This window comes from Petrotoga sp. HWHPT.55.6.3, from assembly GCF_002895495.1.
Lineage (GTDB): Bacteria > Thermotogota > Thermotogae > Petrotogales > Petrotogaceae > Petrotoga > Petrotoga mobilis.
Window position 1 is genome coordinate 1 of sequence record NZ_AZRJ01000015.1, and the last position, 57,671, is coordinate 57,671.

Below are 57,671 nucleotides of genomic sequence, written 5' to 3' on the forward strand. Positions count from 1 at the left end.
TGCGGGGCGAAGGGGCGCAAAAGCAAGTTTTAGAATTTAGAAAGGTAGTATAAATAGTTTTAAAAGAGGGGGAAAAATTTATGATGGAAGACGTTCTTTCTTTCAAAATTGTGGATCAAGAATATGCTTTACCAATAGAGAATATAGAAAGTGTTGTTGATAAGACTGATGTAACACCCGTCCCAAATTCAAAATACTTCGTAGTTGGTTTAATAAATTTAAGAGGAAGAATAGTTCCCGTTATAGAATTAACTAAGATTTTAGGGATTGAAGTTCCAGAAGACCACATTTATCAAAATATCCTTGTTTTAAAAATAAATGAAGAGGAAATAGGAATGTATGTAGATGAAGTTGAAAACGTTCTTTCCATCGATCCTGAAAAGTTGGAAAAATTCCAATCAAAAGAGTCAGTTTATTCAGATAAAGTTAAAGGCGTTATAAAGATAGAAAACAGATTGATAGTATATCTTGATTTAGAAAGTATCTTAGAGGCCGAGTTAGAAAAGTAAAAATTTTAAAGTCTTCGGAGGTGTTTTAATGGCTAAAACTGTCTTAATAGTGGATGATGCTGCATTTATGAGAATGATGTTAAAAGACATATTAACAAAAGCAAATTATGAGGTGATAGGGGAAGCTAGCAATGGTCAAGAAGCGGTTGAGAAGTATCAAGAACTGAAACCAAATTTTGTGACTATGGATATAACTATGCCCATTAAAGACGGTATTCAGGCTATAAAAGAGATTAAGAAAATAGACCCTAGCGCAAAGATTATAGTATGCAGTGCAATGGGACAACAAGCTATGGTTATAGAATCCATTCAGGCTGGAGCCAAGGATTTTATTGTAAAACCATTTCAGCCTAATAGAGTTATAGAAGCTTTACAAAAATTGGAGTAGTTTAAATGCCCACTAACTATGCAACTCCAACCAATAATTTAGTTAATGTGTCGTTTTGGTTTGTAGCCATAATTTTACTCATCATACTTCTTGCAGTGTTTTATTATATACTGGCTAAAACATTAAAACAGGGTCCAAAAAGCAAAGAAGTTAAGATGGTAAAAAAATACTATCTGGATAGGAATTTATACGTTGGAGTATTGAAAGTTTTTAAAGAATATTACCTTATTTTGGCTACTTCTAATTCCAGTGAAATAGTAAGAAAATTAGAAGAAGAAGAGGTTCAAGAAATTATGAACGAACATCCCAAATTTCTTGAAACCTTTTCAAATATATTGAAAAAAGATAAAATTTCAAGGGGAAAGGAAGAGGAAAAATTAGAAAAGTAAAAACGATAATAACTCTTATTCTTTTTATTCTGACTCTTAGTTTAATTTTTCCTCAAAATACTATTCAACTCCCAGGGGTAGATATACAAATAAATCCAAATGAAGAAGTTAATACTTTAACCCCGACGTTGACAATACTTTTAATCGTTACTGTTTTGTCCCTAGCCCCCGGGTTTTTAATGCTGTTTACTTCCTTTACAAGAATAGTTGTTGTGTTAAGCTTTTTGAGGCAGGCTATGGGTACTAGGCAAGCGCCTCCAAATCAAGTAATGTTGGCTTTAGCCCTCTTTTTAACGATAATGATAATGTTTCCCGTTTTTAATGGGGTGTACCAAGAGGCAATTATTCCGTACAACCAAAATGAAATTAGCTACGAAGAAGCTATACAAATTAGTTGGCAACAATTCAAAGATTTCATGATTTCAGAGATTGTGGCACATAAAAATGAAGATGATATCTATATGCTTTCATCTTCAATGAATATAGAGATAGATAACATCGAGGAAACCCCTTTTCAAATTCTGGTACCTGCTTTTGCAATAAGCGAGTTAGAAATTGCCTTTAAGATGAGTATATTGCTCTATTTGCCTTTTATAATAGTCGATATGGTGGTAGCGAGTATTTTGCTATCTATGGGAATGATCATGATACCTCCGATACTGATTTCTTTACCTTTTAAAATAATGATTTTTGTAATGGTAAATGGATGGGACCTCATAATTGGTGGATTAGTGAGGAGTTTTGTGGGAGGATGATCTCATGAGTGAAGAGGTACTAATTGAGATTTTTGAAAACGGTATAATGCTCTTTCTAAAAGTGGTCTCTCCAATTTTAATAATAAGTGTGGCTGTAGGATTGATTATCAGTATATTTCAAGCCGTTACACAGCTTCACGAGCAGACGTTGACATTTGCTCCTAAAATTATAATAACTTTTTTAGCGTTGGTTTTGATGTTCTCTTGGATAATGCAAAACCTATCAGATTTTTCATTCGAGTTATTCACTTATTATTTAGGGATGATTTAGTTGGAGTTGGAAAATTTAACATACCAACTATGGGTTTATTTTTTCATTTTTGCTAGAGTGGCTGGAATCACCTTTTTTATTCCTTTTTTTAGTACTACTTTTGTTCCCGTCCATATAAAAGTTTTTATAACGCTCTTTATTTCTTATTTGGTGTTATTTGAGGTTAACGGTACTTTTCCTATAAATTCATCGCCTTTAGTAATAATATTTTATTTGTTAATGAATTTTGTTTTTGGAAGTAGTGTGGGATTAATTGCTAATATTTTGTTTTATGCCTTTCAATTTGCAGGTGAAACGATAGGCATACAAATGGGATTTGCCATGGCAAATGTTTTTGACCCAGTAACTAGCGATGAAATCTCTTTAATTTCTGAGCTTTCATTTTTATTCAGTATGTTGCTTTTTTTTATCTTTAAAGGACCTTTAATTTTATACTCAATAATTATAGATTCCTTTAATAAAGTTCCCGTGGTTTTTACTCTAGCGCCTGATGGATTTATGGTTTTTTCTCAAAAATTATTCGATGTGTTCACTATAGGACTTCAACTTTCGATGCCTTTCATTGCATTTATGATACTTTTGAAAGTTGCTTTGGGAATAGTTTCTAGATTGATCCCGCAGGTTAATGTTTTTATGGTTGGTATCCCACTAGAAATACTGGTAGGATTTTTACTCTTTTTAGGAGTGATATTGATATGGGAAGATCAATTTACTACTCTATTCTTTCAACTAATAGAATGGATAAAGAATTCAATGATCCTTCTATTTCAATAAACCTTCAACTTTTTGCTGATCCAGATAAAACTGAGGATCCTACACCTAGACGCTTAGAAAAAGCTCGGGAAGAGGGAAACATTCCCCAATCTAATGAATTCAATATGGCTGTAAGTTTTTTGTCAATTTCACTTTTTCTGTGGATAATATTTGAGCCCTTACTTAACGATATCTTTAAAGTATTTCATGATTATTTATCTTTAGATTTAGATTATTCACCAACAGATTTGCTTGGATATGAGATTACAGCACATATGAACTTATACATGAAATTGATACTGTTTTTTGTTGTTGCCGTTGTAGTTTCTACCCTTTTGGGAATGATCCAAACCAAATTTTTGTTTACTTTTAAATCTTTAAAATTGGATCTGAGCAAGATAAACCCCATTAAAGGATTCAAAAGGCTATTTTCATTAAGATCTGTGGTGGAGCTTATAAAGGCACTTTTAAAATTAACCATATTAGGATTGCTAATCTATAATATAATAAAAGTCAATTGGTTTAAGATACTCTCTTTGGCAGAGGAAGAAACTGCTTTTTCTTTTAATGTGATTTTTGATTTAGTGATTAATGTACTGTTTCAATTAGGAATAGCCTTACTTCTTCTCAGCCTATTTGATTTTTGGTACCAAAGGTATGAATATAAAAAAGAGCTTAAAATGAGTAAGTATGAGGTCAAACAAGAACGAAAGGAAATAGAAGGTAACCCTGAAATTAAACAAAGGCAAAGAGAAATGATGAGAAATTTAGCAAGGAGTAGAATGATGCAAAAAGTCCCTGAAGCGGACGTTGTCATCACCAATCCTACTCATTATGCTGTTGCCATAGAGTATAATGCTGAAGAAATGCATGCGCCCATTGTTGTAGCAAAAGGAAAAGATGAAGTTGCATTTAAAATAAGAGAGATTGCTTTTAAACATAGAATCCCTATCTTAGAAAGACCTGCTTTGGCAAGAGAAATTTATGAGAAAGTTGATTTAAACGAAGAAATACCAGAAGATTTATACACCTTAGTTGCAGAGGTACTGGCTTACGTCTACAACCTCAGTTATTAATTCATTGGGGGGATAGCAATGAATTTTACTAGAATAAAAGGGTTAGATGCAGTAATATCCATACTTATTGTTGGAATAGTTGTGTTGATGGTAATACCTATTCCTACGTTTTTGCTAGACTTTTTGCAACTTTTAAACATAATCGTTTCGATAATGATTTTATTGGCTACATTATATTTGAAAAGGGCATTGGATATTTCTATTTTCCCATCTTTGTTATTAGTTATGACTATCTTTAGGTTGGCGTTGAATGTTTCTTCTACTCGTTTGATACTCTTAAACGGTAAAAATTTCGAAGGAAAAGTTGTTAGAGCCTTTGGAGACTTTGTTGTTGGTGGAAATTATATTGTGGGAATCATAATCTTTTTGATACTCGTTATAATTCAATTTCTCGTAATAACTAAAGGAACAGAAAGAATATCGGAAGTAGCCGCAAGGTTCACTTTGGATGCCATGCCTGGTAAACAGATGAGTATAGATGCTGATATGTCTTCAGGGTTGATTAACGAAGAAGAAGCTAGACAAAGAAGAGAAGACATACGAAGAGAAGCCGACTTCTATGGTGCGATGGATGGAGCTAGTAAATTTGTGAGAGGGGATGCAATAGCCGGTTTGATAATAACCCTCATCAATTTAGTTGGAGGTTTATTAATTGGGATTTTACAGCAGGGACTGACGATCGCTGAAGCAGCAGAAGTATTCGCCTTACTCACCGTTGGTGATGGACTAGTTGCTCAAATTCCTGCGTTGTTAATTTCAACCTCTGCGGGTATGATAGTTTCAAGAGCCGCTTCAAAAGATAATTTTGGGGTAGATTTAATAAGACAACTTACTTCTGATACAAGGGTTTTAAATATAGCAGGTGGAATAATAATATTTTTAGGTTTGTTAACACCAATCCCAGTTTTTCCATCTTTGATTTTAGGAGGAGGTTTACTTTTTGTAGCTTATGCGAATAAAGCTAACGAAGGCCAGCTAGCTTACGAAACAACAGGTTCTAGTGGTGGAGGGATTGGAAGCTCAACTGCACCAAAAGCTGAAAAAAGAGGTGTTTCTGGCGGTTTTTCACCACCTCTTACAACTCCAGAAGAAGTTTCAGAAGTTTTACAAGGGGATACAATTGAGGTAGATATTGGTTATGGATTGATACCTTTAGCTGATCCCGATCAAGGTGGAGACCTCTTAGATAGGATAACCGTTGTTCGAAAACAATTAGCTTATGAATTGGGTATAGTAATCTCTCCTATTCGAATAAGGGACAGCGTTCTATTAAGTTCGAACGAATACGTTATTAAATTGAAAGGCGTTGAAGTTGGTAGATTTGAGTTGATCCCCGATAGACTTCTGGCAATAAACTCGGGTATGGCTTCAGAAGAATTGCCTGGTATAAAGACAAAGGAGCCAGCCTTTGGGTTGACAGCTTTTTGGATAGATGAAAGTTTAAAAGAGGAGGCTATAGAAAAAGGTTACACAACTGTTGATGCCCCCAGCGTTTTCGCCACTCACCTTTCCGAAACCATTAAAAAATATGCCCATGAAATTATTGGAACCAAAGAAATAGAAATATTGATAGATGGATTGAGAGTTAATTATGCTAATCTAGTAGATACCTTAATTCCAACGATGCTAAAAATGCATGAACTAAAAAAAGTTTTAAGTGAACTATTGTATGAAAGGGTTTCGATAAGAAATCTTTCTTTAATTTTTGAAAGTTTGATAGAAGCAGTTGATAAATACGGTAACAATATCGAGAACTTAGTAGAGTATGTTAGAAGATCATTGGGGAGGCAAATAGTTGAAAATTTAAAATCTGATGATGGAGAATTACACGTCACCGCACTGGATCCAACTATAGAGAAAAAATTAGCTGAATCGATAAGGGAAGCCGATTCGGGAAGGGTTATTATACTCGAACCAGAATATTCGAATATTTTGGTACAAAAAATATCTAAATCTCTGGAAAATATGATGATGAAAGGTTTTAACCCTATATTGATTTGTTCTAAAAACATAAGATATCCGTTTGCCAGATTTACATTAAAATTTATACAAAACATCAGTATTGTAGCGTATGAAGAGATACCCTCGGACACTTCTCTAAACGTGAATGAGATAGTGAAAATAGAAGGTGAAAGATCCAATGCAAATTAAAAAACTTACAGTAAAAACGATTTCTGAAGCAATGGAAAAGATAAGAAGAGAATTTGGAGAAGATGCCTATATTTTAGATACAAAAAAAGTAAAAAAGGGTGGCTTCTTTGGAATTGGTGGAGAGAAATACCTTGAAGTAACTGTTTTGAGTGAGGAAAACAAAAATCCCGAATACAAACCTCAAAAATCGAAAAAATCTACACAAGAATCTGATAGTACCTATACGCTAAACGATCTAATAAAAAGGAATACACCCGAATTTTATAGAAAAAAAGAAAGAGAAGAAAAAATATCAGCACCTTCGTATTTTAAAAGTAATAAAGAACCTAATTATAAGGATTCGAAAGACGATTTAACAGAGTTTATAAAAACGAGTAGAGAAATATCCTCTAAGATAGACAAAAGTGCTGAATCATTTTATCGTCAACACATTGAAAGGGAACCTTCTGAAAGTGAGATCAAAGATAGTCTGAAATTACAAGAGTTGATGAATATGGTTGAAAAGTTGAATAAAAAAATGGAAGTGAACAATCTTTATCTTCAAGATATAAAAGATAAGCTATACGAAAAATCGTATTCAAGAACTTTCATTGAGTCCTTTTTAAACCAATTGAACGATTTAAAAGTTGAAGAAAATTGGAAAAATCAAGAAATTATAAGAACCAGATTTGAAAAGAAACTTTATCAAAGCTTTGAAATTTTAAATTTTGGTGATGTAAAGAATAAAGTTATGTTTATAGGTCCCACAGGAGTGGGAAAGACGACAACATTGGCAAAAATAGCCGCTAACTTAAAAAAAATGAATAAAAAAATTGCATTAATTACAATCGACACGTACAGAATAGCTGCAACTGACCAGCTAAAAACTTATGCAGATATATTAGGTATTTCTCTTAACATTTGTTATACCCCGTCTGACCTTAAAATTGCTGTGGAATCACTTTTGAATTTTGACGTAATTCTAATAGACACAGCCGGAAGAAGCCATAAGAACAACTTACAGATGGGTGAACTCAAAGTTTTTAAAGATGTAGTTAACCCTGATTACAATATAATGCTAGTATCCTCCAACACCAATTGTGAAGATATGATGCATATTTACGATAATTTTTCTTATCTAAAACCCAACGCATTAATTTTTACAAAGATGGATGAAACGTCATCACATGGGCAATTATTTTCTTTTCTGGAATATTCTAAATTACCTTTGTTGGGGATAACAGACGGTCAAAGAGTTCCTGAAGATTTGAAATTTCCTTCTAAAGAATGGCTGACCCATGCAGCAGTGGAGGAGGTATTTAAATGAACCGAATATTTTCAAATCAAGCAGCTGGTTTAAGGGAAGATTTTTCTAACATACAAACGAAAATTATAACAGTTGTAAGTGGAAAGGGAGGAGTAGGCAAGTCGGTATTGTCAGTGAATATCGCTGCTGATTTAGCCACACATGGGAAACGAATACTTTTATTTGATTCTGATGCCGGTTTCGCAAATGCGTCTATTTTGATGGGAAATACTGTAAAGGTTACGTTGAGCGAATATATGAAGGGAAATGTAACCTTCAATGAGTGCGTTCAAGACACAGAGTATGGCGTTAAGATAATCAGTAGCGGTTTTGATTTCACAGATTGGAAGATCTTTCAAAATAATTTTACCGATTCGATCATGGATGAATTTTTAAATTTGTTGAAAGAAGTTGATTTTTTTATAATAGACGTAGGTGCAGGTTATTCTGAAAAACTCAATAATTTTTATCTAAATTCAGATACGATATTTCTAATAACTGTTCCCGAACCGACTGCTGTAGTTAACGCTTACACCCTGCTGAAAGCTTTGTCTGTTTTGAATGTAAATGGGGAAATAGAGTTAATTCTAAATATGATCAAAAATAAAAACGAAGTGGAGATGGTTAAATCTGTCTTAAGTAGAACTGCAAAAAGGTTTTTAAACAGAGAAATAAATAACTTCCATGAAATTTCTTACGATGAAAATGTTCATATGAGTGTGAAGAGACAGATACCTTTAATTTCATTGAAAGAAAACAGTAAATTTTCGAAAGATATAAAAAAGATAACTTCCAATATATTGAATATCGAAACTTCTTCCCATACCAATTTTACACAGAGATTGAAAGAGATGTTTGGAAAAGACCATTGATATTCGGTTGATGGGGCCCCAGTTTCCTTCCTTAGAAGGGCGGGCAGCGGGGCGAAGGGGCGCTGTAGAATAGATAGAAAAGGAGTTTAAGATGTCTGATTTTGTCGAAAAAGTAAGCTCAAAGAATGTTTTATACACTAATATGCCTTTGGATTTGGAAATTCAAGAAAAAGGAATTCAAGGAGTCTATAAAAGTATCCTATACGAACACGACTTCAGCAGCAATCTAGCAAAAATTGGAATGCCTATTTTTAAAGGGGCTTATCTGCAAATTTTTCGAGGTACCAATCTAAAAGTAAGAGCATACTCTTCAAGGGCTGTTTATTTATTCAAAAGCAAAGTTTACAGCAGTGGAAAAGAAGGAAGTATCAGATACCTTATTATAAATATTCCTGAAACAATTGTTAGAGTACAAAGAAGGCAACATGCCAGGATCCCTGTTTCTGAAGAAGGTACCTTTTGTTTCAAAGAAGACCTAGAAAATAGTGAAAGTGAGGAGAACATTCAACCAACAAAATATCGGTTTATGACTAAAGATTTCAGTGCAGGAGGATTGGCTATCGTTACCTCTAAAGAGATGAAAGTCGGACAAAAGATAATAATAAATTTAGCATTAAAAAATGAGATCAGACTTGAAAACATGGAATCCGAGGTTGTTAGGTCTATTGGAAAAACTACAAGTGGTGAATACATTTATGGAATTAAGTTTTTAAACTTAACAAGAGAAAAAGAAGAAGAGCTGGTGAGGTTCGTTTTCAAATTAGAGCGGGAGTCATTTAAAAAGATTTGATACAGTACCTTTTTCATAACAAAAAGGGGGAAGTTTAATGTCAATCTATGATGAGATTAACGAACAGAAATTGGATGCATTGAAGGAATTAGGAAACATAGGTGCAGGTAATGCGGCGACAGCTATTTCAACCATGTTGAACAAAAAAATAGATATCACAGTTCCCTCTGCTGAAATTTTGCCGATTTCAGAGTTATGGGAGGAGTTTAGTGATCCTGAGGATATAACAGCCGGGTCAATGGTAGAAATTGGTGGAGAGCTTCATGGGGCGATTTTGTTTCTGCTAGGAACTGAAGAGATGAAAAATATTTTAGAGTTGTTAATGCTCCCCCGACCACAAGACTTAACCCAAATTGATGAAATGACCTCTTCAGCCATAGGTGAAATTGGTAATATTATGTGTAGCTCTTATATATCTGCGCTTTCGAATTTCACAGGTTTGAACATACATTCCTTGCCTCCAAAAATTACCGTAGATATGTTAACAGCTATAGTTTCTGAGTCTTCCCTCATGGTTACTGAAGGGAGCGATTTTGTAATTTTAATTAGAACAGAAATAAACATGGAAGAGTATGAAGGGAACGTAAAAGGCTTCTTGATATATTTATCAGACGAACAAAATATTTTAAAATTATTAAAATCCTTAGGAATGGGGACGAATAATGACTGAGAGCAAGAAAAAAATAATAGGAATTGGTGAATACATCGTAGATAAAAATCCAGCTATTTTGGTAACATTAGGGTTAGGCTCGTGTGTAGCCGTTTGTTTGCGAGATAAGAAAAACCTCATTGGAGGGTTAGTCCACGTCATGCTTCCTGAAAGTAGAGATAATAAAAAAGATCAAAAGATCGGTAAATACGCAGATACAGGGATAAAAGCAATAATAGATGGAATTATAGATTTGGGTGGAAACGTTAAATATCTGGAAGCTAAGATAGCAGGGGGGGCAGCTATGTTCCAAAATTCGAATAATTCTTTGAATGTTGGAGCCAAAAACGTTGAAGCCGTAAGACAAATTTTGAAAGAAAACGACATAAAAATAATTTCTGAAGATACAGGAGGAAATAGAGCTAGAAGTGTTGAATTTAACATCGCTAATGGAGAATTAAAAGTTAAGAAGGTCGGCGGGGGAGAAAAAGTTGAAATCGCAGTAATTTAAGGTGGCAAATATATGAAATACAAAATTAATGAAGAACAACTGGTAATGGAGTTTTTGCCAAAAATAAAGATTATAGCTTTGAATCTGAAAACCACTTTACCAAAAAATATAGAATTAGAGGATTTGATTCAGGAGGGGATTATTGGATTACTTCAATCATATAAAAGATACAACCCGGAAAAAGGTACTTCCTTTTACACCTACGCTCTAAAAAGGATAAAAGGTTCAATGTATGATTATCTGAGGAGAATAGATTGGCTTCCAAAGGACGTTCGAAGTTTAGTAAAAAAGTACGAAGATTTGATTTACGAATGTAAAGATAATGAGTACATAGACGATAATTCAGTGGCAGAAAAACTTCATATTGAAAAAAATGATGTAGATAAAATAAAGTTCTCCTTGAGCAAAAGGCAGATTCTTCAATTGGATGAGTACTTTTTAAACAATGAAGAAGATACCTGGCTTGAAGATATACAAGAAGAAAACGACCCTGAAATACTGGCTTATAAAGATATGTTACATGATAAATTAACAGAAAGTATCGAGAAATTGGAAGAAAGAGAAAAATTGATACTTTCTCTATACTATAACGAAGGCTTAACCTTTAAAGAAATAGGAAGTGTTTTAGAAATAAGTGAATCACGGGTTTCCCAGTTACACTCAGTAATATTGGTGAAATTAAAAAAGATGATTCAAGGAAGTGAATAAATATGGCTTCACTTCATGAGTTACAAATATTAGTGACCAAATCTATAGATGTAGCAAACAATGTCCAGGCGATATCTCATTCTTATGATGCAGCTAAAAATATGTTGCTAGTTAAACAAGCGAGTGAATATTCTCAAAACCTACAAAAAAGGATAAAGAGTAAAGATCAAGTTGAAAAGAAAAATGTTGATAACAAATCATCCAGCGGGGGTTTTTCTCAGAGATCCCAGAGTACTGAAAACAAAAATAGTGTAAAGAGGCTTGTAGTGGATGAGTACAGAGGTAAACTTTTGGATTTAAGGTTATAAGTATCTATCCTTATGGGTGGGGAAGGAGAAATAAAAATTATGTTAGGTTATTTTTCAATATATAAATCAGAAGACGAAATGTTTTCAGGTGGATTATTGATTCTCAATGAAAACGGTATCCCTGTTTCCTTTAAATACACAGAACCGATAAAACCTTCCAAAATCCAAAAAATAATTTATGGATCGAACCTAAAAAATTATTTAGCCTTTCAGATACTAAGTAGCGAAGAATTATACTCACCTCACGATGTGGACTTAATACTAACGGACGACAGCGATCTAATAAATTATATTGATATTGACAAAGTTATAATGTATATAATGGAAGTAAGTAGTGATAAAGGCTTTGAAGTTAAAGAAAAAGAAGGTATAATTCCCATAAATCAAAATTCTAGCTTAAGATTTTATTCTTCGAAAGTTCTAGATTCTCTTACGTTGAAGAAGCTTAAATCCTACATAGAGATTTTTGATATCTTTGAACCATTTACTCGATTAAAAGAGGCTTTGGTGTATATATGTTCCTCAAAAGAAAAATAACTATCAATCAAGTTAATCTTTCATTGTATACCCCTATAAATTCCGTGCCTTTCCAGAACGTAAGTTTTCAACTTCTATCTTCAAAAACCCAAAACCTAAAAATAAAAACCATTGGTATTAACGAGTTGGTAAAGATAACAGAACTCCCATGGGGCGAAGGGGGAATTAACTTTATTGAAGAAATAGATCACTTTTTACCAAAAAAAATAAATAATTTTGATTTTATTAAGATTAGTATAATTAAAAATTCTTCTTTATCTGGTATAAATATAAAAGAGAGTGAAATTAAGATGGGAGTCAGCTTAATAAATGTTCCAATGCCAACAGGTGCAATCCCAAATACGACAAAAATGATAGAATTTAAGATTAAAGAAAGTGTCCCTCAAAAAATAGTAGTTAAACCAATTAGAAAGGCTTTAAAAAGACCTGTTTCAAAGGAATACATCTTACAGTTAGCCCAAGAAATTGTATCATCAAAAAAAATGCAAAAGATAAAGCTTTCGTTCTTAGGTTTTTGTATTAAAGTTCCCATAGCAGAAGAGATAAATTACTATTGGAAAGGTGAAAAATTAATATGTTTTCTCAAAAATAATAAAGCAGACATTACTGACTACCTTGATTGTGCCGTTTTTCTCGATTCTGAAACCAATAAGAAGTATTTGAAGTTTATCAGGAGGTAACTTTGATTTGATTAGAAAAGAACTTATAAATTTTCTAGATTCGCTAAAAAAAGTTAACAAACAAAAAATTTTAGTTTTACCTGATGGATATCTCCAAGATTTTGACGATGAGGAAGAGGTTTTCATTTATCCAGATTTTGACATATTTCCATTTGAAAATCTGGATATCTCTCCAAATATCAAAGCAAAGAGGATGAAAACGTTACATGCCTTATTAACGAAAAAGAACGTGACCGTTTTAACTACCTTTTCATCCTTAATAAGGTACACCTTGCCTAAAAACGAATTTGTAAGCAAAAAGATCAAAGTTGGAGATACGTTCGATCTTGATCATAACGTTCCTTACCATTTAGGATACAATCTTTCAGAAGAAGTAACTAGTCCCGGAGAATATTCTAAAAGAGGTTTTGTCAGAGACTTTTTCATTCCAATTTACGAACAACCGGTTAGAATAGAGTTATGGGATGAAGTAATAGATAGAATATCCTTTTTTGATTCTTATTCCCAAAGGTCTATTGAAAATTTAAAAGAAGTTGAGATAATTCCAGGATCTGAAATTATGAAATTTGATCACAACTTAGAATTTTATGAGGAGAGATTAAAAAAATATCTTAATGGGACAAATGAAGAAGAGTTTCTGACTCTCGACCAATTCAATACCCTTCCGGGAATCTTTTACAAAGATAAAAACACAATATTTAGTTATCTTAATGAAGATGGAGATATTTATTTAATCAACAAAGAAGAAATCATAAACTCTTACTCTGAAAAAGAAAAAGAAAATTATGAAATGTGTGACACTGAACTAAAACGAAAAATATATAAAATGTTTTCTGGACATAACCTTGAAATTTTAAACAAAATAAAATATGAAGAAGTTAAACTTACCTTAGAAAAGATTTATTTTATAAAATCCAAAAAGGAAGATAAAAGGTTAGAGTATATACCTCTTCTTGATTGGGAAGATCTAAACGATGGGGACTTGGTAGTACACGAAGATTATGGGATAGGAATATATCACGGCGTTAACAAAGTTGAGACTCTTTTGGGTTTGAGAGAGTTTGTAACATTAGAATACTCCGATAATTCAAGGGTATATGTCCCAGTAGGTAGGTTAGACAAACTATCTAAATACATCGGAGACCCAGAATCCGTTAAAATATCTTCTTTGAACAGTAAAAGCTGGAAAAATACAAAGCAAAAGGTAAAAGAAGAGATTAAACAAAAGATAGAAGAGCTCCAAAAGATCTATGCCTTAAGGGAAAATCAAAGAGGAATACAACTATTTGGAGATCCTGAATTGGAAGAAAAATTCAAAGAAACCTTTCCTTACGTCGAAACACCTGACCAAGAAAAAAGTATCAAAGAGGTTATGAGAGATCTAGAAAGTGAAAGACCGATGGATAGATTGTTGTCAGGTGATTCGGGATTTGGTAAAACTGAAGTTGCAATGAGAGCAGCTTTCAGAACGGTTGTTTCAAATTACCAAGTGCTATTATTAGCTCCTACAACGATACTTGCCAAGCAGCATTACGAAAATTTCAAACAAAGAATGGACTCTTTTGGAATTAAGATAGCTTTAGTTACCCGTCATAAAACTCAAAAAGAAAAGAAAGACCTCTTTGAAAGTATAGGAAAAGGTCAAGTAGATATAGTAATAGGGACGCACGCCTTATTATCAGATTTATTGCAGGTAAAAAACCTGGGATTAGTTATAGTAGACGAAGAACAAAGATTTGGTGTACTTCAGAAAGAGAAATTCAAAAAGTTAAGTGATGGAGTAAACTTCCTTATGATGAGCGCCACTCCTATACCTAGAACCTTATACATGTCTATCAGCGGCTTAAGAGACATCTCCACGATATCGACGCCGCCTGTGGGTAGGTTACCCATTCAAACATTTATTGGGAAATACTCAGATAAGTTAGTACGCACGGCTATTTTGAGAGAAAAATCTAGGGGTGGACAAGTAATCTATATTCACAACAGAGTTCAGGAATTGAATGAACTGCATAAAAAATTGCGAATCCTTGTCCCAGAGATAAAGATAGCAATGGTTCATGGCGGGACACCAAAAAAGGAGTTTATAAAATCTATAAACGATTTGTATGATGGAAATATTGATCTCCTTCTTTCGACAACAATAATAGAAAATGGAATAGATATACCCAATGTCAATACCCTTATCCTAGATGACCCAGAAAGGTATGGGATCTCTCAGTTGTATCAAATTAAAGGAAGAGTTGGAAGATCTAACAGAAGAGCTTTTGTCTACTTTCTATTTAAAAAAGAAGTTACCCCTCAAACCAAAAAAAGGCTGGAAGCAATCAAACAGTACAATGAACCAGGAAGTGGATTAAAGCTTGCTTTGAGAGATTTAGAAATTCGTGGATACGGGGATATATTGGGAATAGAGCAAAAAGGTCATATTAACGCGATAGGGTACCATCTGTACCATGAAATGTTGAATAAAATTTTATTTGAATATGGGATTAAAAAGGAAGAAGAAATTCAAAAACCTCAAACTTACACAGAGATAAAAGGTATAAAAGGTTCCCTAGTTATTCCAGAATCATATATTTCTAATTCTATTGAAAGAATGAGAATATATAGAAGAATATCGGTGGCTAAAACAGTTGATGATGTTGAGGATATAAGGTCTGAAATACGCGATAAATATGGTAAATTTCCAGAAGAAGTTGAGAGATTGTTTCAGTACGCTTTGATAAAAGTTAAAGCCAATATGGAAGGCATTAAAGAGATAGAAATAGGAGATACTTACATATCTTTTAAATTCGAAAATGATGTAAATCCTGTCATTGAAAAGTACAACAAATATTCAAGAAAGATTACCTTTTATCCAGAAACGAAAGAACTCATTAGTTATGGGCCAAAAGATCATATGAAATATATGGAAAAGGTTTTTTCTTAAGAGGTGAAAAATGTGTTGAATGATACAATAGTAGCCATTTCATCTCCGATTGGTACGGGAGCCATAGGGGTAGTAAGAATTTCTGGCGATCACGTTAAAAACATAATAGACCAAGCATTAAAAAGAAAAAAATATACACCTAAGAAGATGTACTATGGTTGGCTTTACGATAAAGAAGGAGAAAAAGTCGACGAGATTACCTGGGTTTACCATTCACAGCCTCACTCTTATACAGGGGAGGATATGCTTGAAATATTTTGCCATGGTGGTAAACTTATCACTTATGCTGTACTCAATACGATTATAAAATATGGGGCAAGACAAGCTTTACCTGGGGAGTTTACAAAACGTGCTGTCTTAAACGGTAAGATGGATCTCATAAAAGCAGAAGCTGTAAACAATGTGATTACTTCAGAGACGGAAATCTCTTTAAAAGCCTCTTTTAATCAACTTAAAAATGCTGTTTCGGAAAAAATCAAAGACATAAAAAACAGTTTGCTAAATATCTCAGCCCAGATCGAGGTAGAAATGGATTATCCTGATGACATAGAATTTCAAGATCACGATTTAAAAAATAAATTAGTCCATATCGTAAATAGTATGAATCAACTACTAAAAGAAGCTGAGAACGGTATTATAGCCGTTGAAGGTGTAAGAACAGTTATAGTAGGAAAGCCGAACTCTGGGAAAAGTACCTTGTTAAACGCCCTTTTGAGAAAAGATAGAGCGATTGTAACTGATATTCCTGGGACAACTAGGGACACAATAGAAGAAAACTTGAACATAAACGGCATATACATAAGGCTCATAGATACAGCCGGAATACGATATACAGAAGATACCTTGGAAAGGGTTGGAATAGAAAGGACCATAAATTCTATAAAGAATTCTCATCTAATCTTGTTTGTTTTGGATGGTACAACGCCTTTCACCCAGGAAGACGAACTAATTTATAATAAATTAAATGAATTGGGAGATAAAACTGTTATAATTATATTGAATAAATCCGACTCTCCTAATTTTACAGAGAATAATTATCTATCTTTGAAACAAAAAAATCCAAATGATTTTGTTATAATTTCTGCAAAGAACGGAGCAATTAAAAATTTGGAAAATAAGATTTATGAAAAATTTTTTGAGAAGGTCAACATAGAAGAACCAACTCTAACTAACCAAAGGCAAAAGATAACTTTAGAATCATCTAAAGAGTTTGTTTTAAACGCCATTAATTCGCTTGAGAAAGGTTTTTCTAACGATATAATTATGTATGACGTAAGAAAAGCACTTGAAAAGATCTACGAACTCTCTGGGGAAAATTATACTGAAGAATTACTGGATAAAATCTTCTCCACATTCTGTGTTGGAAAGTAGGAGGTAAAATATATGTATCTGTTAGTTTCAATTTTTTTTGGACTAATCCCCTTGATACAATTTTTCATAAAAGGTTGGTACTTTTTTGGACTATCTTCTATAGGCTTAATTGTTTCGTATTTTATGCTTAAAAAGAGGGGAGCCAAACCATTCATCACAGAAGGTGCGCTCTTATTAATCTCGCAGCTTTTTATGAATATAATTGGGCTATCAAATATACCGATATTTTTATATATCTCTTTGGCAGCGGTTTTGATTTTTGTTGCCTCGAGAGATGAAAAAATAGTTGACGATTTGAAAGATTATATAAAAGAGACAGGCCATTCTAAAGAAAATTGGGATTTTGAAGTATGTTTTTTTGGAATGGGGCAGATTAAAAATATCGATCAATTAACAAATTTATCCACTGCTGCATTTGGTTTTTCAGACAAAGGTATAGCTTTCAACACTAAGTTAAGAAGTGGGAATTACACGAGGTTCATTGATTATAATGAAATAGATGATTTCGGAATGTTCAAACTGCAAAAGAAACAAGAGTTGTACTACCCCAAAATAAGAGATATGTTCATCTGGCCAAGTAATATGAGCACTATGCATAAACCGTATATAAACACCTACGGTTTATATCTTTTAGTGGGGGATGAATCTTTGACTTTTTATGAATCGCCAAGTATCATACTTAAAATATCTGAACATTTAGAAGAAGCGAGGAGATAGACAATGAAAATTTTGAAGATGTCGTGGTATGAGATAAAAAAAGTACTGAGAAATAGAGGAGTATTAATACTAAGTATTATAATACCCGTTATTTTAGCATATTTTGGCTCTTCATTCTATCCTGCAGATATGGCACAAGATTTCCAGTTGGCCTTATATAACGAAGATAACAGTCTTTTAGGTAATTTCAGTTTCATTTTGATAAAACAATTTTTGAATTTTGAGAACACCATCGAAATTAAAAATGATGACCAATTAAACCAAATAATTAGAGAAGGAAATTATGATTCAATATTGATCATTCCAAAAGGTTTTACGCAAGATTTGATTGATCACAAGCAGACGGTCTTGTACATTATACCAAACCCTCACAAAATTCAGAACAGTATGATGGTCTATACCGGTTTTAAAGCTGTTTTTGATGAGCTAGCTGGGATACCAGAAATAAAAGTTGGCTCCACAACTGAGTTCTTACTTCAAGGAGGTATAGGGATCGACGAAACGAGGCCCAAGCCGGAAATAAAAATGCTTATACCAAGTGCCTCTGATGGTTCTTTAGTTGTTTCTCCCACTACAAATTTGGGGATTAATGATATGTTTGCTCCTATCGTTGCGGTGGTTGTAATCCTTTTGTTATCTATGATAGGAATAGCCTCTTCCATCGGTCAAGCCAGAGAAGTTGGATTACTAGATTTATACATATCAAATGGATTAAAAACGTGGCAATTCATTTTATCAAAAATAATATCGTACATCATAATAGGTTTCGTTGCAGGAATGTTCTCGTGGTATATGTTTAGAATGTTTGGTGTTCAATCACAAGCTAACCCATGGAATTTGATCTTACTTGTTTTAGTATCCGTATTTTCTTTCACCTCTTTTGGCTTGTTTTTATCTTCTTTTTTAAAAACTGCTCGAGCAGCTTCCTTCCTTGTAACGGCAATGATTGGAGGAATGTTAGTATTTGGCGGTACTTTAATTCCAATTCCTACAGGAAGCATTCTTGAAAAGATTGCGAACCTATTTCCCGTTAAATACTCTTTAGATGGCTGGAGAAAAATAACGGTATTAGGTTATGGCTTAAGTGATATAAGCTTTGAAATTCTAATTTTATTAGGTTTTGGACTTTTTTTCTGTTTGGCATCATTACTTTTGTTACAAGCTACGCAAGAAACATAGGGAAGGAATAAGGGAGGTCTAATTCGGTGAATCATATAGCCTTTTTAACGGATTGGGGGCTTTCTTCATATTATGTCTCTGTTTGTAAATCTGTTATAAAAAGAATAAATCAAAATGCTGATATAATTGATATCACCCACAGTGCTGGACATTTTAATATAAAGAAGTATGCAGCTATAATTTTTAGAGCCTGTCAAGATTTTGAAGAAGGGACCGTCTTTTTGTGTGTTGTTGATCCAACCGTAGGTAGCCCAAGGAAACCGATCGCATTGAAAACGTCAAAGTACAACTATTATTTTGTTGGACCAGATAATGGTTTATTTACTTTTGTGATGCAAGAGTTCGGAGTTGAAAAATCTGTTGAGCTATCCGACAAGAGATTTTTCTATAAAACCGATTATTCATCAACATTTCATGGGCGTGATATATTTGCACCAGTGGCTGCATACATTTCTAAAGGTATCAATATCGATCATTTTGGACCCAAAACTGAAAAATTAGCAAATTTAGATGTGCAAAGACCTATTATTGAAGATAACAAAATAATATGTGATTATTTATATTCAGATGATTTTGGAAATATCGAAACTAACTTATCTTCCAACCATATAGAACATTTAGATTTAAGCAAAAAGGTAACAGTTGAAATAAACGGTACAAAAGAAGTTGTTAGGGTCGTGAAGAACTACTCTGAAGTTAAAAAGGGCGAATTATTGTTACATGTTGACAGCTCAGGATTCTATGAGATTTCTGCCAATCAATCCAGTGCGGCTAATAAATTTAACCTAACCGATGATTTTGAAGGGAAGATAAAGATATATCTTGAATTATAAATCAATAAAAGATCCGATCGAAATTACATACACTGTAGAAAGGTCAAAATTCATTGGTAATATCGCAAAGACCAATTCGGTTGATGAAGCACAAAAATTTATAAAACAGATTTCCCAAATGTACAATAACGCCACGCATAACTGTTGGGCTTATAAGGTGCATGAGGGAGGAAGAGAAATCGCTAATTATTCCGATAACAATGAACCATCAGGCACCGCTGGCAAACCTATATACGGTGTAATTGAAAAATTTGGTCTCTTGAACGTGACCATTGTTGTTACGAGGTATTTTGGAGGAGTGAAATTAGGGATTCGAGGTTTAATAGATGCCTATTCTAAAACAGCTGAAGATGTTGTTAAAGCTTCTAAAGTGGTTACCTATGAAAAGGTATTTATTTACGAGGCAAAATGTGACTACAGTAATTTTTCCTTCATACAAAACCTCATGCAAAAACAGAATAACTTCAAAATAATAAAGCAAAACTTTTCAGACGAAGTTTATTTCATATTTGAGGTATTAGAGGATAACAAAGAAGATGTGTTATCACTAATAAAAAACAAGGTGTACAAATTAAATCTTGTCGGCAATTCGGAGGGAACTTTGTGAACAATAATTTATATAGAAAATACAGACCAAAAGATTTTGATGAAATTTTAGGACAACCTCATGTAGTAAAATACTTTAAAAACGCTTTGAACAAGCAAGAAGTTTCTCATGCTTATATTTTTTCGGGTCCGCGGGGCACCGGGAAAACCACTACCGCCAGAATACTTGCCAAGGTATTAAATTGTAAGGATCCTCAAGGGTACAATCCTTGCAACAAATGCGAGAACTGTGTTTCTATAAACAATAACAGTTTTTTGGATGTAATTGAAATGGATGCGGCTTCGAATAGAGGAATAGACGAAATTAGAAACATCAGGGACTCCTCCAATTACAGGCCAGTCTATGGGAAATACAAAGTATATATAATCGATGAATTTCATATGTTGACAAGAGAAGCATTCAACGCGCTATTAAAAACGTTAGAAGAACCACCTTCACATGTTATTTTTATTTTAGCAACCACAAATTTGGAAAAAGTCCCTGATACCATCATTTCTAGGGCTCAAATTATAAACTTCAAAAATTTAGGTCAGAATGAAATAGTAGAAGGATTGAAAAATATAGCAAGCTCTGAAGGAATAGAATATGAGTTAGACGCCCTAGAAATCATTGCTAAAAGGGCAAAAGGTGGGATGAGAGATGCCATATCGATGTTGGAACAAGTAGAAAAATTTGGAGAGAAGAAGATCACTCACCAAGACACCCTCGATATACTAGGTTTGTTCGATGAAAATTTTATTGTTCAATTCATAGAAAATGTCTACAATTCAAAAATCGATGAATTTTTGGCGCAATCTGAAGATCTTTTCAATTTAGGGAAAGATCCAGAAATTCTTTTGGAGCAATCCATAGAATATATTTTTGATTCACTAATTAACGAGAAAAGAAGTAACTTAATTCACTTAATGGGGACATTCAACGATATACTTAAAGATTTAAAATACAGTGAAAATAAAAGGTTGATTTTCGATGTGGAGATCTTAGATTTCATGCATAAAAATTCAACTACTTCCTCAACTATATCTTATGATAAAGAAACAACTCCAAAAAGAAAACAAGTAGCCACAGAATCCGTTCCCAAAGAAACTCAACATCCAATTATGAAGAAGATTCTTGATTACTTCAGCGATCCACACGAGAAGAAGTCCAACATGGCTATATACCTCGCTTTGCTATTTTCGAATCCGGAAATTGAAAACAATAAAATACATTTCAAATTCTCGTCAAACCAAAAGTTAGAATATGAAATCCTAAAAAAGTATGTAGATGAATTAAAGGTGAATATATTTTTGCTGATCGATGGATCATACGAAATCACTTTTTCTCTCGAAGGTGGCGAGGTGGAAAGTCTGACCCAACAAAAAGAAAAAGCCAATTTGAGAGAAAAGAAACTGTTCTGAGGGAATTACATGCTTAATATAATCTCTGCAATGGGTGTTGAAGCACGAGCGATAATAAAATATTTAAATTTAAAAAAAACAACAGATAGACCTTTTGAGAGTTATCACGACGACGAAGTCAACCTTGTAGTATCAGGCGTAGGAAAAATCAACGTAGCCGGAGCTACATCTTATCTATTGAAAGATACCTTAAAAGGTTATCCCCATAATGATTATGCAATAAACATAGGAATATGTGGTAGTTTAAATAACAAATTTGAAGTTGGAGATCTAATTTTAGTTAATAAAGTAGTAGATTATGAAAGAAAAAGGAAGTACTATACGGATATCTTAGTCGAACACAACCTAAAAGAAGGTTCCATTCAAAGTATAGATATTCTCAACAGCAATTATGAATTTGAAGAAGATTTAGTCGATATGGAATCATCGGCTTTTTTTGAGATTGCTTCAAAATTTTTGTCTGTTCATCAGATATATGTAGTAAAAATAGTCTCCGATAAAGTAAGTAAAAATCAACCATTAGAAAGATTGACTAAAAAGTATATAGATGAGTTGATTTACGATAAATTAGAAGAAATTTTTTCTTTCACAAAATTGGTGAGTTCTCTACTAAAGTTATTTCAACCTATTCTTCAACAACAAGACGAAGAAATCATAGAGAAGGTATCTAAAGGTTTGAAGCTAACGTTCTCACAGACCAAACAACTTGAAAATGCATATGCCTATTTCAAATCTAATAAGAAAGTAAGCCCTTTATTCTTAGAAGAATATTTTAACTACATTCCAAAAAGCCAAAAAGGAAGGGATGCGACTTTTGAAGATCTCAAATCAAAACTATACAAGTGAAACCTTCTCACATATCTACATTGAAAAAGAATCTTTAAATTACTCCCTAACAAATGAAATTACTAACAAGCTAAACAAAAGTAAGATAGTATATATAGATAACTACAATGAAATATTCTCTAGAAAGAACCAAAACCCTTTTCTACAAAAACTCTCACCGTCTTTGATTCTAGCAGTTAACAAGGGTGATTTTATCTATAAAGGGTCTCCTTTGTGCCATGACTTTGAACAACAAAATTTCTACTACACAAATTTCATAGTTAATTGTCTGTTCGATTGCGATTACTGTTATTTGAAAGGTATGAACTTCTCTTCCCACATTTTATTCTTTGTTAATCTCTCAGATTACTTTCATGAATTAAGCAGATTGTTAAGTGAAGAAGGGAAGCTTTATCTAAGCATATCGTATGATTCAGATATCCTTCTTTTTGAAGGGATCTACCCATTTTTAAAAGAATGGATAGAGTTTGCTAAGGCAAACCCTTTGATAACTATAGAAATTAGGACTAAAACAACCAATTATAAAAAATTTTTGAACTACTCTCCATTAGAAAATTTGATCATTACATGGAGTATATCCCCCCAAGAAGTAATAGCAAAATATGAAAAAAACACCCCCTCTTTAGAAAGAAGGCTAATGGCTATATCTCAGTTACTACAAAAAGGTTGGAAAGTCAATTTAGCGTTGGATCCTATACTTTATATAGGAGAAGATTGGGGAGAGAAATATAAGGCGTTCATTAACCTGATATCACAGAACATTAACTTAAAGAAGATTAATGCGATTACACTGGGAGTATTCAGAATGCCGTCTGACTACTTAAAAAGATTTAAGAAGTTTTTTAAATCTCCGATTGCATTTTTCCCTTATCAAACCGCAAATGGTGTATCCACTTACCCTGAGGAATTAAAAAGTAAAATGATTGAATTCGTCTCTTCAGAGTTGGAAAAAATATATGATAAAAGAAACATATACATAGTTTGATTGTTTTAGAAAAAAAGACGGACCAATGTCCGCCATTATTTAATGAATCAATTGATTAATTTTTTTACAAAAACAGGTAGAGAAAAAGATGCAACGTGAACTTCTTCATCGTAATATTTAAGTTCTTTATTAAACTCCCTAACCTTTTCAGGATCAAAATCTTTTATTGGATCCAAATTTTTTGAAGCAAACGTCCATGTCCATGTACCTGGCATATATTGAGGTACATAACCCATGTACAATCGAGCTACATTGAAGGTATTGCTGATTCTTTTATACGCCCTTATCATCCATTCTTTTCTTAAAAAAGGCTCCTCTGTTTGTGCAGAGAAAACTCCGTTTTCCTTCAAGGCTTCAAAACATTTATGATAAAACTCTTCGGTGAAAAGTAGTCCACCTTCACCTTCTGTGGGATCAGTGGAATCAATCAATATAGCGTCGAACTCATCTTTAAATTGAGAAACAAATTTACTTCCATCCTCATAGACTATTTCTACTTTTGGATTTTTTAACTCATAAGAAATGTTGGGTAAATACGTTAAAGCAGCTTCTACAACCTTTTTATCCAATTCGCAAAGGATCACTTTCTCTACAGAATCATGTTTCAATACTTCTCTGACAGTTCCTCCATCGCCTCCACCGATTACCAAAACCTTTTTGGGATCAGGATGTATGAACAAAGGAACGTGTGAGATCATTTCATGATAAACAAATTCATCTGAATCTCTCGTCATGATGAACCCATCTAATGAGAATAACTTTCCAAATGTTGGAGTTTCATATATATCTATTCTTTGATATTCAGTTTGTTCGGTATAAATGTGATTAGTTACTTCTGTGAAAACTCCTACATTATGTACTTTATCGTACTCGGTAAAAATAGTATGTGGAAAGTTAAAATTATTTTCAGCCATCAACTCACCTCTATTTTATGAGCGGAATTTTCAGGAATTCCTATTGAAGAAAAAACTCCTCGTTTGAATTCTTGACTCTCCTGTCTTTTTGAATTTAAAGCATCTTTTAGATAATAGAAAGCTTTCCATGGATCTACAGAATCTCCACAAGTATATATATCTAAAGAAGCATAATTGTATTCAGGCCAAGTATGAATTGCCAAATGAGATTCAGAAACAATTATTGCTCCACTTACCCCATGAGGTAAGAATCTATGAAATGTTGAAGTAACTATTGTTGCCCCTGATTCAATGGCTGCCTTTTTCATTAAGTATTCTATTTGTTCAACATCGTTTAGTATCTCTTCATCACAGTCGTATAATTCGGCTATCAAATGCCTTCCTAGGGATTTAGCCATCTCTCAATCCTCCTTTAAAATATTTCTATCCATATTAGAGTTGCTGAATTTGTACTACTTTTATTTTTTATGAAATGCTTCTTATTTGCTGAATAAAAAAAAGTTTCCTCTTTGCGTACCAAATAAACTTCTTTGTTTAGGTATAACTCTATCTCTCCTTCGATCACATATCCCAATTCCACACCTTCATGAGGTTTCTCAATATCCGTTGAACAACCTGGTTCCAAAACTACCAAAGAAGGTTCTATATTTTTTGGTTCTGACGTTGTTAAAAGAAGTTCTGCTTTAACCCCTGCTGGTGTATCATATATAGGTATTCTATCTTCTTTTGTGAAAACAATCTTTTCCTTATTTTCAAGATTTGAAAAAAAGTCTTTCAGATCAGTTCCTAAGGCTCTTAGAATCATTTCCAAATTTTCAACGGTAGGAGAAGCTAAATCCCGTTCAACTTGGGAAATAAAACCTCTAGTTAAATCAGATCTCGTCGCGAGCTCCTCTTGGGTCATGTTTCTCATTATTCGAAGGCTTTTTATCTTTTCACCTATTTGCATTCAAGGTTCCTCCAATAAACTATCAAAAATGCACAGTTAATTAAACAAGTCGGTTAATATTATAAATTTTTATTTTATATTTGTCAATTACAACAATTTACATTTATGTTTCTACAACATCAATTTTGAGTTGTTTGTGTTATACTAATAACTAGTGGGGTGGGGAGCATAATATACTTTTAAGGAGGACTTTTAAGCAATGCGATCGTATTTGAGGCCTTATCTAGGTATAGATTTAGGAACAGCAAACACTTTAGTTTATATGAAAGGTAAAGGGATAATTCTAAACGAACCCTCTGTCATAGCTATCAACAAAGATACTTCAGAATTGCTAAAAGTAGGAAAAGAAGCTAAAAAAATGATTGGGAAAACGCCTGCTAATATAATCGCCATCAGGCCTCTTAAAGAGGGGGTAATAGCAGATTACAATGTGGCTATGACGATGCTTAAGTACTTTATAAATACTGCATTGAATGGTTTTAGCTTTTTTAAACCAATGGTAGTTGTTGGAATACCTACAGATGCAACCCAGGTGGAAAGAAATGCTTTGAGAGAAGCAGCCTTGGATGCTGGATCCAGTAAGGCTTTTTTGATTGAAGAAGCCATGGCAACTGCTATTGGAGCTGGATTGGATGTAGAAGAACCCTCGGGAAATATGATCGTAGACATTGGTGGAGGTACCACAGAAATAGCTGTAATTTCACTTGGAAATATTGTATTATCCAAATCTATAAGGGTAGCGGGAGATTTAATCGACCAGGAAATTATCAATCACATAAAATCAAAATACAATATGGTAATAGGAGAAAAAACTGCTGAGAGGATAAAAATTGAAATTGGAAATGTTTTTGATAGTCCTCAGTACAATGATTTAAGCATGGAAGTGATAGGCTTAGACGTGCTAACCGGCCTTCCAAAAAGTGTTACGATCACAGGCTCAGAGATAAGAAATGCGATGCGGATACCGGTTAACAAGATAGTTGAAAATATTAAATTGGCTATCGAAGAAACTCCACCTGAACTTTTGTATGATATAGTAAATAGAGGTATATTTTTGGCTGGTGGAGGGGCTTTGATAAAGGGGATAAAAGAGCTATTAGAAAGGGAAACTTTGATAAGAGTTGTAATAGCGGATGATCCAATAACTTGTGTGGCAAGAGGGGCAGGGATGGTTATTGATAAGATAAACCTTATAAAAAGTATATCTCAAAAAGCTTAATATGAGATATTTTGGGATTTTATTTTTAGTAATTTTGATCTTTATTTCGATTTTATTTAATACTTTTGAAAGCTTGGGAGGTATTTTAAAACCTCTAACCTACCCGGTTGATATGCTTTTTTCAACGCTTCATTTCAAGATTTCAGAAAGAAATGCAAGTGCTGAAAAAATTTCTAATATCTTAGATGAAATTAAAAAACAACCTATTTATTTAATTGAAAGTAAAGAGATCGAAAATGTAGATTTAACGATCCCGCGAGGTATAATTTTGAGTGAAACAGAGCGCTCTTTTAACGTTTTGACGAGTAATGAAGGAAATTTAGAAAAAGGTTATTTAGCCGTTTCTACAGATGGAAATCTTTTAGGCTTTGTTGAAAATACATTTTCAGATAGAGTAGTGGTTAGAAAATTGGGTTGGGGAAACCAAGATTTTTTTGGAAAAATAGGTGTCGTAGATGTGTTGATAAAAGAAGATAAAGGTAATTTGTTGGTGGAAATACCTGATAATTATAATGTAATAATGGACGAACACCTAAACATGGATCTTCCCGATTATGTAAAAAGCGGAGAAAAAGAAGGTATATTTTTATCAGGTGAAATTGTTTCTAAATATGGAGATCTTTATCTTTTCAACCCTGTGATGATCGATGATTTTTTAGTTTACTTTTTTCCTTACTAAAGTAAAGAAGTGAGAATATATGATGTATCTAATTTACTTTTTATTAGCCCTCATTACCGCTTCGTTTGATAGATGGCTTGGAGAAATACTTTTTTTTGTTTTTCCTATAATTGCGTTATATGTGGCAAACTTTGAAGAAGATGATACTAGACTTCTTTTCCTCGTATTGATATATACTATTTTCTATTTCAATTCTAGGTTTGAATTGGGATTTCTTGCAATAATTTTTTTTGCCATCTTTCTTCTCATCAACTTTTTCTTACATCAATTGGAAATGACTTTAATTAAAGCATTGATATACGTGGGTGTTTTGTCGCTGTATATGAGTGTCATTACTTCTTCTCTTTATCCTTTTTTATGGGATATGATTATCGTCTTTGTATTATATTTTATGAACATGAGGCTGGTTTTCAATGAAAGAAAAAAGAGCTAAAATACTGTTTTCTTTATTTTTTTTGGGTATTGCTTTACTTTTTGCGAGATCATTTCAATTACAGATTTTAAACTGGGATAAATATTCAATGGAAGTTCAAGAGTTATCAACAAGAATTGTAAAAGATTCTCCTAAAAGAGGAAATATATACGATAGAAATGGAAATTTGTTAGCATGGAACCAAAGGATATATAACTTAACAAATTTAGGAGGAACGTTGAGTGAAGGTACAGAAGCTGAATTGTATCAAGTTCTGAAAGATGTAGTGGATAATCCGTATACTATAATAGATAAATTAAATTTTCAAAAAAGAGTGAATTTAGAAATAAATTCTGTAACAGCTCAAAAGATAGGAAGCATTGACAAAAATCTACAAGTTGAAGAAAGATATATAAGAAAGTATGCCCACGAATCTTTGTACCATGTCTTGGGTTATGTGGACAATGAAGGTACTCCAAGATCAGGATTAGAATTGGTGTTTGATGAAGAATTACAGGGGCAGCCTGGGTACAAAATGGTCAATATTGCTACAAATGAATCAGTTTCACCTATAATTGCTCAAGCCCATTCTATTGACGGGAATAATATTTATTTAACTTTGGACTTAGATTTACAGATCAAAGCCTACAATTATTTAAAAGAAAATAACTACAATGGCTCGGTGATAATCTCCGAACCAAAAACTGGAGAAATATTGGTCTTTGTTAGTCATCCTTCGGTTGATCCGAATTTGTTTGCCCAAGGAATGAGTAATTTAGAGTTTCAAAGAATTTTGAATGACAATAATATGCCATTGTTAAATAGAGCTACATCCGCATTGTATCCTCCAGGGTCTATTATAAAACCGTTTGTTGCATATGCTGCCCTTGAAGGGGGAATCTCTCCCCAAGCAACCATAAATTCGACTGGAAGATACGATTTAAAGAACTCTCAAGGTAACGTTATCGCATCTTATTACGATTGGTATACTTTAGGACATGGTGAAACCGATTTGGTGAAATCCTTGAGGGCATCGGTTAACTCTTATTATTATTGGCTTGGTGAAAAGTTGGGAATAGACTATTTGGAAAATGTCGCGGATAGATTTGATATTACTTCTAAGACAGGTATAGAAATACCAAATGAAAAAAATGGGATTTTTCCAGACCCTGAATGGAAGTATGAGAAATTTGATACTATATGGTATCCAGGAGAAACATTATTAACGTATATAGGTCAAGGATACATCACTATGACTCCACTTCAAATTCTAAGAATATATAATATTCTTGCTACAGAAGGAGAATATTATCAATTCAGCTTATTTAAAAGGGAAGAAGATATTTTTGGAAACATTATAAATAAAAACGTGCCTTTACTGAGAGATTCATACGAAATGAACGAAGAATATCTAAAATACATCTATCAGGGTATGGTAGAAGTGACCTCTTTCAGTGGACCATCTGGTGAAGAAGGTACTGCTTATCAGTCTTTTAAGGATTTTCCAATAACGGTAGCAGGAAAGACAGGTACCGCAGAAGTAGGAGGTGGAAAACCTGCTCACTCATGGTTCGCTGGATTTTTACCAGCAAATGATCCACAGTACTCGATTGTGGTTGTAATAGAAAATGGAGGGATGGGGTCCACCGGTGCAGCACCTATTGCGAGAGAGATACTCGATGATCTACTTGAAAAATATCATATTCAATAAAAAAGGGTGGGGAGCGGGGGAAGGGCGCTATAGATATAGATACTGTTATAAAGAAAATTCTGCTTTTAAAAAAGGATTACAGGGCTGAGCTCTCCCATACATGACTAGGACCCCAGGTCCTTTCAAAAATTCAAAAGGAGATGATGTTAATGAAGAAAATGTTTATATTTTTGATGCTCATCGTTTTTTTAAGTATGACGGCTTTGTCTGAGAATTATACCTTCATCTTTAAAGACGTTCAACTGTTCTATAACGTTTCTAACGAAACCTCCTTCCTTGTTCCTGATGGTTTTGATGTACTTTGGATCAGTGGAGTGGATTCTTGGGAACTTAAAAAGGTGTATCAACACTTTCCTTTTAAGATAGCTTCATTGGAAGATTACACTCAAAAATCTATTGAAGCCATAGATGAAAATGTTTACAAGATCATTGGAACAAATGAAATTCTATTTTATAACCCTCAATTAAATCATTGGTGCGTTACTGATGAAAAGAATAAAGATAAGATCCAACCCACTACTCAAATTCTATTGAAAAACCCTAAAAGTGCTGTAATTGCTTTAAGAGGAGAAGGTTCGTGGGAAGTTATCTATGAAATGAAAAGTGATGGAACTTTCAACAAAAACGTTCAATTCAACGGCGTTCCTGTTGGGCAAACCAACCTATACTTAGTTAATGAATATCTTAACTTGTCTTCTCGTGATTACATAGAGAGTACAAAGTTATTGAGTAGCACACGTATGGTTAATGAAGATGATTTTGGAATGGTTGCAAAAGAGGCAATTCTAAGTCAAACTTATACAATGAATTTGGGAAAAGTCAATTTTCAAAATACTTTAATGAATGTTAGGATATCTCAAAACGATATATTATCATACCAAGACAGAAACGTAATTAATTTTTCTTTGTACACCAATATAACAAATTATACAAAAACCCAGATAATAAGACACGTAGAAAACACAAAATACAATGGTTTAGGGATAGAGTTACCTTCGGGAGAAGTCTGGATACACGAAGAATTCGATAATGAAAGTTTTCCGATAAAGTTAGCGTACATTAATGATACTCCCGTTGGAGACACGCTCAAGATAAACTTAGGGGAGAGTTGGGATGTACAATATAAGATAGAAAAATTGTCGGATGTTGAAGTTAAATCGGCAAACTCCCGAATAGTAGACTTTTTGATCACAGTCAAGAATTTCAGCTATGATCGACAAATCGTTAACTTGAGTATGTTTGAACCCAATATCGAAATAGAAGAAATGCAAGTAGAAGGAAATTATCAAAATTTAAAAAACAACTCAGAAAAAGGTAAAATTGATATTGTCTTCGATATAATAGATGAGGTAAAAATAAGGATGACAATTAAAACTGTACTTAAAGAATAAAACTCTTAATAATTTCAAAAAAATAGTCGATATTATCTACGAGGTAAAGATTTGATTTTACAGTTAAGTCACTGGCACCAAACCCTTTAATAAATTGAAATCTCTCGGCGAATTCCTTTGAGATATCTTCTTCAAGGCGTTTATCTGAAGGGAGCATCGCGACAAATATTATTTTGTTTTCATTGTTTTCTAAAATGCCGTCTATATGCCAGTGTTTTTGATATGCCTTCTCCTTGAAAGTCATATGTCTGCCAACTCTTTGGTAAAGGTTTTTCATAGCAGAACCTATATAGGCGTACAATCCTTTGTTGATCTTTATCTCTTTGTGATGTAAGTTTACTGTAAAGTCTTTTTTTATATCAATCAGTAAAATGTAAGATCCTTTATTCGTCTTTATCCCTCCCAAGAGAAAGGTGATTTTTATGATTGACTCCATCAAGCCAGAGCATTTTAACCCATACTTGGGCTACAAGTTAGACCCGGGCGAGCTTGGATTGGCTAACAGTTCCCCTGCTTCTTTGAGTATACTTAGGGTGGCAGCCCATGAGTTGGGGAATATAAACCAATTTAAATCTCAGGCTCTGAAAAAAGGTGGAATTGTTATATATACAGACATCGACCTTAATCTTAAAAGAAGGGGAGGATTTTTAGCTGCCGTTGGAGGAAAATCTAAAGCTGTTATTTTGTACAAAAAAGAAATAGACAAAAGTTCACCACAAGATCCCGTTTATGAACTGCAAAATACAGAGAAAAACACCAAGGAAACAAAAGATATAAAGCAAAAGATCGAAAAAGAAATTCAAAAAATAACGAATGAATTAAGAACAGAAACGGATCCAGAAAAAATTAAAAAGTTAATCAGCATCCTTCAATCTTTAGAAATTTATAAAAGTAACAGCTCTTCTTTAGATTTGGAGTTTATTTTAGGATTAACTTTGGATCTAACGGTTTGATTCTAAAACTTCTTCTCTTTTATTACTTTTCTCCGATATCTCTTGGGGCTGGTCTTTTTCTATAAAATTAATCACCCAACGCCCCACAATTCTTTTGAATATATAACTTGATTTATGTCCCGCCAACAGACCTTTGACTTTTTTATTTGGTAATAAGTTTTGAAGGTCATTTGTGGCTTTATGTGGCATGATTTTATCGAAAAGAGCTTTTATAAAAAGAACAGGTTGATTAACGAACTTAGCATAACTCAGCGAGTCGTAATGATAACAAGTAATAGGTGTTTTTTGGAATATATCATCTATAGAATTGATATTATTTTTTACAAAGTTAGCCGCATCACTTCTAAATTTTTTACAAAACTCTTCGGAATCGCAACCAAATGAATTTTTTTCTTTTGCGTATCTTTCCCTAACTTTTTCCGTATATGGTGAGTAAAAGTTTATCCATCTCCAATTCCCACCAGTGATCATCAAGATACCTTTTTTAATCCTCTTATCGAGAGCTAAACTCATAGTACCAATGATTCCTCCAAAAGATACCCCCATTAAGTACAAATGATTTTCCGAAAAATCATCGAAGGTTTCAAGTAAATCGATTGCTCTTCGAACATCTTTTACAGAATTATGAAAAAGTACTGTGCACTCATTTGGTTCAGGTGAATAATAAGGGTCACCATCTTCTACATCGTTTGGTTTTCTACTCAGATGGTAAGGAAGGATCACAACACTCGTTCTGTAGCCAAATTTTTTGAAATACCTCCCGTACCATTCAAGATATGGAACGTTGTTGGGTCCAATACCATGTAGAAAGATTATATCCCCTTTAACTTTTTGTTCAGGTTTAAACATATGAATTACCTGAGTTTCGTTTTCTTTGTAAATGGGATCAGTGTACACAGTGTGGAAAGTGTAAACATAATAATCGTTTTCTTCTCTTACTTTGTAATTTATCGGAAGTTTAGGATATTCAAATATGTAGTCCGTTGTTTATCACCTCGTATTTTATACATGTAATTGACATTTATGCATCTCTATTTTACAAAGTTATATTTACTTTTTCTTAAAATAAACATTATAAAATTCTGTTATTATAATAAAAAATACCTATATAGGGTATAGGAGGTTGAAAGATAACATGCAACATGTAAAAGTAAAGGTTTATACAACTCCAAACTGTCCTTGGTGCAGAAAAGCCAAATCGTATTTTAGAGAGCTAGGAATAAAATTTAGTGAAGTAGATGTTTCAAGAGATCCAAAAGCAGCAGAAGAACTAGTTCGAAGGACTCATCAAATGGGGACTCCGGTAATTCAAATAGGGAGTCAGTATATAATCGGTTTTGATAAAAACAAAATCGATAGTATGCTGGGAATAAACTAAAAAAACAATTTCAATTATAAAAACATAGGGTCTTTAAAATTAGACCCTATGTTTTTTTCTCAATCAATCTTTATCAAAACATCGTCCATTATCTTCGGATCGGTTGGGTTACCTCCCCCAAACGACCAAGGTCCTCCATTTGGTGATAATGGTCTCAAGACCCCTTCGATTCCATCGTAATCGTATGTTGTTATATAAATAGTCCATCCTGAAAGGTCGCTTGTGTCAAGTGTTGAAAGTGGAATCATAAAGGTTATTTTATTTTCTTGTTTATTAACCTGCGTAGTAGGGGCAGGAGTTATTGGATCACCATATTTATTAGCTGATGAGTTCTCTGAACTGAAAAGACTGATACCCCAACCGGTTGCGTAAACTTCGTAATCCCAATCTAAGCTATTAGGCATAGTTGCATTTTGAAATGGTAATTCTACTGCTCCTTTTTTGTCAGGGTCGTCGAAGAAGATTTGAAATGTCACATGATCGAATCCGTTTGCAGGGTTCCAGATATCAGTCACATTCTCCATAGTTACAACCATCCTAAGCATAGTTCCAATTTGTATCAATTCAACCTCTTTAATATCCATCTGTTTGTTGAAAGTTGGGTCTTTTGGGTAAGAATAAGTTCCATTAGGTCCTTTATCGTCTCCCAGAGAGTCTTCAACTATTTTAAGAGTCACCATTGGAATTTCGAAATTAATATTATAACTTTCTGAATAATCAACTATTAATGGAGTTCTTCCGTAGGCTTTAACGAATATGTTGTGTTGCCCAGGTGTGAAATCCGAGATGTTTATTGGGATTTCCCAAGGTTCATTTTGTTTTTGTGTGAGATTGATTTTAGCATATTCCTTTTCCTCACGATCAACGATTACCTGAATAGATTTTGCGTTTGATGCTGTTCCTTTTAATACGAAGTTTTCAGAGAAGGTTTGACCTTCTTCTAAATTTGTAATTTCTACAGATACTTCTTCTTCCTTGACAGGGTTAATTTCATTCGTTACCTCGAATATACCGATTGCCTTAGCGTTTAACAAGATATTCAAAGGCGAAGAGTATACGATTTCTTTGTTAATCATATTGTTTACTAAAATGGGTTTAAGAATGGTACCTTCATCAATCCCTAAATCAACATCTGTAGCATGTTTTTTATTGGAAGATGTATTCATCAAAATAATATAAGATTTTGATTCATCTTTTACTTTATAAATGAAAGGTCCTGGACCTAATTCATCTGCGAAGAGAACTTCTACTTTTCCATATCTGAAGGTTGGTATATTTTTCCTTAATTCAGTTAATTCTTTGATGTACTGAAAGGTAGGTGTTGTTGTATCAAAGTGGTCAACTCCTCCAGAAGCAAATCCCTGTTCAAACATTGCTGCCCGTGTTTCAACAAAGTTTTGTTCGGTACCGTAATATATAGTTGGTATTCCTGGAATAGTGAATATAAAAGTTAAGGCCTGCTTGAGACTGTTTATATCAGAACCTTTTAGGAATCTATCCATATCGTGATTATCAATAAAGGTTATCATTCTTGAAGGATCTTTGTACATAGTTTCTCTTTGATTTAATCGATACTCCAAGTAAGATGTTGGTTTTCCTTCTTTAAACACACGCTTGATATCCGTTTGAAGAGGAAAATCTAACATTGAATTAAATCCAATTTCCATATATTCATTTAAAGATTTCTCCGCTACGTTCGTGAACGGTTGAGGTGTTATCCATGCCTCACCATAAGTTAAGAAATCATTTTTTTCAACTTTTTGCGCTATTTCATATATTCCATTTTCTCCATTTAAAAATTCTTCCCAAAATTCATTTGGAACATATATAGCGGTATCTATCCTAAAACCATCTATATCCGCTTCTTCTATCCAAAAAGTGTAAGAATCTTTCAAAGCTTCAATCACTAAAGGATTCTCAGTGTTCAAATCATCTAACTGAGAAAATTCGGTATTATATTGGTTTGGATTTTTAATTTCAGAGGGCCAATGATAAACATTCAATTTTCTTTGTTCTGGATCGTTATAATCATTCATATTGAAAGGATACTGGTCGGGTTTGTTTGTTGGAACACTTTGATTGTTTAAAAAATATCGTCCGTTTTTGTAAATCAAAAAATTACCCGTATGATTCGCTACGATATCTTGAATTACATACATACCTCTTTTGTGAGCTTCTTCTACAAATTTTTTGTAAAGTTCTACATCTCCAAAATGTTCTTCTACCTTTTTAAAATCTCTTGCCCAGTAACCGTGATAACCTCCATAATTCACACTTCCATCCCACCATTGGTTAGCGACAGGCGGTGTAACCCAGATTGCAGTTGCCCCTAATTCTTTTATATAATCTAACTGGTCGATCAAACCCTGGATGTCTCCACCATTGTACTTTGAGTTTACTATTCCACTTTCTATTCCTGAATCTGTTAGTACATCGTTGGAAGTATCTCCATTTGCAAACCTGTCTATCATAACAAAATAGATGATCTGATCTTCCCAATTTGGAGAAGGTGTTCCAGAAAAAACAAAGGAAGCTAAAAAAAGAAACAATGTTACTAAACCTAAGTATCTTTTCATTTCTCCATCCTCCTTTTAACTTTTGTAATAATGGAAACGTTTTACTAAAAAATTATAACATAAATTTGAGCGACGTGCAAATCCAAGTAATACGCATAACAAAAAGGGATGCATTGTGCATCCCTTTAAGTGCTTAACGATTATTCATTGAATTCTATGAGGCCTAAGTCTCCATCTTTTCTTTCATAAAGAACGCTTATGGCATCATTTTCTGGATTTCTGAAAACGAAAAATGAATGGCCTAAAAGTTGCATTTGTAACATTGCTTCTTCAACGCTCATAAGAGTTAGATCAAAATTTTTTGTTCTCACAATCTTTGGAGCATCAGGTTTTTCTTCAATTTCTGATTCATTTTCTTCAGCTAAATCAAGATTTTTAATGTCAGGATTTTGAAGATTTTGTTCTATTTCCATACGTGCCTTTTTATCTGTTCTACTTTGTTCTTGTAAACGATTCTTTAGTTTTCTGATTTTTCTTTCCAAAGAGTCTGTTACCTCATCAATAGCTTCATAAAGATCGTTACTTCTTTCTTCTACTTTTATGATTTTACTTAAAGGATTAATGTGGGTAGTTATTTCAACTTTGTATATGCCCCTCTCTTTTGTTATTCTGACATCAGAAGGAGAGACAATATCAGGATGTTTTTTGAGCAAATGGTCTGGTTTACTCATTCTTTTTTCGATATAATTCTCTAAAGCTTCGGTAAGTTCTACTTCCTTTGTATAAACTTTATACTCCATCTAAATCACCTCCAGATTTGAATAGTTGCTATACTTATATCTATATTTTTGCATTAAATATGAATATTGTTTTCAGAGTAATATTTATACTAACGTAGTGGGGGGATTAACATAAATTTTGATGTCTCTAAAATGTTTTTTAAGCGTTGAGTATAAAAAGTCATGATTTTTCTGTTTACTTTTTATAATGATTTGATACCTGTAATTCCCTCTTAATTTGGAAATGATTGGCACAACGGGTCCCAATATTTCAATATCAACTTGATTTTCAATTTTACTCAACTCTTCGACGATTTCATTTGCTTTAGCCTTTGCTTTGTCAGCGGAAGGGTTGTTCACTAAAATCATAAATAATGTGACGAACGGAGGATATCCGTATATTTTCCTTTGTTCAAGATCATTCTCTGCAATTAGGTCAAAATTATGATCAATTAAAGATTTATAAATATGATTCTCTGGTTGAAAACTCTGAATGATAACTTTGCCTTTCTCTTTCCTGCCAGATCTTCCTGCAACCTGCATCAGCAAAGAGGCTGTGCTTTCTTGAGCGTTGTAGTCAGGAAAGTTGAAATATCTGTCAGCGTCAAGAATGACTACTAAATCTAAATCTTGAATATCCAAACCTTTAGTGATCATCTTAGTTCCAACAACGATCTTTTTCCCTGGTTCTTTCATGAAATTAAAAGTGTTTCGTAAATCTTTGAATGTTTTTATAACCGTCCTATCAACCCTTACTAGAGGTTGTGAAGGGAACAATTTAGCCAATTCAGCCATAACCCGTTCCGTACCGAAACCTCTTGTTTGAAGTTTAAAGCCTCCACACTTTGGACAAAAATTTGGTAATTCACTTTCCTTTCCACAGTAATGGCATCTTAATTTTCTTTCATTTTTATGAAAGGTTAATGAAACATCACACTCATCACATTTGAATATATATCCGCAGTCGCTGCAAATTACATAATTGGCATATCCTCTTGTTGGCGTGAAAACAATTACTTTTTTGTTTTTTTTCAAAGAAATTTCTATATTTTCTACTACCTTTTTGCTGAATATCCAGTTATATTTTTCATCTTTTTTCATATCAACTATTTGGACTTCAGGCATTTCGGTAAAGTACCTTGTATGTATTTTTTCAAGATAAAAAAAGTTCGCTTTTGCCTTGTACAGATCAATCACCCGTGGTGTTGCTGATGAAAGTATCAGTTGAATGTCTTCTAAATCTTTTCTAAAACAAGCCGTATCTATCGCATCGTAACTAACGTTTTCTATCTGATAGTAAGATTGATCATGTTCTTCATCGATTATAATCATTTTTAAATCTTTCATGGGTATGAAAATGGCGCTTCTTGTTCCTATGACTAAGTCCAATTCACCATTCACGGCTTTGTACCAAGTTTGTACTCTTTCGCTACTTGTAAGTCCGGAATGGTAAAACGCTGCATTGTAGTTAGCAAATCGTTTTTTTAACCTGATCATTAGCTCCGAGGTTAAAGAGATTTCTGGCACTAAAAGAAGGACTTTCCCGCCATTTTCCAAGATAGGCCTTGCAACTTCAAAAAATACTTCTGTTTTACCGCTCCCCGTAACCCCATACAATAAATGTGGTTTATCAGAATTTGCTTTTATTGCTTCAACTGCTTGCCTCTGTTCATCATTTAAAGAAATTTCTGTATTTTCTTCGTAAATTGGGAAACCTTCAGATAATTCAATTATACCTTTTTTCCATAAAGTGTTCAAAACGGTGGAACCTTTTTTCAAAATACCTTGTGAGTACAGATCGCTTTCTAAGGTTTCACCGTTTATGGATAGATAATTTATTACCTCTCTGGCAGATTTTGACACATTGAACTTCCACATCTCTTTTAAGTCCATTTTTAGGCTAACAAACTTATCTATTTTCTTTGTAATTTCTTTTCTGTATAGTTCTATCTCAATTAAATTTGAATCTAAATATTCTCTTAACTGCTTGTTGGCTTTTGAAGCATTATCAAAAGATTTTAAAAATTGCTTGTAAAAAATAGGCTTTTGAATAGGAGAAAAAGAACTTTTTGGTGTAATTCTCAGTTTATAAATATCCGAAGAAAGAGGAGGAAAAAACAATCTTGCAACCTCCCCAATAGGAGCCATAAATTTTGAGCTTACCTTTTCCATAAGTTTGATGTGCTTTTCATTTAAAAAACTCTTATTATCCAATGGAAATGCGATTTCTTTTATTTTGTCGAATTCTGTAGTTTCAGACTCTTTGTAAACTAAACCAGGAAGGAACTTACCTCTTAAATCAATGATAACTCTTTGACCTATCTCTAATTTTTTATCGCTTTTATAGGTAAACCCATTAAAAACCATTTGTCCTATGGGGATTACTTCATAATAATACATCTAAATCCTCCAATTTCACTCGCTAACAAGTACAAGAAAACTTTTACCTGGCATTTTTTCTATGGTATTAAAGCTTTCTCCAGTTAAGATATCTCTGTAACTTCCGTTCAAATCGTACTCAATTTCAATTTGTGAATCTTTAGAATTTAGTGCAATTATGACATTCTCTGATTGATAGCGTCTTTCATAAATTAGAACACTTTCATCTGCATACAGTACTGTATAATCACCTTTTCTCAAGGCATCACTTTCTTTTCTTAATTCCGCCAACTGAGAGTACAAGTCTAAAATTTCCATATTCCACTTACTATCATCCCAGTAAAATGGAACTCTGCAAAATGGATCTGTGGTCCCCGTCATGCCTATCTCATCACCATAATATATTAGAGGTGACCCTATAAACGTCATTTGAAGTACGACAGCTAATTTCATTCGTTGTGTATCTTCACCGAGAGCAGTTAGAATTCTTTCAGTATCGTGTGAACCCAAAAGGTTCCATAACCCATGCAACACTTGTGGTGGATATTTGTCTATATATGCGTTAGTGGTATTAACAAAGTTAATAGCCCTTCCACCTTTGGCATATGCGATAGCCGCATCTCTGAAGATGTAATTCATTACAGAGTCGAAACTTGGATCTTCAAAATAAGAAGTGGCATCTCTCCAAAATTCTCCGACAACTAGGGCTTCTTGGTTTATGTTTTTAATGTTTTCGTAAAGAGCTGACCAATAAGTTTCAGGGAGTTGATCAACCGCGTCCATTCTCCATCCATCTATACCAAAACTCATCCATTTACCAATTACCTGATTTATGTATGCCCTTACCTCGGGATTTTCGTTGTTTAATTGAGGGAGATCAGCGTATCCATGCCAACCTTCGTAACTTTCTGTAGATTTTTTGATAGGAAATGACTTAATATAATACCAATCCAAATAATCGGATTTTTCTTGTTTGAGAAAGTTTTCTTTCATCGCGAAGAATTCTGTTCCTGTATGATTAAATACGCCATCTAAGATTACTTTGATATCTGACTCATGTAACGCCTCTAGCATATTAGAAAAGACTTCTTCGTCTCCAAAAGAATCATCAATTTTTAAATAATTTGTTGTATCGTATTTATGGGGAGTCTGAGCTTCAAAAATGGGGTTGAAGTAGATGGCTTCCACACCAATGTAATCTAAATGATCAATTGAGTCAATGACCCCTTGCAGATCTCCACCATAAAAACCAAAAGAAAGAGAATTTCTATTATGTGGACCGTTCCAACTGTAGGTTCCTTGTGGATCATTGGAAGTATCACCATTTCTGAATCTATCAGGAAATATTTGATAATAGATCCTTCCTTTCGACCATTCTGGTATATCAAAATATGAAATTATAGGATGATTAAAGTCGAATTCAAAAAACTCTTCTGTTCCGTTGAAACCGTATATTATTTCTTCGCTATCGTGGATCAAAAATCTATACTTTAAAACTTCAGCTTCGGTAAATACGTGGAACCTATAAATGATGGTGTTGCTTGATTCTATTACAGATTTTTGTATGGAGGATGCGTTGGCTTGTAGTTCAACGTCTTCAACATCATTTTTTTCGAATTCTATTGAAAGATATATTTCGCCCTTTTGAACCGGATTTATATATCTTCTTTCGTTATCGAAATAAACCTTTTTAACTGAGCCATCGCCAACTTTTGGAAAAACAAATGATTCCTGAACGGTGCGTACATTGAAGATTTCACCGTTATAGGTTTCTATATCCTCGTTTGAAAAATCTATCGTTCTTTTTCCATCTACGATGAATTTATACAGGTATTCACCAGGTTCTAAATCAACATTGTAACGCCACAGTCCGGTGAAGCTTTTTTCCATGGCAATAGGCTCAAAGTTGTTAAAACTGGCAACTAAATAAACAGAAGTTGCTTCTTTCGAGTATAAAAACGTAGTGCTAACAGAAAAAGAAACAACAGCAAAAGTAAGTATCATGACAACGAATAATGCTTTCTTCATGAAAGTAACCCCCCTATCAATGAAAAAAGTTTTCTGACTTCAGATAGTAATCCTATACCTTATTAACTAATTGTTTCTACTTTTTCTATTACCCTTTTTGCCAAGTTAACGTAGACATTTGTTACTTCTGGAGTTCCGAAATAAGCAACGGGTTTACCTGCATCCATGTTTTCTCTGACGGTTGAATCCAAAGGAATTTGTGCAAGTAATTCTAAATTGTATTTTTCTGCTAAAGATTTTCCGCCGTTTTCACCAAAAATGTAGTGTTTAGTTTTACAATTTGGGCAGATAAAATAAGACATATTTTCAACTATACCGATAATTTGCTTATCCATTTTTTTCACAAAATTAATAGCTCTTTCTACGTCGTCTTGCGAAACGACAGAAGGTGAAGTAACGATCAAAGAACCCTTTATCTTTTCCACGTTTTGGAAAACTGTTAAAGGTTCATCTCCCGTACCTGGAGGTGCATCGATAATTAGATAGTCTAATTTACCCCAAGCAACATCACCAATAAATTGCATTATAGCACCTGTTTTTAAAGGACCTCTCCAGATAATAGCCTCATTGTCGCTATCTAAAAATTGGGAAATAGAAATAACTTTTATTCCGTGTACTTCAGGGGGTAGTATTTCTCCTCCAACAGCAGAAACTTTGGCTTCTCTCCCCCCCAACATTCTTACTACATCAGGACCATGTAAATCAATATCCAAAAGCCCTACTTTTCGACCCTCTAGAGCCAGAGCAACCGCTAAATTCACCGCAACAGTGGTTTTTCCAACTCCTCCTTTACCGCTCATAACCATAATAACGTTATCAATATTTTCGAGTTTTTTAGAAGCCTTATCTTTCCTTTCCTTTAGGTCAGCCATTTTACTCCTCCTATCGATTATTGTTCTTATATTTACTCAATAATCTTTACTTCATAGGTCATCTCTGTGGAACCTCTAAATGTGGCGGTTGCTCCACAATATTTCTCTTGTGAAAGTTGAGCAGCTCTTTGTAATCTATCCATGGGTAGATCTTTTCCCTTGAATTCGTAAATTATATGAATCTTCGTGTATTTTTTGGGATGCTCCTCACTTCTTTCTGCTAATATTCTCAAGTTCAAGGCATCGTACTTTACTTTCATTTTGTCCAAAATCGTTACTACATCTATTCCCGTACATCCGCCTAAACCAGCGATTAAGTACTCCATGGGCCTTGCAGCCGAGTCATAACCAAGGTTCTCTGGATCTGCGTCTACATGAATATCATGACCAGAAGGTGTTTTCATGTAAAAGTGACTACCGTGTGTGTTTTGCAATAAAAATTCTGTCATCGTTAAAACCTCCATTATAGTTTTATAACTCTCCTTCGCCCCGCTGCCCACCTAAATACTAAATTTAAATCTTTCTTGTATCAAATTATATCATGAAAAAGTGATTAATAAGTTGAAATTAAGTTTCTATAGGTTTTAATTTTGAGATGTAATGTCTTAAAATTTTTAGATTTTTTCAGCTACCTATTTATTTTAGCTAATTTGATAGTAAAGCATATTGACTTGACGAAAGAATATAAATATAGTATAATTTATCTTGACAATGCAGGTGTAGCTTCAGTCGGTAGAGCGCCGCCTTGGTAAGGCGGAGGTCATGGGTTCGAGCCCCATCACCTGCTCCAGCAAATCAGTGCGGATATAGCTCAGCGGTAGAGCACTTGCTTGCCAAGCAAGGGGTCGTGGGTTCGAATCCCATTATCCGCTCCAAAACCCGGGTTAAACCCGGGTTTCATTTTCTGAAAGGAGAAAGTTAAAATGAGTTTTCAACTGACAGATGTTGAATCTGGACAAGTATACTACGCAGATGAAAACACCAAATTCATTGATATAGCTAAAAAATTCGAGAAATCTTCTGGAAAAATGGTTTTATACGTAAAATTCAACAACGACATTAAGGAATTGTTCAGCAAAGTTCCTAAAAGTGGAAGTATACAATTTTGCGACATTACAACACCCGATGGAGTGCGTATTTATAGGCGAGGGCTTTTCTTTGTTTTGTATATTGCCCTAAAAGAAATCAATCCAGAAGATAAGTTCTATGTAAATAACACTCTCAACGATGCCATGTATTGCGAATTTAAATCTGGAGAACCTTCGGAAGATTATTTATTGCTACTAGAAAACAAGATGAGAGAAATCATTGAAAAAGACATAGTATTTGAAAAGAAAACCATTGATAAATTCGATGCTATAAAAATGTTTACGGATATAGGAGAAGAAGATAAAGCCTTACTTTTCAAATACCGAAAGAAAAGTACCGTTAATATATATTATGCTGATAAATATTTTAACTATTTTTACGGATATCTTCCTTATTCAACTGGATATGTCAATAAGTTCAAATTGAAAAAGGTAGAAAAGGGTTTCGTTATAATTCACCCCACAAATAGTTTTCACAACTTTGTTCCAGATTATAGTTATTCACCAAAATTATTTGCAACTTTCGAAGAATACAAAAACTGGTTGGACATTATGGAAATAACAACTGTAGGAGAATTAAACTCCATAATCTCTCAAGGTGCCGAAAAAGTAAGAGATATAATTAGAGTAGCAGAAGTTTTACACGAAAAAAAATATGCACAGATAGCTGATGAAATAGTGAATAGAAAAAGTGTAAGACTGATAACGATAGCTGGACCTTCTTCTTCAGGGAAAACTACAAGTGCCAAAAGAATTGCTTTACATCTTAAAGTGCATGGATTAAGGCCTATTTCAATATCGTTGGATGACTTTTTCTTGGAAAGAGAGAAGACCCCGCGGGATGAAAATGGTAATTACGACTTTGAAAGCATAAATGCGTTAGATTTAGAATTGTTTAATGACACAATGGTTGATCTGATAAACGGGAAAGAAGTTACCCTCCCAAAATTCGACTTCAAAACTGGTAAAAGATTTTGGCGAGATGAACCCTTGAAAATAAAAGAAAATCAACCTATTATTATAGAAGGAATACATGGTTTGAACGAGCTTTTAACCGCTTCTATTTCAAAAGACCAAAAATTCAAAATCTATGTGAGTTCTTTAACTCAAATGAACTTAGACAGTATGGATAGAATTCCTACAACGGATACTAGACTTATAAGAAGGTTAGTGAGGGATTATTACTTTAGAGGTTATTCCGCCGAAGATACATTAAAAATTTGGCCTTCGGTTGTGAAAGGCGAACATAAAAACATATTTCCTTTTCAGGACGAAGCAGACATTATGTTCAATTCTCACCTAGTTTACGAGCTGTCTGTTTTGAAATTATTTGCAGAACCTTTATTGCTAAGCATTGATAACTTTCATCCTGAATATACAGAAGCTAAAAGGTTACTGAGATTTTTGGATTACTTTCTTCCAATCACAGAACTCGAAGAAATACCCAAAACTTCAATAATAAGAGAATTCATAGGCAAAAGTGCTTTTAGATATTGATTTAAAAAAGGTGGGCGGGCAGCCCCAGTAATTTGTTAAAAAAAAGGAGACATGTGATTTGCATGTCTCCTTTTTCTTTTCTTATAAATATTAACCCTTTACAGAACCTTGTGTTAATCCTCCTATTATCCATTTTTGGAGAGACAAAAATAAAATAATCATCGGAACTGCACCCAATAGCGAGGCTGCGGTGAACAATCCCCACTCTGTTTCATAAGGTCCTGTGGAGAAGGTTTGTAATCCAACGGCATAGGTATAATTTGCTTCGCTTTGTAATATTATTCTTGCCATGACAAACTCGTTGAATATGTTCATGAAGGTAAGTATCATAACAACCGCTATTATTGGTAAAGATAGAGGCAAAACAATCCTCCAAAAGGTTTGGAACCTTGTAGCACCATCGATCATTGCAGATTCTTCCAAAGAGTCTGGAATAGTGTCGTAGTAACCTTTGAACAACCACATGTTGTATGCAATTCCTCCCATGTATGCAAAGATCAATCCATCCAAGGAATCCAAACCAAATACTCCAAAGTTATCACCCATAAATTTCAATATGCCATAAATCGCAATCATAAACATTACTCCTGGGAACATCTGAATTATCATCAAGAAGAATAATCCCTGCTTTCTTCCTACAAATCTCATCCTTGAGAATGGATAAGCCGCAACCGATGTTATTAAAACTGTTAATACTGAGGTTATACCGGCTACTATTATGGAATTTAGAAGCCAGCGCATGAATGGTTTCCTTACTTTTGCTGACCAATCTTCTTGCAACAAGTAAAGATCTTTATCAATATTCCTAAGTTTGGACTTTAACTCGGAGTATTCTGTATAATTGGATAGATCACTAACTATCCTTGAAGCACGAGCTATATCAGCCGAAGCCTTACCGTATTGTGTGTTGTAAAGTGTTTGAATCTCTGAAAGCGGTACTATAGTAGTTACGTTACCACCTTGATTCAAAGTAAGGTATTCATTGAGATTGGTCTTGAATATATTAAGGTTTTCTTCCATTTGATTTTGGATAACCGTCAGCGTTTCTCTTCCAGTGTCAAATCTTTGCTTAGATTCCAATAGGTTGCTGTACCAATTCATTAATACGTATCTGTTACGATCCGGCTTGAAATATGGATAATAATTCGAGCTCATGAAAGATGCGTAATTCACCGATTCAAAGTTGTTACTTATTTCTTGGTCGGAACTTTCCATATAAACCAACAAAAAAGGAAGATTTTGTACCTTTTCTAAGTTAGTTAAAATCTCTTCATTTTCTTGTTGAATCTGACTAAGCGTGGTCTGAATTTCGTTTTTTTGCTCTCTTAAAGTATTTAATTGAGCACTGTATTGTGCTAACTGTTGAGTGTTTGCATTGTATTGTGATGTTAATGGGAGCAATTCGTCTATGTTTTCAGAGAGTTTTAGAGTTGAGCTTTTTGCAGCTTGATAGCTCGGTGAAATTGATGTTGAATCTCTTATAGCGTATATTTTTGTGAAATTATCGCTTAGAAATAGATAAACTTCGGTGAAAAGCTCGAGCGTTTCTACAAATCCATTTTCTATGAACATTTCTATAGAATTTAAATCTTTGTAAGCTGAAGGAATTGCCTGCGAAAATTTTTGAACGTTATCGTAAAAAGATCTATCTTCCCCAAATAAAGGAGTCTTTCCTTCTACATTCGTTAAGTCTTGTCTACTTAATATGTTATAGGCAGCATCTAATCTTTCTTTTTCTACTATGAATATATCAAAAAGAGCAGATAGGCTGTTGTATATTTCACTATTTTGCCTTTCTAAAAGTGCCTGTTGTGAATTGATTTGGGATATTTGTGAGTTTATATCGTTTAATTCTGCTTCTAATTGAGATACTTGATTTATAGACTCCCCGTATAATTCGTTGGTTTGAATTTGAATACTATTTTGGATATTTTCTATTTCTGTTTCAATTGAACTCCATCTTTCAGACAATGATAAAATGCTTTCCTCAAACCTTTCAGCTTCGGGCTCTTCTTGCACCCATCTCCTATATGTTCTTACCCTCCAAGCAGAAGTTTTAAGAGGTATTTGTAGTATCGTATTTACTGTTTCTATATAGTATTTGCTGTCTTTATTCAAAGAACTGTTTTCCAAGTTAGTTATTATTTCTTTTCTTTGAGTAAAATACTCAGTTAACAATGTTTGCAATTGCGTAGTGTCAACGTCTATCTTCATGCTTTGGGATAGACTTAATACTGTGTTTAACTCTTCTTGGAAGGTTTGATAATCTTCTTTTCTTATGTTGTTTATCTCGTTATAAAACTGGTCTTTATACTGAGTTTCGTAAATTGTAAATATTTCATCATACGAGCTTTCTAAATCATCAAAGTTCTTTTGGGTTTCGGCAAAGTATTCTTCCAAGCTGGTTATGTACTTCGTTGCTTTGTTTTGTGCTTCTGCTGTAGATAGTCCACTATACTCTCCAATGTACGAACTTAGAGCATTGAGTTCATTTATTAATTCTGGGACATTTGGAGTTTGAAGGATTAAATCCTTATAATTATTCACAGTCAATCTGTTCGAAAACAGTTTTGGTGAAAAAGCAGCATTATCTCTTCTTATCGATGTAGAAATCAACCATACAAGGGGAAAGAGTATGATTACAATACAGATTATTAGTATGATATGCCTTAAAGTGTAATTTTTCTTTTCGATCATTGCCATTATCTACTCACCTCTTCAAAGGAACCCGAGAATCTAAAGTTAAAGTAGCTAAACACGGCTATTATTGCGAATATGATCATAGAAATAGCAGAGGCAAAACCAAAATCTTGACCCTGTGATCCTTCAAAGGCTAATTTATACACGTATGAGATCAAAATGTCAGTCGAACCTGCAGGGGTATTAGTTCCAGCCATTGCTGGTCCACCACCTGTAAGTAGATATATAAGTGTAAAATTATTAAAATTGAAGGCAAAACTCATAACGAGCAACGGTGCAACAGCAACCATTAAAAGCGGTAACGTGATCTGCCTGAATTGTTTCCATCTGGTTGCGCCATCTATAACTGCTGCTTCGTATAGCTCCCCTGGAATACTTTGTAAGGAACCGAGGTTTATAGTCATCATGTAAGGAAATCCCAGCCAAGTGTTGGTTATCAAAATCGCAACTTTTGCCCAAAATGGATCGTTCAACCATTTTACGGGTTCTATTCCTAAGTTTCCAAGTATGAATTTGTTGATGATTCCGTACGTTTCGTTGAAAAATCCATTTCTCCAAACCAAAACAGAAATAAAGGCAGGTATCGCCCAAGGGATTATCAATAAAGTACGGTAAACTATTTTTCCTTTTAGGTTTACATCATTTAGCACTAAGGCAAATGCGAGTCCTACTACGAAAGTAAACAAAACACTTAAACCTGCGTAGGCAAAAGTCCAACCAAAAATTTTAAAAAATGGTCCAGAGATTCTAGGATCAGTTATTATTTTTGCAAAGTTTTCCCCACCTATATAGTCTTTGTATCCCATCAATCTGTACAATTCCCCATTCTCATTGTAATCCCAAAAGGCTGAGTCTCTTTCAACTAATTCTTTGTTGGTTAGGGTGTTTACTACAACCGTTTTGTATATCTCTCTTTCTCCGTCAACTATAACTTTAACCGATGTATCGTAAACTCTATAGGCTTCCGAGAACTTTCTGAATACTGTTGAACTGGAGAGACGTAGATTTTGATCTTGCAATACCAAATTTAAAGATTTTAAATAATTCTGTCTCAGCACAGAATTGTAAAATGCTGAATTTGTAGAGGTAAGTGGATCAACAGGAGAGTAAAAATAAGAGTATCTGATTCCACTATCTTTTTCAATGGCTATTATTGAATCACTACCAGTGGTTCCTAAACTCTCAGTGGGGCGTATTAGTGTGTAAGTTGTATCGTTTACGTTTACCTCGTCATTTTCGACTGGGAACAATTCAGATTCTGCGTATATTAGGTTACCTCTTGAATCGTATTCTAAAGTTACGGGTTTTTCAGATAAATACATATTGTTTTCGTCATATAAAAGTAATAAAAAGTCTTCGGTTGGTTTGTATTGTTCATCGTATCTTACAAATACTTTGAAATCATATGTTTTAGGATCTTCTGGTTCAAAGTAGTACGTTGGATCTGTGAGAAGAGTATCTATAGCGTTGGTTCTCGTGAATAAATGTCCCGTACCGTAATTGGTGAATGAGGTATCTATTGTATAATAAATTGGATATATAGTTAAAACAAAGAGAAAAAATAGAGCAGGTAACGTATACCTGTATGGGTAAGCTTTTTTAGAAAAAATCGCCCAATCCGTCAAAACAAGAAAAATACTTATAACTACGCCCAATCCATAGTTGGCAAGTATGAATAAAAGAAGTATTGCCCATACAAGAAGTGCATTCAATACCCCAATGAATATCCAAATTAAAAACTTAGTAAACTTATTCATGAACCGCCCTCCCATAAATTTGTGCTTTAAAAAAAGGAGAGGGAGTTACCCTCCCCTTTTTGTTGGTTAAAAAATTAATATCTTTTAATCTTATAAAGATCAATTAAAGGTATTTATTACAAAGCAGCTTTTATCTTCGATACGGCATCGTTAAGAGCATCTTCTGGTGTTTGTGTTCCGTTAATAATGTTGTTAAGAGCATCACTCATAGGTTGCCATACAGATTGCATTGCAGGTATATTAGGCATGGGTATGCCGCCTGCTGCGCTTTCTGTGAATGCTGCAACCATTTCTACAGGAACTGGTCCACCTTGTTCGTCTACTATTTTGGCTACATCCAATCTTGAAGGACCTCTTGGATCAGCTATATAAAATTGATATATACCTTCAGCTGTTGCCAAGTAATTGATAACAAATTCCATAGCAAAGGCCTTATTTTCTGATCTAGAATTGATCATCAATCCTTGCGAACCAACAAATGGTTTCATCGTTTTACCTGGCTCAACCTCTATGCTTGTTAATGGGACTACGCCAAAGTCTATACCTGCATCTAAATATGTTTTTACAGCCCATGGACCGTTTATCATCATCGCAATTAACCCGTCTGTAAACATGGAATCCATAATATTGTAGTTCATACCTTGAGGCATTATACCTTCGTCGAAGAAACTCTTCAAAAGATATCCGGCCTTTATAGCTCCTTCATTGTTCAATCCGATGTCGGTTATATCGTAACCAGTTTTAGGATCGTATCCAAAAACATATGCACCGTATCCGCTAAAGAAACCATAGGTTTGATAAAAATCGTTAGGAACAACAGCGAAACCAACCGTTTCATCTGTTGTTAATTCTTTTGCTAAAGCCATTAGCTCGTCTATACTTGTTGGAACTTCATCATCGCTTACATAATCCTTGTTGTATAATAATCCAACTGCTTCAATAGCGTAGGGCAATCCATACAACTTACCTTCATAGGAGAAAGCTTGAATTCCTGACGGAGCAAATTTGTCAAGTTCAATGGCAGATTTTGGAATAGGTTCAAGTAAACCATTTAATGCTAATTCTCCAACCCAATCATTAGCTCCAACTATTATGTCAGGACCTTCTCCTGCTTGTGCTGCGGTTAGGAATTTTGACTTGATATCGCCGAAATTAACCATTTGCACTTCGACATCTATACCAGTGTCCCGGGTAAACTCCTGACCGATCCTTCTCATAAAGTCAACTTGCAATTCAGAAGACCACACGGTTAAAGTTTGTGAAAAAAGTGAAAGTGCTCCTACTAACATTACCAAAGTTAAAATTAAGCCTTTTTTCATCTTAATACCCCCTTTTGAGTGTTTTTTCTTTATGGAAACGTTTTTACTAAACTAATTATAACAAAAAAGGATACAATTTCAAATCGGGATTATTGGCGATTAAATCCGGTTAAAGGTGATTATCAAGAATTATTTCCGATTAAGAGCAAAAATCTCAGTTTTTCGATATTTTTCTCAAAAATTTAAATAGGATAAATTGCTGTATCTTCATTCTGAAAGCTTTCTGCCAGGTTTAGGTCAATGTTAAGTGAACGAACGTAATTATTTTTCAAGAATTTTTTACCAACTTCTTTGAATAAAACGTAGGTCAATAAATCTTCATCATTCTGAGCCAATATGCCTATTTCCTTTTTCGCTTTTTCTAGCTCAGGTTCTAAATCATCTGCTGGTCTATAGTCTATGGGTTTCTCATTGCCTAATGCTAATTTGTATAATTCTTCGTCTACTGGGGCAGGTGGTTTTCCATACAGACCTTTCAAATAATTTTTTACTTCGTTAGTTATCATTGAATATCTTTTACCAGTTAATACGTTTAAAACAGCTTGAACTCCTACGATCTGACTAGTGGGGGTTACCAAAGGGGGATATCCTAAATCTTTTCGAACCTTAGGTACTTCTTGTAGAACATCGCTTAATTTATCTTCAGCCTTTTGTGACTTTAGTTGAGAAACTAAATTAGAAAGCATACCTCCAGGGATTTGAGCATTTAATATTCTGGCATCTATTGATTCCATCTTGACATCGTACTCACTGTATTTCGACCTTACCTTCCAAAAATATTCAACCAATTTCATTATTGTTTTTGTATCTAGATCTAAGTCGTAGGTGTAGACAAAAGGTTCGACCGCTGGTTCTGAGGTACCGTTAGCAAAAGGGCTCAACGCTAAATCCAGAATGTCTGCTCCAGCTTCTACTCCAGCGAAATAAGCCATAGAAGCAAGACCAGTGGTTGCGTGAGAATGAATATCAACAAGGATGTTGAATTTCTTCTTGATTTCTTTTACCAAATCATAGGCATCTTTTGGTTTTAACAATCCCGCCATATCTTTTATAACAATTGAATCGACGCCTCTTTCCACTAATTCTTTTGTATAATTTAAATAGTACTGCAGATTGTGAACGGGACTAACGGTGTAACATATAGCTCCTTGAACATGAATATTTCTTTTTTTTGCAACCTCTATAGACTTTTCCAAGTTACGAATATCGTTTAAAGCATCGAAAACCCTTATGATATCCATGCTGTAGTCAGCTACTTTGTTAACGAATAATTCTACCACGTCATCGGCATAATTTCTGTATCCAACTAAATTTTGCCCTCTTAGAAGCATTTGGATTTTGGTATTTTTTAATTTCGCTCTTATGGTTTTTAGCCTTTGCCATGGATCTTCGTTGAGGTATCTTATGCATGAATCGTAAGTAGCCCCACCCCATACTTCCATAGAATAATAGCCAACTTGATCGAAGTCTGTCAATTGACCTTCAAAATCATCCATTTTTAATCTCGTTGCTATTAAAGATTGTTGCCCGTCTCTTAAAGTTGTATCAACTATATATGGTTTTTTATTCATCTTATTCAACTCCTTTTGTAAAAATTTCTTTTAAAAATCTTTAAAATTGGAAGCCCTATAATATACGTTGCAACAGCTTCTCCGACTCCTATCCAAAGTACAGAAAAGAAATACGGTACTCCATACAATGGGGCGACATAAGCAGACACCCCAAAGGCGTTAATTAATACGGGAGGAAGAGGAGCTAAATACTCATTTGGCATCTTCCAAGTTATAATTCCTGCTATCAAGGTCAATAAACTTCCAAACCAGATATCCCAAGCACCCAAACCACCTATTATATTTGCTAACAGTGCACCTACGTAGATTCCTGGAATAAATGCAGGATCAAGATAAGTCAGAACCACAAAAGCCTCAGCAATTCTAACCTGTATAGGGCCGAAACTGATAGGTTGAAATATAATACAAAGAACAACATATAATGCCGCTATTAAAGAGGCTCTAACGATCCTTATTGAACTCATATCTCCTCCAAAATGAAAAATCTGGTAAAGTATTTCAACTCTACCAGATTATTTTTAAATTAAAGTTTTTATTGATTTAAAAGTAGATCTATATTCTCGAGTATTTGCTGCCTTTGATTAGATCTTTCTTCATCAAGGCTTTCTGTATTTAATGAATCTAAGGTACCTTTTATTGTTTCCAAATCTTGTCTTACAGATTCAATGTCACCTGTTGAATTATAATACTCTAAAATGTAGGAGTAAACAGTTGCATAATAGTCAAAAGCTACATTAGGATCGTCAGGTTTTACTTGATATAATCTTCCTATAATCTCTATGGAATCTGGATTCACTTCTCTTAATGCCACGAGAGAATTTTCCAAGGCTACATTCATTTGTTCTACATCGTTTGTTAATTCATTGTATTTGCTCTGAATTTCTGGCTCTGTGAAGACTCCATAGGTACCTTGTAAATATGCAATTTCCCTTAAAGCAAATTCTTTTTGGGAGGCTTCGTTACGGAGATCTGTCGACTCGGCGGTGTCTTTGATTTGGGTATAATATTCAATTTGATTATTTATTTCATCGTTGCTATATCCTAGAAATTCTGGATAGGATTGAGCTATATTCAAATAGCTTTCAAAATCATTTTTTTGAGAAATTTTCATAGGAAGTAGATTTTCCACAGTGAAAATATAAGAGACATACCATTCTTCAGGTAACTCATTATCGTTTAATATAGCTTCACGGTACTTCTTTTCAACATTTGCTAAGTCTTCAAAAGATTGCGCATAATAAATATCGTATGCTATATCCAAGGGTTCGTATGAAATTACAAAATCGTAGTTAGATATGTATGGCCCGTACCAATTGTTGATCTGATAATCCACATAACTAGCAGTCAATTGACTTTTTATATCTTCGTCTACTAATAACTCATCCGCTGTTTCATATATCTTTTTGTCTTCAACTCTCACTATTTCATATCCCAACGGAGAACTTAATGGACCGATTATTTCTCCAGGAGTTGAAGAGAGTGAAGCTTCAAATATATTTTCAGAAATATCTCCACGTTTTACCCATCCAACCAATCCACCAACTGATGCTGTTTGAGCGTCTACAGAGTTTTTTGAAGCTGCGTCAGTGAAAGAGATATTATTTTGCAATATCTCAGATTTAAGGTTATTGGCTGTACTTTCATCTACTGTTACAATTCTACTGATTTTAACTGTATCAAATTCGTTTTTGAAATTTTCTAGGTTATCCGAAACATAGGTTGATAGTTCTACTTCTGAGAAATTGGAAAAATAATTTCTTAATTCGTTAATTACCTCATTTCTATACACTAGGCTGCTAACGAAACCACGAAAATATTCTTCTTTTTCAAAAAACATTAAGAAAATTTGCTTTGTGCTTTCATTTCCCATGTATTGACTGTACATCTGATCTGTTTCTTGGGAAATTTTCGTTGCATCCAACGTTATCCCATTATCGTTTAAAAACTTTTCCATGGCTTTGTATTCCATTAAAACATCAGTTATACTTATTAGATCTAATGGTTTGTTAAAATACTGATCGTATTGGGGGTTTTGACTCAACATATTCAATAATGTATTGTGATACTCCCCCATCAATTGATCCAATTCCAAAAAATAAGATTCGTGAATTTGTTCCCCATCCTGTGAAGTTAAATATGCCACTGATTCTGAGAATATTGATACAGAGAGAATTACTAGAATACCAAATACTACTAAAAGTTTTTTCATCTTGGACCTCCTCTGATTTGATAATTTTATACGATATACTGACTTCAAAAACTCTAAAGCCTGTTTTAGCGCCCCTTCGCCCCGCAGCCCGCCCATAAGGAAAAGGAGTTTTTTGCCCTTCCGCCGCTCCCCACCAATAAGGAAAGGAATAGCAATACTTTCATGATAACTGTTAATAATTAAAAGAAGCTTAAAAATTATGCTAGAAAATTTGGCTGATTCTTTTATATGTGGTATAATAGAATGAAAATTATATAACTTTCTAGTTAAGAGTAAATTAACCTACCTAAAGGAGGGAGGGATTGTATTGATTCCATTAAAAGAGAAACTGATAATGAAAACTTTATACCACAAATTTAATGATCAACTGCCTCATTTAGAAACTGAAATTAGCTACAAAAGAGGAAACAAACATCTATTTTTTGTCTTATACGCTCTAAAATCTACTAGTGAAAAGTTATTATCTCACGATCTAATAAAAAATGGAAATGAGCTTATTTTTACACTTGAGGCTGGAAAAGAAAAACATAACGTGAAATTAGAGACAAAAGAAAGTTATAAATCTTATTATTTCGTATCTATAAACGACAATTTGAATATCGATGAATTTGTTGAAATAGAGCCTAAATTAATCAATGAATGATTCTTTCCATTTCTATTTGTTTTATAAATATAGAATAATTATTGTCAATTAAAGCTTTGTACAACGGATCATCTTCTGGAACTGAGACTAAAACAATTCTATCTTTTATTTCAAAAAGTTTAGATGAGATATCTTCAATTATTGCGTCGAAGGTGTAACCCTCTTCAACAGGGGAGGCATCGACTATGTAACAATTATCTTTGTTGAATCCCCACACAACATAGCCGCATTTCTTATTGTTGTCGGAGATGATTTCATAGTTGTATCTGTTTTCACTAAGTTTTATGGTTATAGGTTCTCTTTGCCAATTTGGTTTTCTCTTAAATCTAAATTTTGCTTCTATTGCCATTTCATGGATTACATCTGAAGTAGTTTGTTCGTATTTGAAATGAGCATTTGATGAGTTATCTTTTTCTTTAAAAAAAGAAGCCAGCTCCCTTGTTGCCCTAAAACCATGCTTATTATAAAATCTTATAGACCTTAAATCACTTTGGGCAACTTCTAAGATTATTTTCTTTATCTCTTTCCATTTTAATGTTTCAATTGTTCGAAAGATGATTTCAGAAGCCAACCCTTTTCCTCTAAATTCTTCTTTTACTCCAAATGAGTCGATTCTTCCAATATCTTTTCGTATGGATATAATACTAAAACCTACAGGTATGCCGTCAGAAAGAGCTATAAAAGAATCTTCTATGGAAATAGAGTTTTCTTTCACATCTTTTTCAAAACTTTCTAAATTCCAATTGACTGGGAAAACATAGTCTTTAAATACTTCATTTACGAGCTCGATAACAACGCTCGTTGAAACATTTTTTAGTGATTCGTAAGTAATCATCGTTCCCCCCTCCTTCCTTTTCACAGATCAAACCATATTGTCCCAATTTTACGAAATCTCTACTATGTACAATTCTAACATAAAAAAAGAAAAATATGAAAAAAAGCCACCCTGTAAGGTGGCTTATTCTATGATTTCTTTCATAATATTGGCAAGCTCTACAAATTCTTGTGTTAATGAGGCACCTCCAACTAAACCGCCGTCTATATCTGGTTTACCAAAAAGGCCCAAATAATTGTTTGGTTTTATGCTTCCACCATAAAGTATTGTAGTTTTTTTAGCGAATTCTTCATTGAAGATATCTTTCAAAAGGTCTCTGATAAACTTATGAACTTCTTGAGCTTGGTTGGGTGTTGCTACTTTGCCTGTTCCGATTGCCCATACGGGTTCGTAGGCGATTATGATCTTTTTTGATTCTTCTTCTGTTAAACCATAAAGAGCTTCTTTAATCTGTCTTTCTACAACGTTGAACGTTAAACCCTTTTCACGCTCTTCCAGCTGTTCACCTACACACAGTATGGGTTTTAAACCTGATGCTAATACCTTTTTGAGCTTTTTGTTTATGAGTTCATCGCTTTCTTGAAAGATGTGCCTTCTTTCAGAATGACCAAGAATAACATATTCCACTCCTATATCTTTCAACATATTAACTGAGATCTCGCCTGTGTAAGCACCTTTATCCTCGTAATAAACATTTTGGGCACCTACTTTTATACTAGAAGTACTTGTGATATCCCTTACCTTTTCAAGAGCTGTGAAAGGCGGGCAAACAATAACTTCAAACTTATCTTGAGTTTTTATCTGTCCTATTAGTTTTGAGACAAATTCAGCTGCTTCCGCGTTTGTCTTGTTCATCTTCCAATTTCCAGCAAGAATGAATATTCTTTCATTCAGATTTTTTTTTTCGGATATTGAAGAGATACCTGGCAATTCTATACCTTCTAAAAACTCTAAAGAGGCTCCTCCACCAGTTGAAACGTGTGAAAATTCGCTAGCCAAACCGAATTTTTCTGCCGCAGCCGCAGAATCTCCTCCACCTATAATACTTATGCAACCTTTTTTAGTTACTTCTGCAATTGCCTTTGCTACTTCTTCGGTACCAAAAGCAAAATCATCTATTTCAAAAACTCCCATAGGACCGTTCCAAACGATCGTTTTGGAATCAGAAATTTTCTCTTTAAATAAAGATACGGTTTCAAGTCCTATATCTAAGCCCATCCAACCTTCGGAAATTCCATCCTCTATTTTTACGGTTTTCTTTTCAACACCTGCTTCTATTTTTTGAGCGATAACGGCATCAATAGGTAAAACAATCTCAACGCCTTTTGCTTTAGCATTTTCTAGAATTTCTTTTGCAACATCGAGTTTATCTTCCTCTACTAATGAAGAACCAACCTTTTTATCTAAAGCTTTTAAAAAAGTAAACATCATTGCTCCGCCGATTAAAATCTTATCAGCTTTATTTAACAAATTATTTATTACCCCTATTTTGTCGGATACTTTAGCACCACCCAGGATTACTACATACGGTTTTTCAGGGTTTTCAACGGCCTTTTGTAAAAATTGGATCTCTTTTTCCATCAAAAATCCTGCAACACTTGGTATATAGTCCGCGATTCCAACATTTGAAGCGTGTGCTCTATGAGCCGTTCCAAAAGCATCATTAACATGAAGATCAGCTAAAGAAGCCCAATATTTTGCCAGTTCAGGATCGTTTTTTGTTTCACCTTTTTCAAATCTTGTATTTTCAAGAACTAATACTTCACCTTCTTTTAACTCTGAAACAGCTTCTTCAACTTTTGGTCCTCTGGTTTCATCTACAAAATAAACTTTATTATTTAATAGCTCACCTAATCTATCGGCTACGGGTTTTAGAGAAAATTGAGGGTCCTTTTCACCTTTGGGACGGCCTAAGTGAGATAGTAATATTACTTTTGCTCCTTTGTCTAAGGCGTATTGAATTGTGTCAAGAGCGGCTAAGATTCTTGTTTCATCGGTTATTTTTCCATCTTTTATAGGAACGTTGAAATCAACTCTCATTATGACTTTTTTGCCTTTAAGATCTGCGTCTTTTATAGTTAATTTTTCCATATTGACACCCCCTATATTCACATTTCTTTTAAAGAAAAAGGGGATTAAATCCCCTCTTTTTGATTGCAATTACAGCATCTTAGCTAATTTTTCAGTCAATTTGACAACGGTTGATGAGTATCCATTTTCGTTGTCGTACCAGGCACACACTTTAACAAAAGTTCCATCAATTACATTAGTTAATGTAGCATCGAATATTCCCGCAACAGTTGAACCAACAATATCAGAAGAAACAATTGGTTCTTCACTATATTCAAAGAGACCTTTTAATTCATTTTC

55 protein-coding genes and 2 tRNA genes (1 of these 57 running past the window's edge) are annotated in these 57,671 nt (G+C 33.8%); 37 read left to right on the forward strand and 20 right to left on the reverse strand.

The features are described 5' to 3' along the window. Positions 1-80 precede the first annotated feature (80 nt). From X926_RS05965 to X926_RS06090, 26 genes are all read left to right on the forward strand, one after another. Positions 81-509 (forward strand): chemotaxis protein CheW, encoded by a 429-nt coding sequence (locus X926_RS05965; RefSeq protein WP_233186695.1) that lies wholly within the window; start codon positions 81-83, stop codon positions 507-509. 28 nt (positions 510-537) lie between these two features. Then, positions 538-897, forward strand: coding sequence for a chemotaxis protein CheY (gene cheY / locus X926_RS05970; RefSeq protein ID WP_103065396.1), 360 nt, complete (start codon positions 538-540; stop codon positions 895-897). Positions 898-902: 5 nt separating this feature from the next. Then, positions 903-1,286, forward strand: a complete 384-nt coding sequence (locus tag X926_RS05975; protein ID WP_103065397.1) for a hypothetical protein — start codon at positions 903-905, stop codon at positions 1,284-1,286. Next, on the forward strand, positions 1,274-2,041 hold the full coding sequence (gene fliP / locus X926_RS05980; protein ID WP_369973683.1) for a flagellar type III secretion system pore protein FliP: 768 nt from the start codon (positions 1,274-1,276) through the stop codon (positions 2,039-2,041). The genes X926_RS05975 and fliP overlap by 13 nt, the downstream gene beginning before the upstream one ends. Before the next feature lie 4 nt (positions 2,042-2,045). Continuing rightward, positions 2,046-2,312, forward strand: a complete 267-nt coding sequence (gene fliQ, locus X926_RS05985; protein WP_012209198.1) for a flagellar biosynthesis protein FliQ — start codon at positions 2,046-2,048, stop codon at positions 2,310-2,312. A 6-nt stretch (positions 2,313-2,318) separates the two neighbouring features. Continuing rightward, positions 2,319-3,086 carry a flagellar biosynthetic protein FliR gene (gene fliR / locus X926_RS05990; protein WP_158245206.1) on the forward strand — a complete coding sequence of 256 codons (768 nt, stop codon included), beginning with the start codon at positions 2,319-2,321 and terminating at the stop codon, positions 3,084-3,086. Beyond that, a complete protein-coding gene (gene flhB, locus X926_RS05995; RefSeq protein WP_233186697.1) occupies positions 3,008-4,141 on the forward strand; it encodes a flagellar biosynthesis protein FlhB in 1,134 nt (377 codons plus the stop codon). The genes fliR and flhB overlap by 79 nt, the downstream gene beginning before the upstream one ends. Positions 4,142-4,159: 18 nt before the next feature. After that, positions 4,160-6,292 carry a flagellar biosynthesis protein FlhA gene (gene flhA, locus X926_RS06000; RefSeq protein WP_103065400.1) on the forward strand — a complete coding sequence of 711 codons (2,133 nt, stop codon included), beginning with the start codon at positions 4,160-4,162 and terminating at the stop codon, positions 6,290-6,292. Then, on the forward strand, positions 6,282-7,598 hold the full coding sequence (gene flhF / locus X926_RS06005; protein WP_103065401.1) for a flagellar biosynthesis protein FlhF: 1,317 nt from the start codon (positions 6,282-6,284) through the stop codon (positions 7,596-7,598). Before flhA ends, flhF begins: the two co-directional genes overlap by 11 nt. Further along, positions 7,595-8,449, forward strand: coding sequence for a P-loop NTPase (locus tag X926_RS06010; RefSeq protein WP_103065402.1), 855 nt, complete (start codon positions 7,595-7,597; stop codon positions 8,447-8,449). Before flhF ends, X926_RS06010 begins: the two co-directional genes overlap by 4 nt. Before the next feature lie 91 nt (positions 8,450-8,540). After that, on the forward strand, positions 8,541-9,239 hold the full coding sequence (locus X926_RS06015) for a flagellar brake protein (RefSeq protein WP_103065403.1): 699 nt from the start codon (positions 8,541-8,543) through the stop codon (positions 9,237-9,239). 37 nt (positions 9,240-9,276) lie between these two features. Beyond that, positions 9,277-9,909 (forward strand): CheY-P phosphatase CheC, encoded by a 633-nt coding sequence (cheC, locus tag X926_RS06020; protein ID WP_012209205.1) that lies wholly within the window; start codon positions 9,277-9,279, stop codon positions 9,907-9,909. After that, a complete protein-coding gene (gene cheD / locus X926_RS06025; RefSeq protein WP_103065404.1) occupies positions 9,902-10,399 on the forward strand; it encodes a chemoreceptor glutamine deamidase/glutamate methylesterase CheD in 498 nt (165 codons plus the stop codon). The genes cheC and cheD overlap by 8 nt, the downstream gene beginning before the upstream one ends. A 12-nt stretch (positions 10,400-10,411) precedes the next feature. Next, positions 10,412-11,107 carry a sigma-70 family RNA polymerase sigma factor gene (locus tag X926_RS06030; RefSeq protein WP_012209206.1) on the forward strand — a complete coding sequence of 232 codons (696 nt, stop codon included), beginning with the start codon at positions 10,412-10,414 and terminating at the stop codon, positions 11,105-11,107. Positions 11,108-11,109: 2 nt separating this feature from the next. Further along, entirely contained in the window at positions 11,110-11,415 is a 306-nt protein-coding gene (locus X926_RS06035; protein ID WP_012209207.1) for a hypothetical protein, read from the forward strand. A gap of 39 nt (positions 11,416-11,454) precedes the next feature. Further along, complete coding sequence (locus tag X926_RS06040; RefSeq protein WP_103065405.1) at positions 11,455-11,952, forward strand: hypothetical protein; 498 nt, start codon at positions 11,455-11,457, stop codon at positions 11,950-11,952. Next, the gene (locus X926_RS06045) at positions 11,931-12,632 is read left to right on the forward strand and encodes a hypothetical protein (RefSeq protein ID WP_103065406.1); all 702 of its coding nucleotides are present in this window, start codon (positions 11,931-11,933) and stop codon (positions 12,630-12,632) included. The genes X926_RS06040 and X926_RS06045 overlap by 22 nt, the downstream gene beginning before the upstream one ends. Before the next feature lie 7 nt (positions 12,633-12,639). Beyond that, positions 12,640-15,564: a DEAD/DEAH box helicase gene (locus tag X926_RS06050; protein WP_103065407.1), complete on the forward strand. Its 2,925-nt coding sequence runs from the start codon at positions 12,640-12,642 to the stop codon at positions 15,562-15,564. Between the two features lie 12 nt (positions 15,565-15,576). Continuing rightward, positions 15,577-16,935 carry a tRNA uridine-5-carboxymethylaminomethyl(34) synthesis GTPase MnmE gene (gene mnmE / locus X926_RS06055; RefSeq protein ID WP_103065408.1) on the forward strand — a complete coding sequence of 453 codons (1,359 nt, stop codon included), beginning with the start codon at positions 15,577-15,579 and terminating at the stop codon, positions 16,933-16,935. Between the two features lie 12 nt (positions 16,936-16,947). Then, entirely contained in the window at positions 16,948-17,652 is a 705-nt protein-coding gene (locus tag X926_RS06060) for a hypothetical protein (protein ID WP_103065409.1), read from the forward strand. Positions 17,653-17,655: 3 nt separating this feature from the next. Further along, a complete protein-coding gene (locus X926_RS06065) occupies positions 17,656-18,831 on the forward strand; it encodes an ABC transporter permease (protein WP_103065410.1) in 1,176 nt (391 codons plus the stop codon). A 26-nt stretch (positions 18,832-18,857) separates the two neighbouring features. Beyond that, positions 18,858-19,664: an S-adenosyl-l-methionine hydroxide adenosyltransferase family protein gene (locus tag X926_RS06070; RefSeq protein WP_012209214.1), complete on the forward strand. Its 807-nt coding sequence runs from the start codon at positions 18,858-18,860 to the stop codon at positions 19,662-19,664. Further along, a complete protein-coding gene (locus X926_RS06075) occupies positions 19,654-20,271 on the forward strand; it encodes a YigZ family protein (RefSeq protein WP_012209215.1) in 618 nt (205 codons plus the stop codon). The genes X926_RS06070 and X926_RS06075 overlap by 11 nt, the downstream gene beginning before the upstream one ends. Beyond that, complete coding sequence (gene dnaX / locus X926_RS06080) at positions 20,268-21,671, forward strand: DNA polymerase III subunit gamma/tau (RefSeq protein ID WP_103065412.1); 1,404 nt, start codon at positions 20,268-20,270, stop codon at positions 21,669-21,671. Before X926_RS06075 ends, dnaX begins: the two co-directional genes overlap by 4 nt. A gap of 9 nt (positions 21,672-21,680) precedes the next feature. After that, positions 21,681-22,517, forward strand: coding sequence for a hypothetical protein (locus tag X926_RS06085; RefSeq protein WP_103065413.1), 837 nt, complete (start codon positions 21,681-21,683; stop codon positions 22,515-22,517). Continuing rightward, complete coding sequence (locus tag X926_RS06090; protein WP_103065414.1) at positions 22,486-23,502, forward strand: spore photoproduct lyase family protein; 1,017 nt, start codon at positions 22,486-22,488, stop codon at positions 23,500-23,502. The genes X926_RS06085 and X926_RS06090 overlap by 32 nt, the downstream gene beginning before the upstream one ends. Positions 23,503-23,549: 47 nt before the next feature. On the opposite strand, the gene speE is transcribed toward X926_RS06090, so the two are convergent. Genes speE through X926_RS06105 form a run of 3 tightly spaced genes read right to left on the reverse strand, consistent with a single transcriptional unit; the run spans position 23,550 to position 25,365 of the window. Further along, positions 23,550-24,416 carry a polyamine aminopropyltransferase gene (gene speE, locus X926_RS06095; protein ID WP_103065415.1) on the reverse strand — a complete coding sequence of 289 codons (867 nt, stop codon included), beginning with the start codon at positions 24,414-24,416 and terminating at the stop codon, positions 23,550-23,552. Further along, the gene (gene speD, locus X926_RS06100; protein ID WP_012209220.1) at positions 24,416-24,814 is read right to left on the reverse strand and encodes an adenosylmethionine decarboxylase; all 399 of its coding nucleotides are present in this window, start codon (positions 24,812-24,814) and stop codon (positions 24,416-24,418) included. The genes speE and speD overlap by 1 nt, the downstream gene beginning before the upstream one ends. A gap of 14 nt (positions 24,815-24,828) precedes the next feature. Beyond that, positions 24,829-25,365: a helix-turn-helix domain-containing protein gene (locus X926_RS06105; RefSeq protein ID WP_103065416.1), complete on the reverse strand. Its 537-nt coding sequence runs from the start codon at positions 25,363-25,365 to the stop codon at positions 24,829-24,831. 199 nt (positions 25,366-25,564) lie between these two features. Between X926_RS06105 and X926_RS06110 the strand changes: the two genes are divergently transcribed. The 5 genes from X926_RS06110 (at position 25,565) to X926_RS06130 (ending at position 30,777) form a co-directional block, all read left to right on the forward strand. Then, the gene (locus tag X926_RS06110; RefSeq protein WP_103065417.1) at positions 25,565-26,584 is read left to right on the forward strand and encodes a rod shape-determining protein; all 1,020 of its coding nucleotides are present in this window, start codon (positions 25,565-25,567) and stop codon (positions 26,582-26,584) included. Between the two features lies 1 nt (position 26,585). Beyond that, positions 26,586-27,263, forward strand: coding sequence for a hypothetical protein (locus tag X926_RS06115; protein ID WP_103065418.1), 678 nt, complete (start codon positions 26,586-26,588; stop codon positions 27,261-27,263). A 19-nt stretch (positions 27,264-27,282) separates the two neighbouring features. Beyond that, positions 27,283-27,696, forward strand: coding sequence for a hypothetical protein (locus X926_RS06120; RefSeq protein ID WP_103065419.1), 414 nt, complete (start codon positions 27,283-27,285; stop codon positions 27,694-27,696). Next, positions 27,677-29,386, forward strand: coding sequence for a penicillin-binding transpeptidase domain-containing protein (locus X926_RS06125; RefSeq protein ID WP_103065420.1), 1,710 nt, complete (start codon positions 27,677-27,679; stop codon positions 29,384-29,386). The genes X926_RS06120 and X926_RS06125 overlap by 20 nt, the downstream gene beginning before the upstream one ends. Positions 29,387-29,535: 149 nt before the next feature. Next, positions 29,536-30,777: a hypothetical protein gene (locus X926_RS06130; RefSeq protein ID WP_103065421.1), complete on the forward strand. Its 1,242-nt coding sequence runs from the start codon at positions 29,536-29,538 to the stop codon at positions 30,775-30,777. Here X926_RS06130 and X926_RS06135 read toward each other — a convergent pair. Next, positions 30,767-31,213: a DUF123 domain-containing protein gene (locus X926_RS06135; RefSeq protein ID WP_081429278.1), complete on the reverse strand. Its 447-nt coding sequence runs from the start codon at positions 31,211-31,213 to the stop codon at positions 30,767-30,769. The two genes, X926_RS06130 and X926_RS06135, sit on opposite strands and share 11 nt — an antisense overlap. On the opposite strand from X926_RS06135, the gene X926_RS06140 reads away from it, so the two are divergent. Then, the gene (locus X926_RS06140; protein WP_103065422.1) at positions 31,200-31,730 is read left to right on the forward strand and encodes a hypothetical protein; all 531 of its coding nucleotides are present in this window, start codon (positions 31,200-31,202) and stop codon (positions 31,728-31,730) included. The two genes, X926_RS06135 and X926_RS06140, sit on opposite strands and share 14 nt — an antisense overlap. On the opposite strand, the gene X926_RS06145 is transcribed toward X926_RS06140, so the two are convergent. Beyond that, entirely contained in the window at positions 31,719-32,579 is an 861-nt protein-coding gene (locus X926_RS06145; protein ID WP_233186698.1) for an alpha/beta hydrolase, read from the reverse strand. The genes X926_RS06140 and X926_RS06145 overlap by 12 nt on opposite strands. A 286-nt stretch (positions 32,580-32,865) precedes the next feature. Between X926_RS06145 and X926_RS06150 the strand changes: the two genes are divergently transcribed. Beyond that, positions 32,866-33,108, forward strand: coding sequence for a glutaredoxin domain-containing protein (locus X926_RS06150; protein ID WP_012209229.1), 243 nt, complete (start codon positions 32,866-32,868; stop codon positions 33,106-33,108). A 59-nt stretch (positions 33,109-33,167) separates the two neighbouring features. Here the strand turns inward: X926_RS06150 and X926_RS06155 are convergent, their stop codons facing one another. The 6 genes from X926_RS06155 to X926_RS06180 all read right to left on the reverse strand — a co-directional run bounded on the left by X926_RS06155 (position 33,168) and on the right by X926_RS06180 (position 42,131). Continuing rightward, complete coding sequence (locus X926_RS06155; RefSeq protein WP_103065424.1) at positions 33,168-35,684, reverse strand: alpha-amylase family glycosyl hydrolase; 2,517 nt, start codon at positions 35,682-35,684, stop codon at positions 33,168-33,170. A 140-nt stretch (positions 35,685-35,824) separates the two neighbouring features. After that, positions 35,825-36,424, reverse strand: a complete 600-nt coding sequence (gene hpf / locus X926_RS06160) for a ribosome hibernation-promoting factor, HPF/YfiA family (protein ID WP_103065425.1) — start codon at positions 36,422-36,424, stop codon at positions 35,825-35,827. 84 nt (positions 36,425-36,508) lie between these two features. Beyond that, positions 36,509-38,803, reverse strand: coding sequence for a primosomal protein N' (priA, locus tag X926_RS06165; protein WP_012209232.1), 2,295 nt, complete (start codon positions 38,801-38,803; stop codon positions 36,509-36,511). 15 nt (positions 38,804-38,818) lie between these two features. Next, positions 38,819-40,810 carry an alpha-amylase family glycosyl hydrolase gene (locus X926_RS06170; protein ID WP_103065426.1) on the reverse strand — a complete coding sequence of 664 codons (1,992 nt, stop codon included), beginning with the start codon at positions 40,808-40,810 and terminating at the stop codon, positions 38,819-38,821. Between the two features lie 62 nt (positions 40,811-40,872). After that, positions 40,873-41,682 (reverse strand): Mrp/NBP35 family ATP-binding protein, encoded by an 810-nt coding sequence (locus X926_RS06175; protein WP_012209234.1) that lies wholly within the window; start codon positions 41,680-41,682, stop codon positions 40,873-40,875. A gap of 32 nt (positions 41,683-41,714) precedes the next feature. Continuing rightward, positions 41,715-42,131: an OsmC family protein gene (locus X926_RS06180; protein ID WP_012209236.1), complete on the reverse strand. Its 417-nt coding sequence runs from the start codon at positions 42,129-42,131 to the stop codon at positions 41,715-41,717. 264 nt (positions 42,132-42,395) lie between these two features. Between X926_RS06180 and X926_RS06185 the strand changes: the two genes are divergently transcribed. From X926_RS06185 to X926_RS06195, 3 genes are all read left to right on the forward strand, one after another. Continuing rightward, positions 42,396-42,472: transfer RNA gene (locus X926_RS06185), tRNA-Thr, on the forward strand. Positions 42,473-42,482: 10 nt separating this feature from the next. Then, a tRNA-Gly gene (locus tag X926_RS06190) sits at positions 42,483-42,557 on the forward strand. Between the two features lie 48 nt (positions 42,558-42,605). Beyond that, on the forward strand, positions 42,606-44,267 hold the full coding sequence (locus X926_RS06195; protein WP_103065427.1) for a nucleoside kinase: 1,662 nt from the start codon (positions 42,606-42,608) through the stop codon (positions 44,265-44,267). A gap of 90 nt (positions 44,268-44,357) precedes the next feature. Here X926_RS06195 and X926_RS06200 read toward each other — a convergent pair whose 3' ends face one another. From X926_RS06200 to X926_RS06225, 6 genes are all read right to left on the reverse strand, one after another. Next, a complete protein-coding gene (locus tag X926_RS06200; RefSeq protein ID WP_103065428.1) occupies positions 44,358-46,970 on the reverse strand; it encodes an ABC transporter permease subunit in 2,613 nt (870 codons plus the stop codon). Then, entirely contained in the window at positions 46,970-48,724 is a 1,755-nt protein-coding gene (locus tag X926_RS06205; RefSeq protein WP_103065429.1) for an ABC transporter permease subunit, read from the reverse strand. Before X926_RS06205 ends, X926_RS06200 begins: the two co-directional genes overlap by 1 nt. A gap of 116 nt (positions 48,725-48,840) precedes the next feature. After that, positions 48,841-50,043, reverse strand: a complete 1,203-nt coding sequence (locus X926_RS06210; RefSeq protein WP_103065430.1) for a maltose ABC transporter substrate-binding protein — start codon at positions 50,041-50,043, stop codon at positions 48,841-48,843. A 182-nt stretch (positions 50,044-50,225) separates the two neighbouring features. Further along, positions 50,226-51,614 carry a pyruvate carboxylase subunit B gene (locus X926_RS06215; RefSeq protein WP_103065431.1) on the reverse strand — a complete coding sequence of 463 codons (1,389 nt, stop codon included), beginning with the start codon at positions 51,612-51,614 and terminating at the stop codon, positions 50,226-50,228. 5 nt (positions 51,615-51,619) lie between these two features. After that, a complete protein-coding gene (locus X926_RS06220; RefSeq protein ID WP_103065432.1) occupies positions 51,620-52,078 on the reverse strand; it encodes a QueT transporter family protein in 459 nt (152 codons plus the stop codon). Positions 52,079-52,146: 68 nt separating this feature from the next. Further along, the gene (locus X926_RS06225; protein ID WP_158245207.1) at positions 52,147-53,823 is read right to left on the reverse strand and encodes a peptidylprolyl isomerase; all 1,677 of its coding nucleotides are present in this window, start codon (positions 53,821-53,823) and stop codon (positions 52,147-52,149) included. Positions 53,824-54,130: 307 nt separating this feature from the next. On the opposite strand from X926_RS06225, the gene X926_RS06230 reads away from it, so the two are divergent. Then, the gene (locus X926_RS06230; protein WP_103065434.1) at positions 54,131-54,466 is read left to right on the forward strand and encodes a hypothetical protein; all 336 of its coding nucleotides are present in this window, start codon (positions 54,131-54,133) and stop codon (positions 54,464-54,466) included. Here the strand turns inward: X926_RS06230 and X926_RS06235 are convergent. The 3 genes from X926_RS06235 to gap form a co-directional block, all read right to left on the reverse strand. Continuing rightward, positions 54,456-55,301, reverse strand: coding sequence for a GNAT family N-acetyltransferase (locus X926_RS06235; protein WP_103065435.1), 846 nt, complete (start codon positions 55,299-55,301; stop codon positions 54,456-54,458). The genes X926_RS06230 and X926_RS06235 overlap by 11 nt on opposite strands. Before the next feature lie 123 nt (positions 55,302-55,424). Then, complete coding sequence (gene tpiA / locus X926_RS06240; RefSeq protein WP_103065436.1) at positions 55,425-57,392, reverse strand: triose-phosphate isomerase; 1,968 nt, start codon at positions 57,390-57,392, stop codon at positions 55,425-55,427. Between the two features lie 69 nt (positions 57,393-57,461). Further along, positions 57,462-57,671 carry the end of a type I glyceraldehyde-3-phosphate dehydrogenase gene (gene gap / locus X926_RS06245; protein WP_012209247.1) on the reverse strand. 795 nt of this gene lie beyond the right edge of the window, so the window shows 210 of its 1,005 coding nt (coding positions 796-1,005); the start codon falls outside the window, past its right edge; the stop codon is at positions 57,462-57,464.

Coding starts and splice junctions, on each gene's coding strand:
- X926_RS05965 (WP_233186695.1), top strand. CDS start 81: ATGATGGAAGACGTTCTTTCTTTCAAAATTGTGGATCAAGAATATGCT.
- cheY (WP_103065396.1), top strand. CDS start 538: ATGGCTAAAACTGTCTTAATAGTGGATGATGCTGCATTTATGAGAATG.
- X926_RS05975 (WP_103065397.1), top strand. CDS start 903: ATGCCCACTAACTATGCAACTCCAACCAATAATTTAGTTAATGTGTCG.
- fliQ (WP_012209198.1), top strand. CDS start 2,046: ATGAGTGAAGAGGTACTAATTGAGATTTTTGAAAACGGTATAATGCTC.
- flhB (WP_233186697.1), top strand. CDS start 3,008: ATGGGAAGATCAATTTACTACTCTATTCTTTCAACTAATAGAATGGAT.
- flhA (WP_103065400.1), top strand. CDS start 4,160: ATGAATTTTACTAGAATAAAAGGGTTAGATGCAGTAATATCCATACTT.
- flhF (WP_103065401.1), top strand. CDS start 6,282: ATGCAAATTAAAAAACTTACAGTAAAAACGATTTCTGAAGCAATGGAA.
- X926_RS06010 (WP_103065402.1), top strand. CDS start 7,595: ATGAACCGAATATTTTCAAATCAAGCAGCTGGTTTAAGGGAAGATTTT.
- X926_RS06015 (WP_103065403.1), top strand. CDS start 8,541: ATGTCTGATTTTGTCGAAAAAGTAAGCTCAAAGAATGTTTTATACACT.
- cheC (WP_012209205.1), top strand. CDS start 9,277: ATGTCAATCTATGATGAGATTAACGAACAGAAATTGGATGCATTGAAG.
- cheD (WP_103065404.1), top strand. CDS start 9,902: ATGACTGAGAGCAAGAAAAAAATAATAGGAATTGGTGAATACATCGTA.
- X926_RS06030 (WP_012209206.1), top strand. CDS start 10,412: ATGAAATACAAAATTAATGAAGAACAACTGGTAATGGAGTTTTTGCCA.
- X926_RS06035 (WP_012209207.1), top strand. CDS start 11,110: ATGGCTTCACTTCATGAGTTACAAATATTAGTGACCAAATCTATAGAT.
- X926_RS06040 (WP_103065405.1), top strand. CDS start 11,455: ATGTTAGGTTATTTTTCAATATATAAATCAGAAGACGAAATGTTTTCA.
- X926_RS06045 (WP_103065406.1), top strand. CDS start 11,931: ATGTTCCTCAAAAGAAAAATAACTATCAATCAAGTTAATCTTTCATTG.
- X926_RS06060 (WP_103065409.1), top strand. CDS start 16,948: ATGTATCTGTTAGTTTCAATTTTTTTTGGACTAATCCCCTTGATACAA.
- X926_RS06065 (WP_103065410.1), top strand. CDS start 17,656: ATGAAAATTTTGAAGATGTCGTGGTATGAGATAAAAAAAGTACTGAGA.
- X926_RS06085 (WP_103065413.1), top strand. CDS start 21,681: ATGCTTAATATAATCTCTGCAATGGGTGTTGAAGCACGAGCGATAATA.
- speE (WP_103065415.1), bottom strand. CDS start 24,416: ATGGCTGAAAATAATTTTAACTTTCCACATACTATTTTTACCGAGTAC.
- speD (WP_012209220.1), bottom strand. CDS start 24,814: ATGGCTAAATCCCTAGGAAGGCATTTGATAGCCGAATTATACGACTGT.
- X926_RS06105 (WP_103065416.1), bottom strand. CDS start 25,365: ATGCAAATAGGTGAAAAGATAAAAAGCCTTCGAATAATGAGAAACATG.
- X926_RS06110 (WP_103065417.1), top strand. CDS start 25,565: ATGCGATCGTATTTGAGGCCTTATCTAGGTATAGATTTAGGAACAGCA.
- X926_RS06115 (WP_103065418.1), top strand. CDS start 26,586: ATGAGATATTTTGGGATTTTATTTTTAGTAATTTTGATCTTTATTTCG.
- X926_RS06120 (WP_103065419.1), top strand. CDS start 27,283: ATGATGTATCTAATTTACTTTTTATTAGCCCTCATTACCGCTTCGTTT.
- X926_RS06125 (WP_103065420.1), top strand. CDS start 27,677: ATGAAAGAAAAAAGAGCTAAAATACTGTTTTCTTTATTTTTTTTGGGT.
- X926_RS06130 (WP_103065421.1), top strand. CDS start 29,536: ATGAAGAAAATGTTTATATTTTTGATGCTCATCGTTTTTTTAAGTATG.
- X926_RS06140 (WP_103065422.1), top strand. CDS start 31,200: ATGATTGACTCCATCAAGCCAGAGCATTTTAACCCATACTTGGGCTAC.
- X926_RS06135 (WP_081429278.1), bottom strand. CDS start 31,213: ATGGAGTCAATCATAAAAATCACCTTTCTCTTGGGAGGGATAAAGACG.
- X926_RS06145 (WP_233186698.1), bottom strand. CDS start 32,579: ATGTTTAAACCTGAACAAAAAGTTAAAGGGGATATAATCTTTCTACAT.
- X926_RS06150 (WP_012209229.1), top strand. CDS start 32,866: ATGCAACATGTAAAAGTAAAGGTTTATACAACTCCAAACTGTCCTTGG.
- X926_RS06155 (WP_103065424.1), bottom strand. CDS start 35,684: ATGAAAAGATACTTAGGTTTAGTAACATTGTTTCTTTTTTTAGCTTCC.
- hpf (WP_103065425.1), bottom strand. CDS start 36,424: ATGGAGTATAAAGTTTATACAAAGGAAGTAGAACTTACCGAAGCTTTA.
- priA (WP_012209232.1), bottom strand. CDS start 38,803: ATGTATTATTATGAAGTAATCCCCATAGGACAAATGGTTTTTAATGGG.
- X926_RS06170 (WP_103065426.1), bottom strand. CDS start 40,810: ATGAAGAAAGCATTATTCGTTGTCATGATACTTACTTTTGCTGTTGTT.
- X926_RS06175 (WP_012209234.1), bottom strand. CDS start 41,682: ATGGCTGACCTAAAGGAAAGGAAAGATAAGGCTTCTAAAAAACTCGAA.
- X926_RS06180 (WP_012209236.1), bottom strand. CDS start 42,131: ATGACAGAATTTTTATTGCAAAACACACACGGTAGTCACTTTTACATG.
- X926_RS06195 (WP_103065427.1), top strand. CDS start 42,606: ATGAGTTTTCAACTGACAGATGTTGAATCTGGACAAGTATACTACGCA.
- X926_RS06200 (WP_103065428.1), bottom strand. CDS start 46,970: ATGGCAATGATCGAAAAGAAAAATTACACTTTAAGGCATATCATACTA.
- X926_RS06205 (WP_103065429.1), bottom strand. CDS start 48,724: ATGAATAAGTTTACTAAGTTTTTAATTTGGATATTCATTGGGGTATTG.
- X926_RS06210 (WP_103065430.1), bottom strand. CDS start 50,043: ATGAAAAAAGGCTTAATTTTAACTTTGGTAATGTTAGTAGGAGCACTT.
- X926_RS06215 (WP_103065431.1), bottom strand. CDS start 51,614: ATGAATAAAAAACCATATATAGTTGATACAACTTTAAGAGACGGGCAA.
- X926_RS06220 (WP_103065432.1), bottom strand. CDS start 52,078: ATGAGTTCAATAAGGATCGTTAGAGCCTCTTTAATAGCGGCATTATAT.
- X926_RS06225 (WP_158245207.1), bottom strand. CDS start 53,823: ATGAAAAAACTTTTAGTAGTATTTGGTATTCTAGTAATTCTCTCTGTA.
- X926_RS06235 (WP_103065435.1), bottom strand. CDS start 55,301: ATGATTACTTACGAATCACTAAAAAATGTTTCAACGAGCGTTGTTATC.
- tpiA (WP_103065436.1), bottom strand. CDS start 57,392: ATGGAAAAATTAACTATAAAAGACGCAGATCTTAAAGGCAAAAAAGTC.